Origin of the sequence: Leekyejoonella antrihumi (assembly GCF_007845645.1) — a bacterium.
Taxonomy (GTDB): domain Bacteria; phylum Actinomycetota; class Actinomycetes; order Actinomycetales; family Dermatophilaceae; genus Leekyejoonella; species Leekyejoonella antrihumi.
This window is the reverse complement of record NZ_VCQV01000005.1, coordinates 1-57,671: the sequence shown is the minus strand read 5'-3', so window position 1 is coordinate 57,671 and position 57,671 is coordinate 1. Positions and strand designations below refer to the sequence as shown.

Below are 57,671 nucleotides of genomic sequence, written 5' to 3'. Positions count from 1 at the left end.
GCGGTGCAGGAGGCCACCGAGCGGGTCGTCGACCGGTTCGAGGAATGCGGCCGGTAGGCCCGGAGGAAGGGCCACGCCGAGTGCGTCGCGCAGGCGAGCTGCGTCCTCGGCGCCCGCAAACCGGTCGACCTCGTCCCAACGCACGATAATGGCGCGACGCGCGCTGACGAGCTCGGTGAGCCACTGCCCGGCGTCCGCGGCGGACTGGTCGGCGGTGCGGTCGCGCACCTCGCCCGCGGTCAGCGGCCCGAGGACGCGCAGCAGGTCGGCTACGTGCTCGAGGTTGCGGCAGCGGCGATCGGGCGCCAGCCGTTGCAGCTCATCGTGCGTCGTCAGCAGCACCTGCGGATCGAGCAGGTCCCGCATGGACGCACCCTCGCCCTGACCGAGAAGATCGGCCAGCAAGGATGCGTCGAGGGTGAGGGCTGCCGCCCGGCGCTCGGCAAGCGGTGAGTCGCCCTCGTAGAGGAACTGTGCGACATACCCGAACAGCAGGCTGCGGGCGAACGGTGACGGCGCGGCGGTCTCCACGCCGATGATGCGAATCCGGCGTGCGGCGATATCGCGCATCAGGTCGATCAGGGCCGGCACGTCGAAGACGTCCTGGACGCACTCGCGAACGGTCTCCAGCACAATGGGGAAGGATGGGTAGCGGCTGGCCACCTCCAGCAGCGCCGCGGACCGTTGGCGTTGCTGCCACAGCGCCTGGCGACGGCCGGGGATGCGCCGTGGAAGCAACAGGGCACGGGCGGCGCATTCGCGAAACCGCGAGGCGAACAGGGCGGAGCCGCCGAGCTGCGCGGTGACCAGTTCGTCCACCTCGTCGGGGTCGAGGGTAAGGGCCTGCATGATCTCCGTGTCGAGCCCTCGATCGTCGCCCTCGAGCTCGATATCGAGCAGCCGCAGGACGATTCCGTCATCGGCGTGCATGGACTGCACCTGCGTGCCGAAGCGTTCCTGAAGCCGGGCGGCAATCGCCAGCGCCCACGGCGCATGCACCTGCGCGCCGAACGGTGAGTGCACGACCACGCGCCAGTCACCGATCTCGTCACGGAAGCGCTCGACGACGATCACCTTGTCATGCGGAATGTGGTGGGTCGCCTGGCGCTGGTCGCGCAGGTAGGCAACCAGGTTGTCCGCGGCCCACGCATCCAGGCCCGCGGCGGTCACGCGCCGGTGGGCCGCCCCATCGTCGAGCGCGGCGAGCTCACGCACGAAGGCACCGACCGCTCGCCCCAGCTCCGCCGGCCGGCCCAAGCTGTCGCCCTTCCAGAACGGCAGCCGTCCCGGCTCTCCCGGCGCCGGGGTGACCAGCACGCGGTCATGGGTGATCTCCTCGACTCGCCAGCTGGTCGTGCCCAGCGTGATCACGTCGCCCACGCGGGACTCGTAGACCATCTCCTCGTCGAGCTCTCCGACGCGCCGACCCGGCCCCTCCCCGGTCGCCAGGAACACCGCGAACAGTCCACGGTCGGGAATCGTGCCGCCGCTCGTGGTGGCCAGCCACTGCGCACCGCGGCGTCCCGACAGCGTGCCATTGATTCGGTCCCAGACCAGTCGTGGTCGCAGCTCGGCGAACTCGTCGCTCGGGTAGCGTCCCGACAGCATGTCGAGGACGGACTCGAGCACCGTGCGAGCCAGCGCGGTGAAGGGTGCGGATCGCCGCACGACGGCATAGAGCTCGTCGACGTCCCAGTCGTCCATCGCGCACATCGCCACGATCTGCTGAGCAAGCACGTCCACCGGGTTGGCGGGGACGTGCAACGACTCGATCGCGCCGTCCCGCATGCGCTCGACCACCACGGCGGTCTGCACCAGGTCGCCACGGAACTTGGGGAAGAGGACGCCTCGCGAGGTTGCGCCGACATGGTGACCGGCGCGGCCCACTCGCTGCAGTCCGCTGGCCACACTCGGTGGCGACTCGACCTGGATCACCAGGTCGATCGCGCCCATGTCGATGCCGAGCTCGAGAGAGCTGGTGGCGACGACGGCCGGCAACCGGCCGGCCTTGAGCGCGTCCTCGATCTCGGTGCGGACCTCCTTGCTGACCGAGCCGTGGTGCGCTCTGGCCAGCACCGGCGCTGCGCCGTCGCTCTGGCCGGACTGCGCCATGACCTGAGCATGTGTATGCGGTGTGCCGACGGGCGAATCGGGCGGCGTGGTCTCGTCGCCGGTCGTGCTGCGGTCCTGCCAGATCTCATTGAGTCGCGCCGTGAGTCGCTCGGCCAGTCGTCGAGAGTTGGCGAAGATCAGCGTGGATCGGTGCGCGGCGACGAGGTCGACGATCCGCTCCTCGACATGCGGCCAGATCGAGCTGCGCTCGCGGGGCGTCGCGGAGGGGCCGTCCTGCGGGGTGCCGCTCGTCTGGCCGAGCTCGGACATGTCGGGGACGGGCACCTCGACCTCGAGATCCCAGGTCTTGGTGGACGGCGGCGCCACGGTGGTGACGGGTCGGCCGCCGCCGAGGAACCGCGCGACCTCGTCGGCCGGGCGGACCGTCGCCGAGAGCCCGATGCGCTGCGCGGGCTTCGCCAGCAACGCGTCGAGCCGTTCGAGGGAGATCGCCAGATGTGCTCCGCGCTTGGTGCCCGCCACCGCATGCACCTCGTCGAGGATGACCGTCTGGACGCCGGCGAGCGCCTCGCGCGCGGCCGAGGTCAGCAGCAGGAACAACGACTCCGGAGTCGTGATGAGGATGTCGGACGGGTGCGTGGCGAACGCTCGACGATCCCGGGCCGGCGTATCACCGGAGCGCACGGCGACCCCGATGTCCGGCTCGGGCAGCTCGAGGCGGCTCGCGGCGTGGCGGATGCCGACCAGCGGCGCCCGCAGATTGCGCTCGACGTCGACGGCGAGCGCCTTCATAGAGGAGATGTAGAGCACCCGGCAGCGGCCGCGAGGGTCATCGGGCGGGCCCAGCGCGGCCAACCGGTCCAGGGCCCACAGGAAGGCCGAGAGAGTCTTGCCCGAGCCGGTGGGTGCAATGACCAGGGTGTGGTCACCGGCACTGATCGCGTCCCAGGCGCCGGACTGGGCGGGGGTAGGCGCGGCGAAGGACCCCGTGAACCACGCGCGGGTGGCCGGGGAGAACCGGTCGAGCACATCTGCTGGCATCACGCACCAGCCTGCCATCGGATGCCGACAAGCGGCATACTGGACTGATGAAGTCCCCGGCGCGTGACCGTGCGCGCAGGGCGATGGCGGCCACCTCGCGGGAGGGGTTCCTGCCGCCGGATCAGGTGCGGTGGGCCGATGCGGACCGTCCACTGCCCATCGGCGAAGGACAGACCAATTCCCAACCGACGACGGTGCTCGACATGCTTGAGCTGCTCGCGCCGGTCCAGGGCGACCGGGTGCTCGATGTGGGGTCCGGGTCGGGGTGGACCACCGGCATCCTGGCCGAACTGGTCGGCCGGGCAGGAACGGTGCTCGGAGTCGAGCGGCGGCCGCGCCTGGTGGATTTCGGCTCTCGTCGGGTGCGGGCACTGAACCGGCCGTGGGCCACCATCCGGGCCGCGCAGGACGGTGTGCTCGGGGCACCCGACTGCGCCCCCTTCGACCGGATCCTGGTCTCGGCACAGGGAACGGAGCTGCCACAGAGTCTGATTGACCAGCTCGGCGACGAGGGTGTCCTGGTGGCACCCGTGGCGGGGCGGCTGGTGCGCGTCTCAGCCACTGCCGGCGGTGCTCACATCGAGCGCTTCGGCCGCTACAACTTTGTTCCCCTGGTGCCGTGACGGCCGACTACCGCGCAGGGTCCGGCGCCAGGCGCAGCGTGCCCAGGGTGGTAGCCAGCATGTCGTAGTGGCCGACCAGCAGCAGCAGTTCGATTGCCTCCCGCTCGTCCAGGTGCGTGCGCACCGAGCGCCAGGTGTCGTCGCACAGGTCCCGGTCTCGGAGCAGCTCGTCAGTGGCGGCGAGCAGCACCGTCTCTCGCGGGGTCCATACCGCCTCAGCGTTGTCCTGCCCGAGCCGGACGATCTCGTCGCCCGTCACCCCGGAGCGCCGGCCAAGCAGTGTGTGGTGTGCCCACTCATACGCGTTGCCTCGGCGATGGGCCACACGCAGGATGACCAGCTCGCTCTCCCGTCGCGGAAGGCGGCCGAACGGCATCAGGGCACCGGCGAAGTGCAGCCAGCCCCAGTAGAGCCCGCGTGTTCGTGCGAGCGTCGTGAAGATGGCAGGAGGCCGCGTGCCGGTCACTCGGCCGGCGGCGCGGCTCATGACGTAGGCCGGCAGCCCGATGTCGCGCAGCCGCCCTGGGGCGATCCGCGGGCTCATCCTGCCCGCCTGCCGGCATCGTCCAGCTCCGCCCCCGGTTGGTCGGTGGTGAAGCGAACGTGCTCGTCTCGCGCGATCTGCAGTGCGCGCGGCAGGTCGGGGAATCCGCGCAACTCCACGGCGCGCTGGACGATCATTCGGATCGGCAGGAGCGGTGCGACCCAGGCCGGTGCGACGATGCGGCGGGAGCGTCGCGCGATACCGCGCTCCAATGCGTTGATGGCGGAGGACAGCGGAGCCACCCCACTCACGGTGCCGCCGCCGGTCAGGGCCTTCGCTGCCTGCGTGCCGAACCCGCGGCTGGTCATGTCGGTGTCGATCTCGGCGAAGTAGGCGACTCCGACGCGTGCTCCGGTCGGCCTGATCTCGAGGCGCAGGGTGTTGCCGATGGTCTCGACGGCGGCCTTCGACGCAGAGTACGCGCCCAGCAGAGGGACCTGTACGGCCGCGGCGAGCGATGAGGTCATGAGGGCGTATCCGCCCGGGTGGCTGATGTGCGGCGCTGCCGCGCGCAGCGTGTAGTAGACGCCGAGGGTGTTGACGGCGAGCGTCTTCTCCATGATCTGCGGGTCGCCGCCGTCGATCGGCAGCTGCTTGGCGATGCCTGCGTTGGCCACCACCACGTCGAGGCCGCCGAGCTCGGTGACCAGCTCGTGCATCATCTGGTCGACCTGCTCACGGACGGACACATCGACCTGTCGCCAGGGGCCACCGAGCTCGGCCGCAACCTGCGCGAGGAGATGCGGCTCGAGCCCGGCGACCGCGACGGTCGCGCCCCGGTCGTGCAGCCGTTTGGCGAGCGCGGCGCCGATCCCACGGGCGCCGCCGGTGATGAGGACTCTCTTGCCGGCCAGTGAGTTGGAAGACATACCTGCCAACGTAGTCGCAGTGGCGCTAGCCGAGGTCGGGCTCCTGCTGGGTGATGCAGTGAATGCCGCCGCCGCGCGCATAGAGCTCGCGCGCGTCGACACCGACCACTTCGCGACCCGGGTAGACCTGTCGCAGGATGTCCAGCGCGCGGTCGTCGTTCGCGTCATCGAACGTGCACGCGATCACGCCACCGTTGACCACCAGGTGGTTGACGTAGCTGTAGTCGACCGGGCCGTCGTCATCGGTGAGGCAGACGGGAGCCGGGATCGGGACGATCTGCAGCGCATGACCATCGGCATCGTGTGCCCGGGAGAGGACGTCGATGATCTGCTTGCTGACCTCGTGGTCTGGGTGGGCGGGGTCTTCCTGATTGTGCACCAGGGCGATGCCCGGCGCCGGCATGGTCGCCACGATGTCGACGTGCCCGCGGGTGCCGAACTCGTCGTAGTCACGGGTCAGCCCACGCGGTAGCCAGATGATGTGAGAGACGCCGAGGCAGCGCCTCATCTCGGCCTCGATGTCGGACTTGGTCAGGTCGGGGTTGCGGCCCTTGTCGAGCTGCACTGTTTCCGTCAGGAGCAGGGTCCCGTTGCCATCGACGTGAATTCCACCACCCTCATTGACAATTGGTGAGTCAATGACCTCCGCCCCTGCGAGGACGGCCACCTGTGTGCCGATCTGGGCATCGCGGTCCCAGGTTGCCCAGGACTGGGCACCCCATCCGTTGAAGACCCAGTCCACGGCGCCGAGCCGACCGTCGTCGGAGACGACGAAGGTCGGGCCCATGTCGCGCATCCAGGCGTCGTCGAGCGGTGCCTCGTGCAGGTCGATCGCCGAGTCCAGCAACGGGCGTGCGACCTCGACGTCATCGGGTGTGATGACCATCGAGACCGGCTCGAACTGCGCCACGGCGTTGGCGACGGCCGCCCAGGTGCGCCGGGCCGCGTCGGCCTCGGCGGGTGTCTCGCCAAGGGTGTACCCCGTTGTCGGGAAGGCCATCCAGGTGCGCTTGTGCGGAGCGTTCTCCGAAGGCATGTGCCAGGTCATTTGGTCACCTCATGCTGGGGCTCGGGGCGGATGGCCGGGTCGACCGGGACCGGCGACGGCGGACATCGGTTGGGTGGATCAACTGCATGCACTGAAGTATGGCCGATCGAGGGGCTGACACACTGTGCCTTGTGCGACTTAGTGAGTTCTGGCGGCTGATGGATGATGAGTTCACCTCGGCCTACAGCCGCGTCCTTTCCCGGAGCCATGCCATCCATGCGCTCGGTGACCGCACGGCGGTCGAGGCGTTGGACGCGGGTGTGCCACCGCGGAACGTCTGGCGGGCGCTGTGCGACGACATGGGAGTCCCCGAGGAACGCCGGCTCGGTCGGGACCTGCCGATCCGCGAGAGCAGGGGTGGTGCGTGATGGAGCGCAGAGTGTCCTCGCACCTCAACCTGCAGGTCGCCGGTGATGCCCGGCTGGTGCTGTCGGTGGCCGCGGCACGGTGCGACGGACTGTCGATCTCGGACCATCTCAGCGTCACCTCGGCAGGCCGGACGTATGACGTGCAGGCCGTGGAGATCGCCCATCACGGTGTGCTCCATGTGGTGCACGTGCCACGCGGTGACTACGAGGTCTCCTATGAGGCCCGGGTCTTCGGCTACGAGACGTGCGAACCCGATGGGCTGGCTGCCCAGCTCGGCAACCTCGTGCCGAGCCGGTATGCCGAGTCCGACCGCCTCTTCGGCATCGCGCGTGAGCAGTTCGACGACTACTGCGGGGCCGACCTCGTCCTGCGGGTGCGGGACTGGGTCGCCGGGCGCACCGCATACATCGCAGGGTCCAGTCGAGTCACCGATGGCGCGACGGAGACCTATCTGCAGCGCAGCGGGGTGTGCCGCGACTTCGCGCACCTCGTGGTGGCGATCCTGCGCGCCAGGGGAGTGCCGGCCCGACTGGTGACCGGGTATGCGCCCGGACTGACACCGATGGACTTCCACGCCGTGGTCGAGGCATATGTCGACGGTGCGTGGTGGGTGATCGATGCGACCGGTCTGGCGCCGCGGCAGTCACTGCTGCGGATCGCCACCGGACGGGACGCGGCGGAGACGTCGTTCCTGTCCAGCTATGGCGCGCGGGTGGACCTGCGCAACATCGGGGTGGCCGCCTGGCTCGAAGGCACCCTGCCGCAGGACAATCACAGTGGGCTGGTGCTGCTCGGGCGCTGATCGGCGCCCGATATCGGCTCGGCGTGTCGCGGCGTGCCGTTCGTACGAGTGTTCGGAGCTGGGTTACCGTATTCACAGGTGCCCGCTCGAGAGCTGCTTATCCACAGCGTGCGGGATGCGACCGGTGGCTGTCGGTGCTGGCATCTAGCGTCTGACCAGATCCGTTCGGCAACCGAGCACGTGGCCACGGAGAGGTCGACGGTAGGCGCGCTCACCACGAGACAGCAAGGAGCAGTCATGGCAGTCAGGACCAAGTCCGCTGACAAGGGCATCGACAAGACCGTCGTCAGAGGCGGCGGGGGCGGCGACAAGATGAAGTCGCTCGACACCGTGATGGCACAGATCGAGAAGACGCACGGCAAGGGCGCGGTCATGCGCCTCGGCGACAATGTGCGGCCGCCGATCGACGTGATCCCCACCGGGGCCATCGCGCTGGACATCGCCCTCGGCATCGGCGGGCTGCCGCGCGGCCGGGTGGTCGAGATCTACGGCCCGGAGAGCAGCGGTAAGACCACCGTGGCGCTTCACGCGGTCGCCAGTGCGCAGAAGAACGGCGGGATCGCCGCGTTCATCGACGCGGAGCACGCGCTCGACCCGGACTACGCCAAGAAGCTGGGTGTCGACACCGATGCGCTGCTGGTCAGCCAGCCGGACACCGGTGAGCAGGCACTGGAGATCGCGGACATGCTGATCCGCTCCGGCTCGCTGGACATCATCGTCGTCGACTCGGTGGCTGCGCTCGTGCCACGCGCCGAGATCGAGGGCGAGATGGGCGACAGCCACGTCGGGCTGCAGGCCCGGCTGATGTCGCAGGCACTGCGCAAGATCACCGGTGCGCTGAACAACACCGGCACGACGGCGATCTTCATCAACCAGCTGCGCGAGAAGATCGGGGTGATGTTCGGCTCGCCGGAGACCACCACGGGCGGCAAGGCGCTGAAGTTCTATGCGTCGGTGCGCCTGGACGTGCGGCGCATCGAGACGCTGAAGGACGGCACGGACGCGGTCGGCAACCGCACTCGGGTCAAGGTCGTGAAGAACAAGGTCGCACCGCCGTTCAAGCAGGCGGAGTTCGACATCCTCTACGGGCACGGCATCTCTCGCGAGGGCGGCCTGATCGACATGGGAGTCGAAGAGGGCTTCGTGCGCAAGTCCGGCGCCTGGTACACCTACGAGGGCGACCAGCTAGGTCAGGGCAAGGAGAACGTTCGCAACTTCCTGATCGACAATCCCGATCTGGCCGATGAGATCGAGAAGAAGATCAAGGACAAGCTCGGAGTGGGCCCACAGTCCGAGAAGCCGGAGGAAGCGCTGAGCGTCGTCGAGCCCGACAGTGCACCGGCGGAGGTGCCTGCGGAGGTGCCGGTCAACTTCTGACCGGCAACCACTGATGGCCAATCCGTTTGACCGGCAGGACGGTCCGCCCCCGGACTTCGTGGATCAGGGGGCGGGCGGTCTGGCCGAGGTCATCCCATTTCGGCCGCGGGTGCCGGCGGCCACTCGGGCCCTGCCCGAACCGGCGCAGAGCCGGCGCAGCAGCGCGCATCCGGCCGGGCGAAAGCTCGCGCAGGCGGCCGGCTCCCCAGGTGCTGCGCCATCGAGGCAGCGCACGCCGAGCCAGCGGCAGGATCGTGAGCCGGATCCGCATGACGTCGCGCGGGCGATCGTGCTCAAGTCGCTGACGGGTGCGCCTCGAAGTCGCAAGCAGCTTGCCGAGAAGCTCGCGCAGCGCGACTGTGACCCGCAGGTTGCCGGCGAGGTGCTGGACCGATTGCAGGAGGTCGGCCTGGTCGATGACCGGGAGTTCGCCGCAACCTATGTGCGCACTCGCCAGGCCTCGCGCGGGCTGGGGCTGCGTGGCCTGGCCGCGGAACTGCGCCAGAAGGGCATCGACGACGAGACGGTGCGTGAGGTCCTGGACGACATCGACACCGACGATGAGCGTGAGCGTGCGGAGATGCTGGTGGCCAAGAAGTTGCGCAGTATGCACGGCCTGGACGCCACGGTGCAGACCCGTCGGCTGGCCGGGATGCTGGCTCGCAAGGGTTACTCCTCGTCACTCGCCTGGTCGGTGATCCGCGAGGCCGTCGCGCAGGCCCCGGAGCATCAACGCGACTGACCCCGTGCGTGATGTGCCACGTGACACAGCAAGTGCCTACCACCGAGCTCTTCGCCGCCGGGCTGTACTGGCGCAAGAGCAAGATCGACGGACGCAAGTGCGTGCCGGCCATCCTCGAGGTGAGAACCGGCAGGCTGCGCATGCTGGACGTCGTCGGTCAGGTGTTCGATGTGCCCGCCCAGGAGGCCCGGGCGAATTGCACGGCCCTGGGCACGATGGTTTTGACCGTCAATGGGCAGATGTACGACCTGGTCGGCATAAGGGCACGGCTCTCCCCGAAGTTCACCCCGGAGATGTTGAACTATCTGCAGGTCCTCCGCAGTCAGGTTGCCGGCTTGGCAGGCTCAGGTTCGGTGCTGCAGCTGCTGGACGTGGCCTTCAAACCTGTCGCGATGACCGGCACCGTCATGCCGTGGCGTACGGTGCTGCCGTCCGTCGGCGTCCTGATCGGCTGACCATCTCATAGTTCCAAGTATCATTGGAGATATGGATGAGCCCTCCGATCTGCAGGACCTCGCCGGCCGCGAGGACATCCTCGCGCTGCTGGAGGACTTCTATGGCAGGGCCTTCGCCGACCCGGTGCTTGCACCCATCTTCCAGCAGCACATGAGCCTGGAGCGACACCTGCCGATCGTCACCGACTTCTGGGCCACCACCCTGCTCGGCGAGCGCAGCTACACCCGCAAGGTGATCCAGCGGCACCAGCAGGTCGACGAGCTCAGTCCCTTCGAGCCACGGCACTTCGAACGATGGCTGCAGCTGTGGTGGCAGGCCATCGACGACCACGCCGAGGGTCGTCTCGCAGACCTGGCCAAACGACAGGGCATGCGAATGGCGGCCGCCATGTGCCGCGCGATCGTCGGCGAGGTGCCGGAGGGCATCAGTGAACTGCTGACGACCTCCGGGCACCGGGTGCGCGGCTGACGGACCTGGCCATTCGCTGGCTTGTGGATGACCTGGGCTGCGGTGCAGGATTGCACCATGGACAAGAAGCGCTGGAGTGACCTGGATCCGCGTGTTCGGCAGGCTGTCCTGCTCGGCGGTGCGTTCGAAGCAGGTCTGAAGATTGCCGCGCTCATTGATCTGGCTCAGCGGCCGAGCAGCGACCTTCGAGGCCGGAAGCCGGCGTGGGCGGGTGCACTGGCGCTGGTGAACTCCGGCGGGGTCCTACCGATCGTCTATCTGTTGCGCGCCCGACGCCGCCGGTCGTAGCCGGCCTTCCGCTAGGGCCCGTCGCTCGGCACGGCCGTGTCGGCGCTGCCCTGGGAGCTGCAGGAAGACCCCGACGGCGGCGATGAGGGTCCGTCCGAGCGCTGACGACGGCGCTCGCCGCGGTGGTCGGTGATGGGCATAGCGTGGGATCCGAATCGACCGGCCGACGAGAGGACCCCGATGATCGACACGCTGCAGGACGCGCTCGGCAGCAGCATCGTGCTTACCGACGAGGACCTCGTGGCCGGGTACGTCCATGACGAGGCCGAGTGGGCGGCATACGGGAGGGCTCTCGCCGTCGTGCGGGCAACCAGTGTCTATGACGTGCAGCAGACCGTGCGGTGGGCCATCGAGCACGATGTGCCCGTGGTGCCGCGCGGGGCGGGCACCGGCCTGTCGGGTGGGGCGAACGCCGTGGATGGCTGCGTGATCATCTCGCTCGAGCGGATGAACAAGGTCAAGGAGATCAACGCGCTCGAGCGTCTCGCGGTCGTCGAACCCGGCGTCGTCAACAACGATCTGCGCGATGCCGTTGCCAAGGAAGGACTTTGGTACCCGCCGGACCCCGCGAGCGCGCCCTGGTCAACGATCGGTGGCAACGTCGGGACCAACGCCGGAGGCGTCTGTTGCGTGAAGTACGGCGTGACACGGGACTACGTCCTGAGTCTGCAGGTGGTCACCGGAACGGGCGAGGTCGTGCGGATCGGGCGGCGCACAGCCAAGGGTGTCGCCGGGTTGGACCTCGTCGGGCTGATGGTCGGATCGGAGGGCACCCTCGGGGTCATCACCGAGATCACCGTTCGTCTTCGTCCGCTGCCGGATCCACCGCGCACGGTCATCGGCTACTTCGACTCGATCGTCGACGCCGGTGTGGCGGTGCGCGAGGTCGCCGCCAAGGGCGTCACCCCGTCTGCGCTCGAGCTCGTCGACCGGGTCTGCCTGCAGGCGGTGGACAACTATGCACACATGGGCCTGTCGGGTGAGGCGAACGTGATCCTCATCGGCGAGGTCGACCAGCCGGGAGACACCGGCGTGCGGGAGTCGCAGCTGCTGCAGGAGGCCTTCACCGCGGGGAATGCCACCTTCGTGGCCGAGACCTGCGACCCGAAGGAGGCGGAGGTCATGATGGCGGCCCGGCGGCTGGCCTACCCGGCGATGGAGGGTTTGGGAGACCTGCTCACCGAGGACATCTGCGTGCCCAAGGAGCACGTGCCCGAGATGCTGCGCCGCATCGAAGTCATCGCAGCCGAGTGCAACACCCAGATCGCCAACGTCGCCCACGCGGGAGACGGCAATCTGCACCCGTTGATGATCACCGAGCGCGGCGACACGGCGGCGCGGGAGCGTGCGCAGCAGGCCTTCGGTCGGATCATCGACGATGCGATCGCGCTGGGCGGCACGGTGACCGGCGAGCACGGCGTGGGGCTGCTGAAGATGCCCGGCCTGGCCAAGGAGCAGGGTCCGCACGTCATGGCGATGCAGCAGGCGATCAAGAAGGCGCTCGACCCGCACGGCATCCTCAATCCCGGCAAGGTCCTGCCGGTGGCATCTCCGACTGGAAGCGTTCTGTGAGGTAGGGCCCGGTGGCTTACCCTGGGTGGGTTATGACCAAGACGTATGAGGTGCGCACCCACGGGTGCCAGATGAACGTGCACGACTCCGAGCGGATCGCCGGCCTGCTGGAGTCGGCCGGTTTTGTCGACGTGATGGGCCTCGCGGAGCCGGAACGACCGGCCGCTCCCGATGTCGTGGTCTTCAACACCTGCGCGGTGCGCGAAAATGCCGCCGGCAAGCTCTATGGCCAGCTCGGGCAGTTGCGACCGGTCAAGCAGAGCAATCCGGGTATGCAGATTGCGGTCGGCGGGTGCCTGGCGCAGAAGGACCGGTCGAGTATCGTCGACCGGGCGCCATGGGTCGATGTCGTCTTCGGCACGCACAATGTCGGTTCGCTGCCGGTGCTGCTGGAGCGGGCTCGGCACAACGCCGAGGCGCAGGTCGAGATTCTTGAGTCGCTGGAGACCTTTCCGTCGACCCTGCCGACCCGGCGCGACTCGGCATACAGCGGCTGGGTGTCGATCTCGGTCGGCTGCAACAACACCTGCACGTTCTGCATCGTCCCCGCACTGCGCGGCAAGGAGAAGGACCGTCGGCCGGGCGACGTGCTCGCCGAGGTGCAGGCGCTGGTTGACCAAGGGGTCGGCGAGGTGACGCTGCTCGGTCAGAACGTCAACACGTATGGCGTGGAGTTCGGCGACCGGCTCGCCTTCGGCAAGCTGCTGCGCTCGTGCGGGGACATCAAGGGTCTGGAGCGGGTGCGCTTCACCAGCCCGCACCCGGCGGCCTTCACCGACGATGTGATCGATGCGATGGCGGAGACCCCGAACGTCATGCCACAGCTGCACATGCCGTTGCAGTCCGGGTCCGACCGCGTGCTCAAGACGATGCGCCGCTCCTACCGATCCAAGAAGTTTCTCGGCATCCTCGACCGGGTCCGTGCGGCGATGCCGGAGGCGGCCATCACCACCGACATCATCGTCGGCTTCCCGGGAGAGACCGAGGAGGACTTCCAGGCGACCCTCGACGTGACCCGCGAGGCGCGGTTCTCCTCGGCGTTCACCTTCCAGTACTCCATCCGGCCCGGGACCCCGGCCGCCGAGATGGCCGACCAGCTGCCCAAGGCCGTGGTGCAGGAGCGCTTCGAGCGGCTGCTCGAGCTGCAGGAGGAGGTCTCCTGGAGTGAGAACCGCAAGCAGGAGGGCCGCACGGTCGAGGTGCTTGTCGCCCCCGGCGAGGGACGCAAGGACGCCGAGACGCACCGCCTGTCCGGACGCGCGCAGGACAACCGGCTGGTCCACTTCGGTGTGCCGGACGGTGCTGAGCGGCCCCGCCCCGGAGACGTGGTCGCGGTAGCTGTGACGTATGCCGCGCCGCACCACCTGGTGGCCGACTCCGGCGTCCAGGGCGGCACCTATCGAGTCCGGCGAACCGCCGGCGGTGATGCGTGGGCGGCGTTGCAGGACGGCGCAGCCGACGGCGTCACGAGGAAGCCTGCTGTCGCGCTCGGTATCCCACAGGTCGGCGCACCGCCGGTGGCGCCGGCTGTGCAGACGGCCTGCTGCACGGGCTGAGCCACCCGATCGGCAGCGGACCGGCCGAGACCTTCATGACATCTGCCGCGCGAGGTCGCGCACGCTGATGGCCGGTGTGCTCAAGGTGCGTCCGCGCGCCCAGATCAGGCCGACGTCGCGGCCACTGTCAACTCCCGCCAATGGCAGCGTGACCATGCCCGGCGGATGGTGCTGGTGGACCTCGCCGGGCAGCAGGGCCACGCCGATGCGCGCCGCCACGAGCCCGGCGACCGTGCTGAGCTCCTGGCACTCGGCGGCGATGTGTGGCGTGATGCCGCTCGCCGCGGCCAGCTCATCAAGGATCTGACGCATCCCGAACCCCGCCTGCATCGTGACGAAGGCCTCGTCCGCAAGCTCCGACGGTCGGACGCTGCGCCGTCCTGAGAGCCGGTGATGTGCGGGGACCGCGAGAACGACCGACTGGCGCAGCAGGCGTCGCCACGCTACCCGTGCGGTCGTCGGCTTGGGAGACACGATGCCCAGCTCGACCGCACCGGTGACGACGTGCTCGGTGACCGCTTCCGAGGACCCCTGCACGAGCTCGAACCGAAGCGAGGGGTCCTGGTCGTGCGTCGCCTCGATGAGGTCGGGCACCAGCCAGGTGCCGAAGGAGTGGAGGAATCCGAGTCGGACCACTCTCGGCCCTCCGGTGGTCAGGTCGCGCACCTCCTGCTCACCGGCCGCGAGCTCGGCGTCCGCCCGACCCGCGTACCCGGCGAAGACCCGGCCGGCGGCGTTGAGCGCCAGCCTTCGGCCGTGTCGATCGAACAGCCGGGTCTCCAGATGCTTTTCAAGCCTGGCGAGCTGGCGGGAGAGGGTGGGCTGCGACATGTGCAACCGGTCTGCCGCCGCCGAGACGTTCTCCTCCTCGGCGAGGACCACAAACCAGCGGAGGTGCTCACGCATGGGTCCATTATGCATATCTGACATAAGAGCTGCGCAAGCCATGTATTTCCGTTTGTAGCGACGTCGCGCGAGGATGGGTGTCGTGACGATCGGATCGACGGCCGGCGGGTTGCCGCACGGGCCGGCAGGTTACCGCCGTGGGGACGCGGGGTACCGGCGGATCACCACGGCCCTGTTCGCTGCGGGCATGACGACCTTCGTCGCCATGTATGCCGAGCAGGCGGTGCTGCCGGAGCTGACGACGCAGTTCTCGGTGTCACCGGCCACGTCCGCGCTGGCGGTGTCGGCAACGACGGGCCTGTTGGCGCTGGCGATCATTCCCGCGAGCGTCCTGTCCGAACGGTTCGGTCGAGTGCGAGTGATGGCCACCTCCGGCCTCATTGCGGCCCTGCTCGGCCTGGTCATTCCGCTCGCGCAGACGATGGGAGTGCTGATCGTGCTGCGCGCGCTGCAGGGCGCGGCGCTCGCCGGGGTGCCGGCGACGGCCATGGCCTACCTTGCGGAGGAGGTCCACGGAAGTGATCTCGGCGCGGCCATGGGTCGCTATATCGCGGGCACCACGATCGGCGGCCTGGCCGGGCGGCTGCTGACCTCCTTCGCTGTCGACCTCACGTCGTGGCGGTGGTCACTCGAGCTGGCGGCGGTCGTGTCGCTGCTGTTCACCGCAGCATTTCTGCGTGCGGCGCCACCGTCGATCTACTTCCGGCCGCAGCGGATCGGGCTGCGCAGCACCTGGAGCCATCTGTTGGAGCACGTGCGGCAACCTGGCCTGCTCGCGCTGTTCGGCACGGGCTTCCTGCTGATGGGTGGGTTCGTGTCGTTCTACAACATCATCGCGTTCCGGCTTCTGGCCAAGCCGTTCAGCCTGCCGCAGTCGGTGATCGGGCTGGTCTTCCTGATGTATCTCTCGGGCACCCTCTCGTCGGCCCTGGCCGGCCGACTGGCGGACCGCCTGGGCCGCCAGCGGGTGCTGCTGGGTGTCGAGATCGTCTCGTGGACCGGGCTGATCATCACGCTGCCGGCAAACCTGCCGTGTGTGCTGGTCGGCATGCTGCTGTTCACCGCGGGGTTCTTCGCCGCACACGCTGTGGCGAGCGGCTGGGTGGGTCTGCTGGCTGATCGCCATCGCGCGGAGGCCAGCTCGCTCTATCTGTTCGCCTACTACGTGGGCAGCTCCGTTGCGGGGGCGATCGTCGGCCTGGCCTTCAGCGCGGCCGGCTGGACGGGCACGGTCCTCTTCATCGGCGCGCTCTATCTTGCCGCCATCGTCGTGGCCGGTGTGATCCCGGTCCTTGCGCGACGCGATGGGAGCAGGCCGACCGTGCAGGTCGAACCGGCTCACCTCTGACCCGCTCAGCGTTCGAGCGGTGGTGGTGCGGTGGAGTGGCCGGTGGGGGCGTGGCAGTAGGGCGTCCGGCAGGTGTGTCGCGGATGTTCAGGAATTCGGTGAGTGGCCTGGCTATGTCGATGGATTCTGATGTCGCTGCTTGTTCGGTGGCGCCGTTCGTGACCCGCCCTGCCTGTGGGTGCTCCGTCCATCACCGAGGCACCATTGACACGCTGGAGCGCTCGGTTGCTACACATCCCAGGCAGGGTGCGGCGTGTACAACTCGGTCCGCCCGGCTGGCTGATCCTTGAGGTCGGCCAGGAGACCGACCGGAGTGTCGGCTTCGTCGAGCTCGCGCCGCAGCGCGTCCCGGTTGGTCGGCTCATCGTGCTCACGGAAGCGTTTGCACCAGCAACGATGGAGCCCGTTCTGTACGCCAAACCGGGCCGTCGTCGCTGATCGAGTGGACGATCTCGGGAACCGTGCAGCCGCCGCTGGACCACCGGTACGGCTACCGGCTCGAGCCGGCCGAGCACGGCACCCTGGTGACCTCCTACTACGACTGGACTGGGATCGAGGAAGTCCTACCGCCCACGGGGCATCTTCCCAGTCATCCCCGAGAGCGCGATCCGGGCTACCTTGGGCATCCTCGCGTGCACTGTCCAAACGTGCGCGTGACAGCTCCACCGCCTCGCCCGTATGCTGCACCCATGAGTCCGATTGCGATCTCTCGCCGCTGCTGGTGGCTGCCCTGACAGGCGGCCGCTGACAAGACTCGATCCATCACGCCGCCCTTGGGCGGCGTTGTGCTGTGCCAGCATTGGCTGACGCTCGCCTGAGGGCTCGATCCGTAAAAGGAAGCCCATCATGACAGTCCTACCAACCAGCACCCCGAGCGACATGTCGACCGATCCGTCCTTCGACGCGGCGGCGTCTCGAAGTGTCTTGCTGCACGAGCTGATTGACGATCCGGAGTCATCTGGCCGCGTCAAACTTCGGGTGTTGACGGGAGACCGCCCGACCGGACCGCTCCACATCGGGCACTACCTCGCGAGTCTGCGGTCTCGAGTCGAGCTGCAGGACAAGGGCATCGAGAGCCTGGTTCTCGTAGCCGACTACCAGGTCATCACCGATCGTGACTCGGTCGGTGCGATCCAGGACAACGTGATGGGCTGCGTGCTCGACTATCTCGCGGCAGGCATCGACCCCGAGCAATCGACGATCTTCACGCACTCCGCGGTGCCGGCCCTCAACCAGCTGCTCCTGCCGTTCCTGTCGCTGGTCACCGACTCCGAGCTACGCCGCAACCCGACCGTCAAGGACGAGCTCGCGGCCACGGACGGCCGGCCGCTGTCCGGCCTGCTGCTGACCTATCCGGTGCACCAGGCCGCCGACATCCTCTTCTGCCACGCGAACGTCGTGCCGATCGGCCGGGACAACCTGCCACACGTGGAGCAGACACGCCTCATCGCTCGCCGGTTCAACCGCAGGTATGCCGGTGGGCAGGAGGTGTTCCGCGAGCCCGACGCGTTGCTCTCGGACGCACCGCTGGTGCTCGGCCTGGACGGCCAGAAGATGTCGAAGAGCCGCGGCAACAGTGTCACCCTGGCAGCGACCGCCGACGAGACGGCGGCGCTGATCCGCAAGGCCCGCACCGACTCCGAGCGGCGAATCACGTTCGAGCCGGGCCGGCGCCCCGAGGTCTCGAGCATGCTGACCACTGCCGCGCTCTTCCGCGGCGAGAGCCCGCAGCAGATCGCCGAACAGGTCGGCGACGGGGGAGCGGCGCAGCTGAAGAAGGTCGTGATCGAGGCAGTCAACGAAGGCCTGGCCGGCCACCGTCGGCGACGTGCCGAACTCGCGGCCGACCAGGCCTACCTACGAGATGTGCTTCGCGCGGGAAACGCACGGGCGGACGAGATCGCCGAGGCGACGCTGGCCACCGTTCGGCAGGTCATGCAGATGACCTACTGAACGGTGGCGAGCTGCGTCAGCGACGCCCGCGGCTGAAGTCCGCTGCGTTGTGCGAGCGTCCGGCTGAGCCGGCGCCGGGGCCCGATCGGCCGCGACCGGCACCACCGGAACTGCGACGCTCCGAGCTGCCGGGCGACGTGCGGCGCTGCGAGGACGTGCGGCCACCGCCACCAGACGCGCGGGCCGGCTTCTTCGAGCGTGAGCCGTTGTTGCTCCGACCATTATTCGTCTGGGGGGCGACCAGCGGTGCAAGTCCGCCGGCTACCAGTGTCCGCTCGCCGGGAGCGAGCGTCCGCAGCACCGGGTGCGTCGTGTCGGCGACTCGCGTGGTCGTCGGCTTGATGCCGGCGGCCCGCGTGAGGCTGCGCACGTCGCGGACTTGGTCGTCGGTCATCAAGGTGATCACGGTGCCCTCGGCACCAGCGCGCGCGGTCCGGCCGGACCGGTGCAGGTAGGCCTTGTGCTCGGTGGGCGGGTCCGCGTGAATGACCAGCGCGACATCGTCCACGTGGATGCCGCGGGCCGCGACGTCCGTGGCAACGAGGGTGTTGGCCCGGCCGTCGTGGAACGCTGCCATGTTGCGGGTGCGGGCGTTCTGGCTGAGGTTCCCGTGCAGCTCGATCGCGGGCACACCCTGACTGTTGAGTTGACGCGAGAGGGCCTTGGCACCGTGCTTGGTGCGCGTGAAGATGACCGTGCGTCCGGGTGCACTGGTGAGGTCGACGAGGATCGGCACGCGGTGGTCGCGTCCGATGTGCAGCACGTGGTGGCTCATCTGCGAGACCGGAGACTGTGCCGAGTCGGCTTCGTGGGTCACCGGGTTGTGCAGGAACTGCTTGACGATGACACCGACGCCGGAGTCGAGGGTGGCCGAGAAGAGCAGGCGCTGACCGCGATCGGGCGTCTGCTTCAGCAGGCGGCGCACGACCGGCAGGAAGCCGAGGTCGGCCATGTGGTCGGCTTCGTCGAGCACGGTGATCTCCACGCCGGCGAGCGACGCATGGCCCTGACCGATCAGGTCATCGAGCCGACCCGGGCAGGCGACGAGCACGTCGACACCACGCTGGAGTCCGCGGACCTGAGGGTTTTGGCCGACGCCGCCGAAGACGGTGAGGGTGGACATGCCCGCCGACTGGGCCATCGGCGCGAGTGCTCGCTCGATCTGGCCGACCAGCTCGCGGGTGGGGGCGAGAATCAGGGCGCGTGGCTGCTTGGGGCGGCGTGGCTGCCCCGACGCGGCGAGGCGTGCCACGAGCGGCAGCAGGAACGCGAACGTCTTGCCCGAACCGGTACGGCCGCGGCCGAGCACGTCCCGGCCGGCAAGGGAGTCAGGCAGCGTCGCTGCCTGGATCGGAGTGGGGGTGTCGATTCCTTGCGAGGCAAGGATGTCGGCCAGGGAAGCGGGCACACCGAGATCGGTGAAGCTCTGAGTAGACAAGAAAATAGACTCTTCTGTGGGAACTGTCTCACCACAGCCAGACGAGGACTCCGTGGAGTCAAAAGAACGGCCGGTGCGGAGCCATTCGCTGCAACACACCCACAGCTCGAGGTAAGACTGGACGAACTGCTAACCAGGAGGCTACCGCACCGCCCCCTGGGAACTCGCATTCAGACGGCCGCGTGTGAGCAGGGACACACGGCACTCAGGGGGCGCAGCAGTGGTTCAGCGCTCGTCTTCGGAGTCCGCCTCGCGGTCGTCGGCCTGCTCCTGGGGACTCGGCGGCATCCCCTCCTCGGTGGCGACCTCCTCTTCCTGCTTGTCGTAGGCGTCGTTCGTGTTTTGGGTACTCATAGGGCCAGCCTCCACCCTCGGCAGGGGGTCTGGCCAGCCGACGGCCCTCGCCCATCACATCGAGAGCGCCCGGGGCGGGCAGCAGCCGTCGTGTCTGCTCAGCGCCGGCGACGTATGCCGAGCTGGTGGCAACGGTGCCGCTGGAGTACGGCACCCGGTACACCGTCCAGTGAAGGAGTTGGCAGACTCGACCAGATGAGTGCGCCAGAGATCATCGCCGTCGTCGGTCCGACAGCCGTCGGCAAGTCCGACCTCGGTGTTGCGCTTGCACACGCGCTCGACGGCGAGATCGTCAACGCCGATGCCTCCCAGCTCTATCGAGGCATGGACATCGGCACAGCCAAGCTGACGATGGCGCAGCGGGCTGGCGTGCCACATCACCAGCTGGATGTGCTCGATGTTCGCGACGAGGCGAGTGTCGCGGCATACCAAAGGCATTCGCGTGAGGACCTCGACCGCATCCGCGCGAGCGGCCGGCAGCCGATCCTGGTGGGTGGCTCCGGCCTCTATGTGCGGGCATCGCTGGATCACCTGGAGATCCCTCCTACCGACCCGCAGGTTCGGGCGGCCTGGGAGGAGCGGCTGCAGGAGCGCGGTACGGCAGAGCTGCACGCCGTGCTCGCGGAGCGCGACCCCGTGGCTGCGGCGCAGATTCTCGCCACGAACGGGCGCCGGATCGTGCGAGCGCTGGAAGTCATCGATGTCACCGGCCGACCGTTCAGCGCCACCATGCCGACTCGCACCTATGAGCGCCCGACGCTGATGATCGGGCTCAAGGCGCCTCGGGAGGTTCTCGACGAACGTATCGAGCAACGCGTCCACCACATGTGGGAAGCCGGTCTGCTCGAGGAGGTGCGCGGGCTCATCGACCATGGGCTGCGAGACGGGCGCACCGCCAGCCGGGCGATCGGCTACGCCCAGGCACTGGCGCAGATCGACGGTCGTCTCGGTGAGGAGGAGGCGAGGACGTCAACGTGCTCAGCCACCCGCAAGCTCGCGCGTCGTCAGCTGTCGTGGTTCCGTCCGGACCCGCGGGTCGTATGGCTGCCGCACGACGCGGCGAACCTCACGGATCGGGCGTTGCAGGCGGTTCGAGCGGCGGCGCAGGTTGATGCGAGAGGATGACCACGTGACGACCATCCAGTTCGCCAAAGGCCACGGCACGCACAACGACTTCGTGCTCATCCCGGATGTGGACGGGCAGGTCGACCTGACGCCGGCGCAGGTCGCCTTCCTGTGCGACCGGCGTGGCGGGATCGGCGGAGACGGGCTGATCCGCATCGTCCGGTCGGCCGCCAGCGGCGAGCCGGCGGTGGCCGACGGGCCGGAGTGGTTCATGGACTATCGCAACGCCGACGGGTCGGCGGCCGAGATGTGCGGCAACGGCACCCGGGTGTTCGCGAAATACCTCGTCGACCACGACCTGGCCGATGGTCCCGAGTTCGAGATCGCGACGCGCGCCGGGAGCAAGCGCATCAACCTCGTCCCGAACGGCTACCGCACGGATCTGGGCGAGTGGCGGTTGAGCCGTCTCGATGAGGCTCAGGAGCGAGGGATGGACAGCGTGGTCCAGGTCGTCGGTGCCGCCGAACCGCTGCCTGCGCTGAGTGTCGACCTGGGCAACCCGCATACCGTCATCGCACTGCCGCCCTCGGTCGATCTCGACGGACTCGATCTGACCCACCCGCCGAAGGTGGATCCGGAGCCTCCGCACGGCACGAATGTCGAGTTCGTCCGGGCTCACGCTCCAGGGCACATCAGCATGCGGGTGCATGAGCGTGGTGTGGGGGAGACCCAGTCGTGTGGCACTGGTGCGGCGGCTGCGGCAATCGCCACCTGGTGGTGGGGCGGTCAGCCGGTGGACCACCTGAATTGGAACGTCGACCTTCCGGGCGGGCGGCTCGGCGTGCACCTCCTGCTCCATCGGGTGGCGCTGTCCGGACCGGCGCAGATCGTCGCCACCGGAGAGGTCACCCTTCCCGAGTGACCTGCAGGATCCGGAATCCCCGGATGCTCGTATATCGCGTGGTCACGAGCCCGTCGCCGGACAGCTCGTCGTTCAGCCAGCGCTGCAGGGAGTCCGAACCGAGGTTCCGCTGCACCACCAGGTAGGCCGTGCCGTGCTCGGACATCCGCGGCAGCCAGGTGCGCATCAGGTCGTGCAGCACCTTCTTGCCCACCCGGATCGGCGGGTTGGACCAGATGAGGTCGAACCGGACCTCGGCGGGCAAAGCATCCGGCGTCGTTGCGGTGACACCCGACAGGCCGAGCGACCTCGCGTTGGTCCGCGTGAGGTCGAGCGCACGCTCGTTGACGTCGACCGCCCACACCGTCGCTGCCGGCGCGGCGAGCGCGAGCGTGAGCGCTACTGGTCCCCAGCCGCATCCGAGATCGAGGAAGGTGCCCGTGGAAGGCGGCGGCGGCGCATGAGTCAGCAGCACGGTGGTGCCCTGGTCGATGCGGTCGGGGGAGAAGATCCCGGGCGCCGTGACGATCTCGCGCGTCGCACCGGCGAGCGGCACATTCATCGTCCGGCGCTCGTCGTCGCTGGCCGGCTGCGCGGTGAAGTAGTGGTCGGACATCGCCACACAGCCTACTGATCTGGCTGGGACCCGGCGTGCGGCATACGGCGTGCGTGGGCACGGATATGCGCGGTGGTGAGCCCGGTCCGGCAGCATTTGGCGTGCGTGGGCACGGATATGCGCCTCAAGGACCGGTGCGCCCGGGAAAGTAGCGGCACCACGTGGTGTCCAGACAGGGGACCGGCATCCCGCGCTCGCGCATGGCGGTGGTGATGCGGTGCAGAGTCCGATCCGGCGTGGCGAAGAGATCGGTGGCGATGACGACGATGAACCGCCAGTCCTCGCCCTCGATGTCCTCCCGTCGGGCCAGGTCCGCGGTCCACTGCCGCCGACGGTCGATGTGGTGCCGCCCGTCGTACTCGATCGCGAGGCGGGCATCGGGATACGACAGATCGATGCGGTACCGCACCCGGCCACATTTGTCATGGAGCTCGAGGTTGACCACCGGTTCAGGAAGCCCGGCGAGCACCATCAGCAGCCGCAGCCTCGACTCATTCGGTGAGTCGACGCGTGCCCGAGCCAGACCGGCTGCTCGACGTGCGAGGTGGGCGCCCTTGCCGGAGTAGCTTCCAGCTGCCTCGACCAGTTCAGCCAGGAACTGCTCGTCGGACCTGGCAAAGGAGTCAGCGAGCACCACGAGGTCGACGAGATCGAGCACCGCCGCCAGGTCGAGAAAGGTCTGCACCCGATCAGTCACCCGGATACCACGTGCCCAGGTCGTCGAAGGCCGCCGACGATAACGATGCAGCCTGATGTCGGCGCGACCTGTGCGCAGCGCACGGTCACCACCGAGGTGGACGACGGCAGTGTCAGGCACGACGCCGCCGAGCATGCGGGCAGCGCTGTGATGGCTGACGCACCACGCACCAGGAACGACCAGCAGGGCGCCCTGGATCAGCAGCTGAGGCGTGATCGGCACAAGTGCGCTGACGTAGCAGTCCTGCCACAGTCGGGTGTAGGCGGGTGACTCCAGCACGGATCGTGAGACACCGGCTGCCAGGGCGGTCCGATAGCGGAACGGACGACTCGGATCCAGGTGTGCAGGCGCCATATCCACGACCGTGCCAGCCGCAAGGGCACCGTTTGGAGTTTTCCACAGGCGAATGTGCAGTCGGCGGACGTCCTGGCACGGCAAATGGCGTGCGTGGGCACGGATATGCGCGGTGGTGAGGCCGGTCCGGCAGCATTTGGCGTGCGTGGGCACGGATATGCGGCTGTTGGGCGCGGCCGGACGGCTCGGAGACTGGCATAAAGCGGTCGCGCGCGGCGTTGATGTTTGCAAGCATGTCAGTGACGCAAGGGAGAACATGACCGCACACAACGACTTTCTCGAGGGGCACGCAGAGGCGCTGGCCGACCGGGAAGACCTGGACACGCGATACGACGAGTCGGGCTTCTTGATCGACGGGTCGCCGGACGGTGAGCAGTTCGACCGCGAGGCGCGCGCGGCGCTGCGCCGGGTCGAGGGCCTGTCCACCGAGCTGCAGGACGTCACCGAGGTCGAGTACCGCCAGTTGCGGCTGGAGCGGGTGGTCCTCGCGGGGGTATGGGGTGAGGGCACCATCGAGGACGCGGAGAACTCCCTGCGCGAGCTGTCCGCGCTCGCCGAGACCGCGGGTTCGACCGTGCTGGCCGGGGTGCTGCAGCGGCGGATGCGTCCGGATCCCGGCACCTGGATGGGCTCCGGTAAGGCGGTCGAGCTGCGCGACCTGGTCATCGCGGAGGGCGCCGACACGGTCATCGCCGACGGTGAGCTGGCTCCGAGCCAGCGGCGTGGCCTGGAGGACGTCGTCAAGGTCAAGGTCATCGACCGCACCGCGTTGATCCTGGACATCTTCGCCCAGCACGCCAAATCCAAGGAGGGCAAGGCCCAGGTCGAGCTCGCCCAGCTGCAATACCTCCTCCCGCGGCTGCGCGGCTGGGGCGCCTCGATGTCCCGGCAGGCCGGTGGCCAGGCAGGCGCGACGGGTCAGGGCATGGGCTCCCGCGGCCCTGGTGAGACCAAGATCGAGCTGGATCGCCGGCGCATCAACACCCGCATGTCCAAGCTCAAGCGCGAGCTGGGCGGCATGAAGACCATGCGCGACACCAAGCGGCACTCACGTCAGGTGAACCACGTGCCGTCGGTGGCCATCGCCGGCTACACCAACGCCGGCAAGTCCTCGATTCTGAACCGGCTCACCGACGCCGGAGCGCTGGTGCAGAACCAGCTGTTCGCCACGCTGGACCCGACGGTCCGGCGCGCAGAGACCTCGGACGGCCATCTGTACACCCTGGCCGACACCGTTGGTTTCGTGCGAGACCTGCCCCACCAGCTGGTCGAGGCATTCCGCTCCACCCTGGAGGAGGTTGCCGACGCCGATCTGGTGCTGCACGTCGTGGACGGCTCGCACCCGGACCCCGAGTCGCAGATCACCGCGGTGCGGGGCGTGCTCGCCGACGTCGGTGCGACCGACATCAAAGAGGTCATCGTGATCAACAAGGCAGACCTTGCGCCGCCGGACGTCATCGCTCGACTGCAGCGTGCCGAGAAGCACTCGGTGGTCGTGTCGGCGCGCACCGGCGCCGGGTTCGATGACCTGCGGGACCTGATTGACCGTGAGCTGCCGCATCCCGACCTGCGCGTGGAGGTACTGCTGCCCTATGACCGAGGCGACCTGCTGAGCCGCATTCACCACGAGGGCGACGTCATCAGCAGCGACCACACTCCGGACGGCACTCATATGCACGCGAAGGTGACCCGCATCCTGCGGGGCGACCTCACTGCCTACCTCGTGTGACCCGGTCTCGGCGCGCTAGGCTCACGTCGTAGGCTCACCCTGGCGGAGTTTGACGACAAAGGAGCGCACACGACCATGGGTTACAACATCGTGCGGGGAATGCTGGCCACTTTTGCCCTCTTCTTCGCGGTCTTCTGCGGAGCCTGCGTGCTGCAGGCGGTGCTGTCCGTATTCGGCGTCCGCATCCCGTAACACGCTGTGACGCAGAGCGCCGAGCACGCCCGGATAGCGGCGTCGCCGACCGATGACTCCCCGTGGAAGCTCTGGGGCCCGTACGTGTCGGGACGCCAGTGGGGGACGGTCCGGGAGGACTATTCGGCCGATGGGGACGCCTGGGCCTACCTTCCCTTCGACCAGGCGCACCGACGGTCCTACCGATGGGGCGAGGACGGTCTCGCCGGACTGTGCGACAGGTTCGGGTTCTTCAACCTTGGTGTCGCGCTCTGGAACGGTCACGACGACCGCCTCAAGGAGCGCTTCTTCGGCCTGACGAATGCTCAGGGCAACCACGGCGAGGACGTCAAAGAGGTGTGGTGGCCCATCGATGCCACCCCGACGCACTCCTACGCCACCTGGCTCTACCGTTACCCCCAGGCGGCCTTCCCGTATGCGGACCTGCTGGCCGGGTCCGCGAGCCGCGGCCGGCTCGACCCCGAGTACGAGCTGACCGACACCGGTGTCCTGGAGGACAATCGGTTCTTCGACGTACACGTCACGTATGCCAAGGCCGGCCCGATGGACATCGGCATGGAGATCCGCGTCACCAATCAGGGGCCGGATGCCGCGCCCCTGGATCTGATGCCGCAGGGCTGGTTCCGCAACACCTGGGCGTGGGGACGCGACGACCGCAAGCCGACGATGGAATTGCGCGGTGGGGCGGTTGACATCTCCCACGCCTGGCTGGGCAGCTACCAGCTCATCGCGGACGGCGATCCGCGGATCTTGTTCTGTGACAACGAGTCCAACAACGAGCGGCTGTTCGGTTCAGCCAACGTGACCGACTGTCCCACGGACGGCCTCGACGACGCGATCGTCCACGGCGACACCTCGCACGTGCGAGCCGATGCAGGCACGAAGGTCGGCTTCTGGTGGCACTACGACTCGGTGCCGGCAGGGGAGAGCGTCACCGTGCGGCTGAGGCTTCGCGGAGTAAGCCCGGCGGCCGCGAACGGTGCGGGCGTGGCGCCGATGGAGGCGGCCACCGGCGACGCGTTCGGCGAGGACTTCACCGGTGTGGTCGAGCACCGTCGCGGCGAGGCCGACGACTTCTATGACGCCGTGATCCCCGAGTCCGCCGGTGATCAGGACAAGCACATCGCGCGGCGGGCGTTTGCGGGTCTGCTGTGGGGCAAACAGCTGTTCCGCTACTCCGTCAACGAGTGGCTGGAGGGCGATCCGGGGGAGCCGGCACCTCCCGCGGACCGCAGGGACCGACACAGCGGACGCAATGCGACCTGGACCCACTTCGACGTGGCCGACATCATCTCGATGCCCGACTCGTGGGAGTACCCGTGGTTCGCGTCCTGGGACCTGGCCTTCCACACGGTGCCGCTCGCCGAGATCGATCCGGCGTTCGCCAAGAGCCAGCTCGAGTTGATGTGCCGTGAGTGGGCGCAGCACCCGAACGGGCAGCTGCCCGCCTACGAGTGGAACTTCAACGACGTCAACCCGCCGGTCCACGCCTGGGCCGCCTGGCAGGTCTTCACGATCGACGGTGGCCGCGACCACGAGTTCCTGGTCCGCATCTTCTCCAAGCTGCTGCTGAACTTCTCGTGGTGGATCAACCGCAAGGATGCCGACGGGTCCTACCTCTTCGAGGGCGGCTTCCTCGGGATGGACAACATCGGCCTGTTCGACCGATCGCAGCCTCTCCCGAACGGGATGCGGCTCGAGCAGTCGGACGCCACCAGCTGGATGGCGTTCTACTCGCTGTCGATGCTGCGCATCGCCGTGGAGCTGGCGCGGACGAAGCCCGGCTGGGACAGCACCGCACGGACTTTCTTCGAGTACTTCCTGCGGTTGGCCGGCGCGATGGACAACTTCGGGCATCAGGGCATCTCGCTGTGGTCGCAGGAGGACGGGTTCTACTACGACGCGATCGTGCGCCCGGACGGCACCTCGGAGCAGCTACCCGTCCGATCGCTGGTGGGGCTGCTGCCCCTGATTGCGGTCGAGACCGTGCATCCCGCCGTACTCGACGAGCTGCCCGGTCTCATCTCGGAGGTCCAGTGGGTGTCCCGTCGGGACCCTCAGCTCGCGGACGTGCTCATGCACCACGAGTCGACGGACGACCAGCGCATCACGATGACGCTGGTCGGCAAGGAGCGTCGCGCGCGGCTGCTGGGGCACCTGCTGGACGAGTCGGAGTTCCTCGGACCCCATGGCATCCGGTCGCTTTCGGCCGCCTACCGCGAGCAGTTCACGATGGATGTCGACGGCGCGAACCTCTCGATCCGCTACAACCCCGCGGAGTCTGACACGGCACTGTTCGGCGGCAACTCGAACTGGCGGGGACCGATCTGGTTCCCGGTCAACTTCCTGCTGCTCGACGCGTTGCGCACGCTTGCGGTCGCGAACCCGCAGGCGCGGCTCGAGTGTCCGACGGGCTCGGGACACGAAGGCTCGATCGCCGATGCGGCAGCAGACCTGACCGGTCGTATGGTCGATCTCTTCCGTCCCGGTGTCGACGGTCGCCGGCCCGGCACGCCGCGGTGGTACCCGAGCGGACCGTTGTGGGACGAGCACGTGACCTTCTGCGAATACTTCGACGGTGACAACGGCGCGGGGCTGGGGGCTACCCACCAGACGGGGTGGACCGCGCTGGTCGCGCACCTGATCTGCGCACCGCACGGACGGATGTTCTCCTAGGCCGCCGGCCCCGGCTGCAGTGGATCCGCGCGCTATAGCCTGCGACTTCACTGCACGCCCGACGGTCCCCGTCGGTCCGCAGTGGATCCGCGCGCTATAGCCTGCGATTTCACTGCAGCACGGTGCCGTGATCGCCGACGGTGACCCGTTGTAGGACGGACTGTCCACAGCGAGTCGGTGCCCTTCCCGCGGGGGCGGGGGTGCGGCATACGCTGGGGCAATGCCTGCCGACCTCGACGCACTCCTGCACGCCGCCGTCCAGGGAGTCGGAGGAGTGGAGCGCCCGGGGCAGGTGCAGATGGCGCACGCGGTGACCGACTCCGTCGCGGAGGGCTCCCACCTGCTCGTCCAGGCCGGCACCGGGACCGGCAAGTCGCTTGCCTACCTGGTGCCGGCGATCAAGCATGCGGTGGAGACCGGCCGACCCGCGATCGTTGCGACGGCCACCCTGGCGCTGCAGGCCCAGATCGTCGACCGCGACCTGCCGCGGATCGCGGACGCGCTGCGCCCGGTGCTCGGCCGCCGGCCGACCTACGGCCTGGTGAAGGGGCGGCGCAACTACCTGTGTCAGCACAAGCTGGTGGGCGGATATCCGGACGAGGATGAGGGTCTGATCTCGGTCGGTGACGTCGATGCCGGGGCGGGGCGCCTGGGCCAGGAGGTCACCCGGCTGCGGGAGTGGGCCGACGAGACCGACTCGGGCGACCGTGACGAGCTGGTGCCAGGTGTCAGCGAGCGCGCCTGGCGGCAGGTGTCGGTGTCCGCCGACCAGTGTCTGGGCCAGAAGTGCCCGATGGTGCAGGAGTGCTTCGTCGAGCGTGCGCGCGCCGCTGCCAAGGACGTCGACGTCGTCGTGACCAACCACAGCTTCATGGCGATCGACGCCTTCGAGGGCCGCCAGATGCTGCCGGAGCACGACCTGCTGATCATCGACGAGGCGCACGAGCTGGTCGACCGGGTCACCTCCACGATCACCGACGATCTCACGGCCGGGATGATCTCGACGGCCGTAAAACGCTGCGGCCGGCTGGCCGACACGGCCACGCTGGGTGAGATGGGCGAGTTCTTCGACCAGATCCTCGGGCAGCTCGCCGAGGGCCGCCTGATGGGGGTGCCCGACAACCTCGCGCTCGCGCTGACCCGGTTGCGCGATGCGGCGCGCGAGGTGCAGAGCGAGCTCAAGCCCGCGTCGCCGGCCGACAATGACGGGTCGCGTCAGATGGCCCGCGCTGCCGTAGACGAGCTCTTCGACAATGCAGAGCGCATCCTGGAGGAGCGGGAGCTCGACGTGACGTGGGTCAGCCAGGACCCACGCCGGGGGAGTGTGCTGCGCGTCGCGCCGATGAGTGTGGCAATGCTGCTGCGCGACAAGGTCTTCGACGATCGGACCGTGGTCATGACCTCCGCGACCCTCGAGCTCGGTGGCACGTTCGACGCCATCGCCGGCACCCTCGGCCTACGCGGCGAAGGCGGGCCGCCGTGGTCGGGCCTCGACGTCGGCTCACCCTTCGACTACCCGACGCAGGCCATTGCGTATGTCGCGCAGCACCTGCCGGCGCCCGGCCGGGACGGCACGTCGACCGCGACCATGGACGAGATCGAGACGCTGATCCGGGTGGCCGGCGGACGCACCCTCGGCCTGTTCTCATCGACCCGCGCCGCGAAGGCCGCCGCGGAGGAGATGCGAATCCGGTTCGGTGACGACATCCCGGTGCTGTGTCAGGGCGACGACCAGACCTCTACGCTCGTGCGGGCGTTCGCGTCGGACGCGACCACCTGTCTGTTCGGGACGATGTCCTTGTGGCAGGGCGTCGACGTGCCTGGCTCGGCCTGCCAGCTGGTGCTGATCGACCGCATACCCTTTCCCCGGCCGGACGACCCACTGGCATCGGCGCGGTCCCAGGCGATCGCCAAGATGGGCGGCAACGGATTCATGGCCGTGTCGGCCACCCACGCGGCGCTTCGCCTCTCCCAGGGTGCAGGACGCCTGATCCGGCGGTCCTCGGACCGCGGTGTCGTCGCGTTCCTCGACTCGAGGATGATCTCGGCACGGTATGCCGGGTTCCTTCAGCGCTCGCTGCCGCCGTTCTGGCCCACGACGGATCGTGGTCTCGTGCTGCAGGCACTCAAACGGCTGCACGAGACCGCGGACCCGGTGGTCCCCGTGGAGCGCCCGGCCGAGCGCAGCCTGGCCGTGATGAGCGGGCAGAAGGAGGCGGCGCCCACTGCCGAGCCCACCGTCACGATGCCGGTGACCGAGTCGGAGGACTCCGGGCTGCCGGCCGACCCCAGCCCGCAGGAGGCGCGAATCGCGCCAGGCCACGACCCGTCGGGATCGGTGGGCGAGCGGGACTGGACTGCCGAGGACGACGAGGAGCTGCGTGATGGTGCGGACCTCGGCCTGACGCTGGAGGAGCTTGCGGATCACCTCGACGTTGCCGTGTCCGAGGCGGCCGCACGAGCCACGAGTCTCGGCCTCTCCCTGGAGAGCTGACACCCAGCCCGTGCGTGTCGGACGGAGATGGCAGGGTTGTGACATGAGAACCACCGCACGAGGCCGTTGCCCCCGATGACCGGGATGCCGACATATGTGCTGATCGCCGGGCCCGAGCAGGTCTTGGCCGATCGAGCGCTGGCCAGCACGATCGAGGCCTACCGAGCCGTTGACCCCGAGACCGAGGTCATCCGGATGGAGGCGAGCACCTACCAGCCCGGGGAGCTGGCGATGCACGCGAGCCCGAGTCTCTTCAGCGGCACCAAGCTGCTCGTGGTGCGCGATCTGGACGAGGGCGGCGACGATCTGGTCCAGGACGTCGTGGCGCTGGTCGAGACCGACCTGCAGGACGTCTGGCTGACCGTGCTGCACAAGGGCGGTCAGCGCGGGAAGAAGGCGCTGACGGCCCTGAAGAACGCCGATGCTCGGGTCATCGACGCGCCCGCCATCAAGTCGGACCGGGACAAGTCCTCGTTCGTCATGGGCGAGTTTCAGGTGGCGCGGCGCAAGATCACGCCCGATGCAGTGCGCGCGCTGCTCGAGGCGGTGGGCAAGGACCTTTCCGAGCTGGCATCGTCGTGCCAGCAGCTCATCGCCGACACTGCCGGTGTGGTCGACGAGGGCCGGGTTGCCCTGTACTACGGGGGGAAGGTGGAGGCCACCGGTTTCCGGGTGGCCGACGCCGCCGTCGCCGGCAACGCGGCCGACGCGCTGCGGCTGCTGCGGCACGCGCTCGCCTCCGGGGTGGACCCGGTGCCGATCGTCGCGGTGCTGGCCAGTCAGCTGCGTCAGGTGGCGCGCGTGGCCACCGCCGGCGGCGGGTCATCGGGTGCGCTGGCGAAGTCGCTGGGAATGGCTCCCTGGCAGGTCGACCGCGCCCGGCAGGCGGCTCGTGGCTGGGACGGCGACCGACTCGGTCGCGCGATCCAGGCCGTGGCAGCAGCCGACTTCGCGGTCAAGGGCGGCGGGCGCGACCCCGTGTATGCCGTGGAGCAGGCCGTGCTCGCGATCACCGCGCAGCGGCATGGCGCGGCGACCGGTCGGGCTGGCTAGCGCCGAGGTCGTGCGCAGACGGCTTCCAGCAGGTGCCGAGCGACGTCCTTGGCGTCCAGGGCCGCGTCCAGATCCTCCTGCACCAGCGCGGTGACAATGGCGCCCTCGATGAGGAGCATGATCTGCCGGGCAAGGACTGGCGGGTCCGGTAGGTCGGCACGCTCGACCAGCTGCTCCACATACTCTCGATTGCGGCGCTTGTGGGCCATGGCCGGCTGCCGCGCCGGATGCGACCGGTCGGCGAGCTCGACGGTGGCGTTGATGAACGCACATCCGCGGAAGTGGTCGTCATGGAACCACTCGTCGAGCACGTCGAAGACGCTCAGCACCCTCTCGGTCGGCTCGACGTCGTGGTTTTCCACCTGCTCGACGAACCAGTTGTGGTAGCGCGTGTCGAGCCGGGCCAGGCATTCCACGATGAGTTGGTCCTTGGAGCCGAAGTGTCGATACAGCGACATCTTGGCGACGCCGGCGGACTCGATGACGGCGTCGATGCCGGTGTTGGTGATGCCCTGGTGGTAGAACATCCGCGTGGCCGCGGCGAGAATGCGCTCGCGAGCCGGCAGTGCCGCCACACCGCCGCGACCGGGTGCGCGCTGCGGCTGTCCGACCTTTGTCTGACTCATTGCCTCATCTTCTCCTTGACACTGCGATTCGGTCCGGACAAGATCCTATATATGAGACAGACTAGTCTCAACCATGTGCGGAGGAGCCGCTTCGGCATGCCGTTTCACCGTGGCCTGCACCTCCCGGACCGTCTGCACGAGACGAAGGAGTCACCCTTATGCAGGTCGAAGCAGGATCGTTGACGCGGTTGGCAGCCGTATGGTTCGGGGCCAAGACGGCACTCACTGCCGTGGCCGGTGACGGCACGACGAGCTCCCAGAGCTTTGCCGAGCTCAATGAGTCGGCGAACCGGATCGGGTCGGGGATGGTTGAGCTCGGCGTGCGGCGCGGTGATCGGGTCGGCGTGCTCGCCTACAACACGCCCGAGGTCTTCCAGATCTGGTTGGGTTGTGAGAAGCACAACCTGGTGCGCGAGGTGCTGCACACGCACATCGCGATGGATGACCACGTCTGGTCCTTGGACCACGTCGGCGCCACCGCACTGTTGTTCGACACGCGATTCACCAAGGAGATCGAGTCCTGTCGTAGTCGGCTGCAGACCGTGAAGCACCTGATCGCCATCGGCCCGGATGCCCCGGAGTGGGCGGTGCCCTATGCGGACGTCGTGGCTGCGGGTCGGGCGTCGGAGCCGCTGCTGGACGTCGACGAGAACGCGGCGAACTTCCTGCAGCTCAGCTCGGGCACGACGGGGCACCCCAAACCATGGGTGAAGACCTATCGCTCCTGGCAGGCGGTCATCGACCACAACCTGCACCATTTCGACACCTTCGGCCCCGGCATCCCGCCCGTCGGTCTCGACGACGTCAATCTGCACTTCCACGCGCTGCAGTGGGCAGCCGGCTTCCAGACGCTCTACCCGTACCTGATTCGAGGCGCACGGTCGGTGTTGCTGGACGATGCCGAGTTCGATCCGGAGGTCATCGTGGACACGATCCTGCGCGAGGGGGTCACCGCGACGTTCGCGCCCGGGCCGTTGTGGGGACCGATTCTGGACGAGGTCGAGAAGCGTGGCGGGATCGACCACCGGTTGCGCCGGGTCGTCATCTTCTTCGGCACTCCCGACCTGCTGGACCGGACGACCAAGCTGCTCGGACCGGTCTGGGCGCACGGATTCGGCTCGACCGAGCAGGGCGCCATCACCACCCGCCTGTTGCCCCACGAGCTCGACGGGCATCCGGAGCGCCGCGCCAGCGTGGGTCGAAGCGGCGGTCCGTTCTTCGAGATCGCCATCAAGGACCAGGAAGGAAACACGCTGGCTCCGGGTGAGGTCGGGGAGATTGCGGTGCGCAGCGCGATGTCACTCGGTGAGTACTGGGGGATGCCGGAGAAGACCGCGGAGGCAACCTTTCCCGGCGACTGGTTCCGCCCGTTCGATGTGGGTTACCTGGACGAGGACGGATACCTGTACTACGCCGATCGCGCAGTCGACACCATCACGATTGACGGGGCCGTGGTGTATCCGCACCTGGTGGAGGCGGCCGTGACGGGGCACCCGGATGTCGCCAACTGCGGCGTGATCGGGATGGGCGAACCGGACCGGCAGTCCGTGGTGGCGGTGGTTCAGCTCCGTCCGGGGTGTTCACCCGATGACGAGTTGACGTCGAGCATCCTCGCCTTTGTCCGCAGCACGCTCACTGAGCGGGAGTGCCCCGCCAGAATCGAGTACCGCACTGAGCTGCCCACGGTGCTCGGCGGAGCCAAGGTGCAGCGCGCCGAGCTGCGCACCCAGCTGACCGGGGCCGGCAGGTGAGTGCCACGGTCGTCGCCGGTCAGAACATCCGGACTGCGCTTCACTCGGCAGCCGATCGTGACCTTCTGGTTGGCGACCAGGGGGCGCGTACCGGCCGCGAGATCGCAGAGCGAACCTGTCGGTTGGCGGGCGCCCTCGTCGCCCGTGGCCTGACGGGTCGCCGGATCGGGTTGATGTACCGCAATGGGTTCGCGGCCTACGAGGCATTTCTCGCCGTCGAGTGGATCGGAGCGACGAGGGTTCCCGTCGACCCGGATGTTCCGCCCGTCGAGGCGAGCGCGGTCTTTGCGGGCGCCGCGGTCGACCTGGTCCTCGCTGACGAGGAGCACGTCGCGGGGCTGACCGGGGACGTGCTCGGCTACGACGGAGTTCCTCCGTCGGGCTCATCCTGGACCGACCAGATCGAGGTGGACTCGGACACCACGTTGGTCCTCTATCCACGCCAGGTCGTGGGCGGCGCGCTGCACGCCGTCACGACCTCCTATGGCAACTGGGACGCGGTGCTGCGGATCAATCGCGAGCTGTACCGGACCGGCTGGTACGGCCCCGGCTTCGACGATCGAGAAGTGCTGCTCACCATGCAGCAGCTGATGCACGGCACGGGGATGGTCGCGAGCTTTCCGTTCCTGTCGATGGGTCTGCCGCAAGTCGTCCTGGACCGGTTCGACGCGGATCGCGCGCTGCAGGCCGTCCACGAGCACCACGTCACCGCGACTTTTGGGGTTCCGGGCATGCTGACCAGGATGGCCGACCGGGCCCAGGAGGACGCGGTCCTGTCCCTGCGGCACACCCTTTACGGCGGAGCACCGTTGGCGGCGACCGAGCTGCGGCGGGTCCGGCGGGTGCTCGGGCCGTCGATGGTCCAGCTGTACGGACGGTTCGAGGCCGGCTGGCCTCTGGCGGTTCTGGGAACCAGCGAACACGAGCAGATCCTCGCCGGCGACGATGAGCTGGCGAGCAGCTGTGGCCGATTCATCCCCCAGATCGAGGTTCGCCTCGGGGATGCCCCGGGGAAGCCGCCCGGCTACGGCGAGCTGCAGACCCGCAGCCCGATGGTGTCGCCGGAACTCCTCGACCCCGAGGGATGGTGCTCCCTCGGGGACGTTGCCTACCTCGACGATGGGGGCTATGTGCACCTGGCCGGGCGCCTTGACGGCATGATCAACACGGGTTCGTACCACGTGTACCCAGGTCAGGTGGCCGAGGCAGTGGAGTCCGTTGCCGGTGTCCTCCGGGCGCGCATCACGGGGGAGCCCGACCCCACGTGGGGCGAGGCAGTGACCGCATACATCGTGCCCGAAGACCCCGCGGACTGGAGTAATCTGGTCGACCGGCTCAGAAGCAACCTGCCGCAGCGCCTGGCGAGGTACAAGATCCCCAAGTCGTATCACCAGGTCGCCGAGCTCCCCGCGGCCGACTGAGACGAACGGCAAAGCCCGCGATCGGCCACCGATTTGGGCGTCTTGCTGGGCCCCTGGTAGATTTACGCCTTGCGTGCGCGCTCTGGTCGTGCGCGCTCGCAGGACAGCACTATCAGCGTGACTGAATCGCCGGGTGTCCCCACGCCCAATCCGCAGTCACGTCTGTCGCCCTCATACGACAGCCAACAGATCTATCGACCGAGGAAGTACCACGTGGCAAACATCAAGTCGCAGATGAAGCGGATCAAGACCAACGCGGTCCGCACGCAGCGCAACAAGGCCTACAAGTCCGAGCTGCACACCTACATCCGCAAGGTCAGCGCGGCCACCGAGGCCGGCAAGAAGGACGAGGCGATCGCCGCCCTGCGCGACGCCTCCCGCAAGCTGGACAAGGCCGTCAGCAAGGGCGTGATCCACAAGAACAAGGCAGCCAACAAGAAGGCCGCCCTGGCGAAGAAGGTCAACGCGCTCTGACGGAGCCTGTGTCGATTGGCGCAGCCTGCGGCCGCGCTCTGACGCGAACTACACCACAAGGGCCGTCCCCCCCGCCGGGAGGCGGCCTTTGTCGTGCCCGGCGACGCCTGCGCTACCCTACGGATATGCAGCGTCTGCTCCTATTCCTTAGCCAGCCGCGCTGATCCACTCGGACCTCAGCGCGGCCACCCCTTGCCGGAGCAGGGGGTTCTTTTCTGTGGCGAGTCCGACGCGCAGCCGACGCCAGAGCACCCCCGAAGGACGACGACATCATGAGTGAGACCGAGCCACAGCACCGTTACAACGCCGTGCTGGCCGGGCAGATCGAGCGCCGCTGGCAGGACCGCTGGCAGGAGTCCGGTGCCTTCCACGCGCCGAACCCCGCGGGCCCCTGGGCCGAGCCCGACAAGGTCGGGCGCCGTAAGAAGATAATGATCCAGGACATGTTCCCGTACCCGAGCGGCGCCGGCCTGCACGTCGGTCACCCGCTCGGCTACATCGCCACCGATGTGTTCGCCCGCTATCAGCGCGCGGCCGGACGCAACGTGCTCTACACGCTGGGGTATGACGCGTTCGGACTGCCGGCCGAGCAGTATGCCGTGCAGACCGGCCAGCATCCGCGCAAGACCACCGAAGAGAACATGGGCAACATGCGTCGCCAGCTGCGTCAGCTGGGGCTGTCGCACGACGACCGGCGCTCCATCGTCACCATCGACCCGAACTACTACCGCTGGACGCAGTGGATCTTCCTGCAGATCTACAACGCCTGGTATGACCCGTCCGCCGGCCGGGCGCGCCCGATCGGCGAGTTGGTGTCCGCGTTCGAGTCCGGTGCGGTGCCGACCCCGGACGGGCGCGCCTGGGCGGACCTGAGCGACGAGGAGCGACGGGCCGCGGTGGACGGCCACCGGCTGGCCTACAAGTCGCAGTCCCCGGTCAACTGGGCCCCCGGCCTGGGGACCGTGGTGGCCAACGAGGAGGTCACGGCTGAGGGCCGCACGGAGCGAGGCAACTTCCCGGTCTTCAAGCGCAACCTGCCGCAGTGGATGATGCGGATCACCGCCTACGCCGACCGACTGATCGACGACCTGGACCGGCTGGACTGGCCAGAGTCGATCAAGCTGCAGCAGCGCAACTGGATCGGTCGCTCGAGCGGTGCCGCGGTGCGGTTCGCCGTCGATGGTTCGGACCACTCGATCGAGGTCTTCACGACTCGACCGGACACCATCTTCGGTGCCACGTTCATGGTGCTGGCACCCGAGCACCCGCTGGTCGACGCCATCGTGCCGTCGGCCTGGCCGGAGGGCACACAGGGCGCCTGGACCGAGGGCGCGGCCGACCCCCAGGCGGCGGTTGCCGCCTATCGGTTGGCCACGTCGCGACGCTCGGACCTGGACCGGCAGACGGACGGCAAGGTGAAGACGGGGGTCTTCACCGGCGCGTATGCCGTCAACCCGGTGTCGGGAGAACGCGTCCCGGTGTTCATCGCCGACTATGTGCTGATGGGGTACGGCACCGGTGCCGTGATGTCGGTGCCGGCCGAAGATCCCCGCGACTGGGCGTTCGCCAAGGCGTACGACCTGCCCTACCGCCGCACCGTGCAGCCCGGACCGGACCACGACGAGGACAGCGCATTCACCGGGACGGGTCCGATGATCAACTCGTCCAACGAGCGGATCTCGCTGGACGGCAAGGATGTCGGCGACGCAAAGGCAGACGTGATCGCGCTGCTGGAGGCCGATGGCACCGGCCGGGGCACCATCACCTATCGGCTGCGAGATTGGCTGTTCAGCCGGCAGCGCTACTGGGGCGAACCGTTCCCCATCGTCTACGACGAGGACGGCGTCGCACACGCCCTGCCCGACTCGATGCTGCCGGTCAAGCTGCCGGAGGTGGCCGACTACTCGCCCAAGACCTACGAGCCGGAGGACGCCGACTCCCAGCCCGAGTCCCCGCTCTCGCGCGCGAGCGAGTGGGTCGAGGTCGAGCTCGATCTGGGTGACGGGCCCAAGAAGTACCGTCGGGAGACGAACACCATGCCCAACTGGGCGGGTTCGTGCTGGTACGAGCTGCGCTACCTGGACCCCGCGAACGAGGACGTTCTCGTCGATCCGGCGGTCGAGGAGTACTGGATGGGTCCAGGTCAGGGCGACGGTGAGGGTGTGGTCGCCGACCCGGGTGGCGTCGACCTCTATGTCGGTGGCTCCGAGCATGCGGTGCTGCACCTGCTCTACGCGCGCTTCTGGCACAAGGTGCTGCACGACCTCGGACACGTCAGCTCGGACGAGCCGTTCCGACGACTGTTCAATCAGGGCATGGTCCAGGCCTTCGCCTTCCGAGACAGTCGCGGCTACCCCGTGCCCGCGGCAGAGGTGGAGGAGCATCTCGACGGTGAGCGGACGACGTACACCTGGCAGGGCAAGCCGGTGACCCGCGAATACGGCAAGATGGGCAAGTCGCTGAAGAACGTGGTCACGCCGGACCAGATGTGTGACGAGTACGGCGCCGACACCTTCCGGGTGTATGAGATGTCGATGGGTCCGCTGGACCAGTCCAGGCCGTGGGAGACCCGAGCGGTCGTCGGCGCGCAGCGGTTCCTGCAGCGACTGTGGCGCAACGTGGTCGACGAGGAGACCGGTGCGGCACGCGTCGTGGACGACGAGCCAGACTCCGCGACGAATCGGCTGCTGCACAAGACGATTGACGGGGTCAGCCGTGACTACGAGAACCTGCACTTCAACACCGCGGTCGCCAAGCTGATCGAGCTGAACAACGCGGTGACCAAGCTGGACGCTCCACCCCGAGCCGTCATGGGGCCGCTGGTGCAGATGGCCGCGCCGCTGGCGCCGCACATCGCCGAGGAACTGTGGTCCGCTCTTGGGCACAGCCAGACCATGACCGACGAGCCGTTCCCGGTCGCAGACCCGCAGCTGCTGGTGGACGACACCGTCACCTGTGTCGTGCAGGTGATGGGCAAGGTGCGCGACCGGCTGCAGGTGCCGCCCGGGATCAGTGCCGCCGACCTCGAGGTCCTGGCACGGGAGAGCGAGAAGGCCCTGGCCGCGATCGGCGATGGACAGATCCGGAAGGTGATCGTCCGGGCACCTAAACTCGTGAACATCGTCGCGAGCTAGAAGGGGTGTATTGATGGCTGTGGCAGTCGTGACCGACTCGACGGCCTACCTGCCGCCGGACCTGGCAGCACGCCACGGCATTCGCGTGGTGCCGCTGCACGTCGTTGTCGCCGGCACCTCCTACGAGGAGAGTCTCGACATCAGCGCCGGTGAGGTCGCGGACGCCCTGCGTGACTTCCGGCCGGTCTCGACCTCCAGGCCCACTCCCGCATCGTTCGAGAAGCTCTATCGGGAACTCACTGACGCCGGGGTGGATGAGATCGTCTCGATCCACCTGTCCGCGCAGATGTCGGCGACGATCGAGTCCGCCGAGCTCGCCGCCGGCCAGGTGCCGGTGAGGGTGCATGTCGTCGACAGCCGTGCCCTGGGTATGACGATGGGTTTTGCGGTGCTGGCCGCAGCCGAGGCCGCCGAGGCCGGGGCCGTCGGTAGCGACATCGTCAAGCTGGTGCGGCAGAGTGTCGACGGCGGGTCGGCGATCTTCTATGTCGACACGCTGGAGCACCTGCGTCGTGGTGGGCGGATCGGCAAGGCGTCGGCACTGCTCGGGTCGGCCCTGTCGATCAAGCCGCTGCTCACGCTGACCGATGGGCACATCGAGCCGTTGGAGCGGGTGCGCACCGCCACGAAGGCTCTGGCACGGCTCGAGGAGCGCACTGTGGCGGCAACCGCCGCGATGGATGCGCCCGACGGTGTGGATGTCGCGGTGCAGCACCTGGACTCCCTGGAGCGAGCGGAACAGCTCGTGGAGCGCCTCACCGACAGCATTCCGACCGCCCGGCGAATCCTGCTGGTGGAGCTCGGGGCCGTCGTGGGAGCGCACGTCGGGCCGGGCACCCTTGCGGTGTCGGTGAACCCGCGGGGTGCCGGCCGGATGCCCATAGTGGGCGCAGCCACCTGACCGCCGTTGCCGGACGTCTTCCACATCCCGTCGCGCGGCTCGCCTGACTGTCCACAGGCCCACGGTCTCGACCGTTCTGAGCGGCCGGCGCTGCTTAGGTTGGCGGCATGGCAGGTGCTCCGTCCTCATCCGACGCATCGGACCGGCTCTCGGCCGTCCTCGACGAGCTGGACGCCGTCCGACGCTCACCCGGATGGCTGCCGACCGAGGACACCGTGGTGGATCGTCGCCCGCACCTGCTCGACCGGTGGTCCGAGCAGGAGTCACGACGCGCCGCCGCGAGCGGCCGGCATCGAGTCGGCGTCCGCGGGGAAAACCGAGTGCGCCCACACGAGCCACTGGTGCGCGCGCCGACCGCGTTCCGGGACCCCGAGGTTGCGCCGAGCAGGCTGGCGCTGATCGGGGCGCTGGCGCTGGTGCTGGTGGCGGCAGTCATCTTTGGCGGACGGGTCCTCCTGTCGAAGGCGTCCGCGGCGCCGCACCCGGTCTCATCGGCCTCATCGACGGCGTCGGCCGGCAGCGCGGTCGCCGGTCACGGCCAACAGTCGACCTTCGGTGCGTCGGCCGCACGCGGGCCTTCGACGGGGTCTTCGACAGGGGCGCAGCCATCGACGGCCAGCGAGGTGGTGGTGCAGGTGGTCGGTCAGGTGGGCAAGCCCGGTGTCGTCCAGCTGAAGCCGGGTGCACGGGTCACGGACGCTCTGGCGGCTGCTGGCGGGGCGCTTCCCGCAGCCGACCTGAGCCGGGTGAACCTGGCGAGGCGTGTGGTGGACGGAGAACAGATCCAGGTCCCCAAACCCGGTGAGTCGGTGACGCCGCCGCCCGGTGCAGCGCCGCCCGGGCCTGCGGGAGGCGCCGGCAACGCGCCGACGCCAGCCGTGGTGGACCTCAACTCGGCAGACCAGCAGGCCTTGGAATCCCTACCTGGGGTCGGGCCGGTGCTCGCCTCGCGGATCATCGACTGGCGCCGGGCCAACGGGCGCTTCAGCTCGGTGGACGAGCTGGGCGAGGTCAGTGGAATCGGGGAAAAGATGATGCAGCAGCTGCGATCGCATGTGCGGGTCTGATGGGCCGAGCGACGGATGCAACGCCGCCCGTCGCACCCTCAGGGCTCGACCTGCGACTTCTGGTGGCCGCATCGGCCACCTGGGTGGCGGTGCTGTGCGCGCTGGGCTGGCCGCCAGGGCTAATCCTCGTGCTGGCAGTAGGATTCGCCGTGCTGGCGACCGTCGCCGTCGTGGTCTCTGTGCACCGCCGATGGGACCGGTCGACACACCCTCGCCTGCACCGGGCAGCGCCCGTGGTCGGCCTGGCGGCCATCTGCTGCACGCTCGGGCTCGTCGCCACCGCCGGGCATCTGCTGACCCGTGAAGCGGGCACCGTGCAGTCGCTCGCACAGGCGCACGCGACGGTGCGGGTGCAAGCAGTGGTGGTGTCCGACCCGCGTGCGCTGGGATCGCAAGGCCGGTTCGGTGAGGACCTCGTCATCACCCGGGTGAGCGTGCGGATGGTTGAGGGGCGCGGCCAGGTGAGCACACCGCATACGCCCGTGCTGGTGATGGGTGATGCCTCCTGGCTGCGGGTCCACTGGCATGAGCGGGTGACCTTTGCCGGACGACTGTCTCCCGCCGAACCGGGCGATGACGTCGAGGCGCTGATCAATCCGCGTGGGGAGCCACACGTGGTCGGGCGACCCGGTGCCCTCACTCGCGGGATCGAGGATCTGCGCGGCTCGTTCCGAGCGTCACATCGCACCTTCCACCTGATCCGCGCGGCCTCGTTCCGGGTCTGGTGGTCGGTGACACCGGCCGGGTGTCAACGCAGCTCAAGGACGACATGCGGGCGACCGGACTGTCGCACCTCACGGCCGTCAGTGGGAGCAACGTCACCCTTGTCCTGCTCGCCGTACTCGGCGTCGCCGGTTGGCTGCGCGTCTCGCACCGTTGGCGCATGCCGATTGCCCTGGCGGCAATTGTCATCTTTGTGATGACGTGTCGCCCGGACCCGAGTGTGATCCGTGCCGCGGTCATGGGAGGCGTCGGTCTCCTGGGCGTTTCCCTGTCCCGTCGCCGGTCGGGTCCCGCAGCGTTGGGCGCGGCGATTCTGCTGCTGCTCGTCATCGACCCGTGGTTGGCGAGGTCCTACGGTTTCGCGCTGTCCAGCCTGGCGACGGCCGGGCTGCTCTTCTTCGCCCGGCCCTGGGGCGCCTGGTTCGCGCGCGGACTGCCGCAGCGGCTGCACTGGCTGGGTGAGGCGATCGCGATACCCGTTGCCGCACAAGCGATGTGCGCGCCGGTGATCGTGCTGCTACAGGGATCGGTGAGCGTCGTAGCCGTGCCGGCCAACATGCTCGCGGCTCCGCTCGTGGCACCCGCCACGCTCGCGGGCGTCGTCACCGTGCTGGTCTCGCCGTTCGGCTCCACGGTGTCCTGGCTCCCGTCCTGGGTCGCAGGCCTGCCGGCCTGGGGCATCGCGTGGATCGCGCACGCGTGCGCACGAGTTCCGTTCGGGATGCTGCCGTGGCCGGACGGCACGACCGGCGCCGTGCTCCTGGCGCTCCTTACCCTGGTGCTGTTGCTGTGCGGGCGTTGGCTCGCGCAGAGCGTCCGCAGGTCTCCGTGGTTGGCGGGCGGCCTCGTCGCGGTCCTCGTGGCCTCGTGCGCGCCGACGCTGCATGCGGGTTGGCCGCCAACCGGCTGGGTCTATGTCGCCTGTGACGTCGGACAGGGGGACGGGGGCGCGATCGCGACAACACCGGGACATGCCGTGGTCATCGACACCGGGCCGGACCCGGAGCACATCGACGCGTGCCTGGACCGTCTCGGTGTGCAGGTGCTGGACGCGATCGTCCTGACGCACTTTCACGCAGACCACGTGGGCGGTCTGGAAGGCGCCCTGGACGGGCGCCGCGCACGCGAGATCTTCGTGACCCCGGTGACACTGGGGGACTCCGGCTCCGGCGACGCCGAACCCGCGGAGGCGCCGATGGTGCAGCGCGTGGCGGCGCAGCACCGCATACCGCTGCGGACGCTGGCCACCGGCGACACCCTGGCCTGGGGCGACGTGCGGGCGCAGGTCCTGTGGCCGAGCCGCACGATCCGTGCCGGCTCGGTGCAGAACAACGCCAGCATCGTCCTCGACCTGAGGTCACACGGGCTGCGGTTCTTCTTGACCGGTGACATCGAGCGGGAGGCGGCTGCTGCGGTGCGACGGGAGCTGGTGCGGTTGCCGTCCGGGCCGCCCTTCGACGTGCTGAAGGTCGCCCATCACGGATCCTCGAACGAGGACGACGAACTGGTCAAGATGATTCATGCACCGGTCGCGGTGATCAGCGTCGGCAAGGACAACGACTACGGACACCCGGCGCCGCGCACACTCAGCCTGCTTCGAGACAGTGGATCAACGGTGCTGCGCACGGATCGATGGGGTGACGTCGCAGTCCTCGGGCAGCACGGCCAGGTGCGGGTGTCGACGCAGCGCTGACTCCCGCCGCCCGTCGCGCGGAAGCAGAGGCCGCCTGATGGATGCAGACTGGCACACCGACCCGGGAACTTGCTAGACATGATCTGCACGCGACGGCGCTGGTCGCGTCATCGATCAAGCACGGGAGCGCTGATGTCACAGACAGATCTATTGATCAACGGCCAATGGCGTGGCGCGTCCGACGGAGGCACGCGCACCGTTGTCTGCCCCGCGGACGGTGCCGTGGTGGGGACGGTGTCCGAGGCCACCACGGCAGACGCCCGCGATGCGGTCGCCGCGGCACGACGGGCGTTCGACGCGGACGGCTGGAGTACGACACCGGCCCCCGACCGTGCGGCCATCCTGCACGGGCTGGCCGATCGCCTGACGGCGCAGAAGGATGACGTGGCAAGGCTTGAGGCCCTGGATACCGGAAAGCGCCTCGTCGAGGCTCGGCTCGACATGGATGACATCATCGGGGTATTCCGTCACTTTGCCTCCTTGGCGCAGGCAGATGGTGGCCGCGTCGTCGACACGGGGATGGCAAATGTGTCCAGCCGCGTGGTGCATGAGCCCGTCGGCGTCTGTGCGCTCATCACGCCGTGGAACTACCCGCTCCTGCAGACCGCGTGGAAGGTCGCGCCCGCTCTGGCCGCGGCGAACACCTTCGTGCTGAAGCCGAGTGAGCTCACCCCTCACACGTCAATCTGGTTGGTGCGCGAACTGACTGACCTAGGTCTGCCCGACGGTGTCGCCAACCTCGTGCTGGGCAGCGGCGCGACGGTCGGCGCGGCGATGACCGACGACCCACGGGTAGATCTCGTCTCGTTCACCGGTGGCCTGCACACCGGCCGTCGCATCATGGCCGCGGCAGCCCCGACCGTGAAGCGTGTTGCGCTGGAGCTGGGCGGGAAGAACCCCAACATCATCTTCGCCGATGCGGCCCTGCCCGCCGCGATCGACAATGCGCTGACCGCGATCTTCCTCGACTCCGGGCAGGTGTGCTCGGCCGGCTCTCGGCTCATTGTGGAGGAGTCGGTGCACGACCAGGTTGTGGATGAGATGGTGCGCCGGGCGGACGGCATACGCCTGGGTGGGCCGTTCGACGAGCACGCCGAGAGTGGGCCGCTGATCAGCGCCGACCATCTCGCGAAGGTGCAGGCCTACGTGGACACCGCCGTTCATGAGGGCGCGCAGCTGCGCTGTGGTGGCGCACGATCCACCGACCGGTCGCACACCGACGGCAACTACTTCCTGCCGACGGTGCTCGACGGATGCCACGGCGGTATGCAGTGCGTCCAGGACGAGTCGTTCGGGCCGGTCGTCACGGTGGAGACCTTCGCCGGGTCCACCCGCGACGAGGCAGAGGATGCCGCGGTGGCGCTGGCCAACGACACGATTTACGGGCTCGCCGGCGCGGTGTGGACCGAGAACGCAGGCCGGGCAGAGCGGGTCGCCGGGCGGTTGCGCCACGGAACGATCTGGATCAACGACTTTCACCCCTACGTCCCACAGGCGGAGTGGGGTGGATTCAAGCAGTCCGGGATCGGCCGCGAGCTCGGCCTGGCCGGGCTCGACGAATACCGAGAGACCAAGCACATCTGGCACAACACGCGACCCGCACCCGCAGGATGGTTCGCAGTGCGCGAGTCGCAGGACCTCGAGGAGGACGCATGAATACCCCGGACCGCTGGGACTATGTCATCGTCGGTGGCGGTTCGGCCGGGTCGGCACTGGCGAATCGACTCAGCGCCGACCCCCAGACCTCCGTGCTGGTCCTCGAGGCCGGCCGCAACGACGTGAAGCTCGACCCCTTCATCCACATGCCGGCGGCGTTGCCGTACCCCATTGGCAACCCGCTCTACGACTGGCGCTACGAGTCGGAGCCGGAAGCTCACATGGGTGGGCGCCGGGTGTTCCACGCCCGTGGCAAGGTCCTCGGCGGCTCGAGCAGCATCAACGGGATGATCTTTCAGCGCGGTAACCCGATGGATCTGCAGCGTTGGTCGCAGGACCCGGGCATGGAGCAGTGGGACTACGCGCACTGCCTGCCCTACTTCAAGCGCATGGAGACCTGCCTTGCCGGTGCCGACGACTGGCGTGGAGGTTCGGGACCCTTGATCTTGGAACGCGGTCCGGTAGATTCCCCGTTGTTCGGCGCGTTCTTCGAGGCGGTGCAGGAAGCCGGTTATCCGATGACCGATGACGTGAACGGTTATCGGCAAGAGGGGTTCGCCAAGTTCGATCGCAACATACACCGCGGGCGTCGGCTGAGCGCCGCACGAGCCTACCTGCACCCCGTGCAGGGCCGGAAGAACCTGCGCATCGAGACGCTCGCGCAGGTGACCGGTCTGCGCACCGCGGGCAACCGCGTCACCGGTGTCGACTACCTGCGCGCGAAGAAGCTGCATCGCAGTGTCGCGGCGCGCGAGGTCATCCTGTGCGGTGGCGCGTTCAACTCCCCGCAGTTGCTGCAGCTTGCCGGCATCGGCAATGCGGTGGATCTGGAGGCGCTGGGCGTCACCTCGATGGTCGATCTGCCCGGTGTGGGCGCGAATCTGCAGGACCACCTCGAGGTGTACATCCAGCACGAGTCCAAGTTGCCGGTCTCGATCGCACCGTGGCTGAAGCATCGCCACAAGCCACGGATCGGCCTTGAGTGGTTGATGCGCAAGGGGGTTGGCGCCAGCAACCACTTCGAGGCAGGCGGGTTCATCCGCAGCAATGACGCGGTGGCCTATCCCAACCTGATGTTCCACTTCCTGCCGATCGCGATTCGGTATGACGGGTCTCGGCCGGCGGCCGAGCACGGCTACCAGGTGCACATCGGCCCGATGTACTCCGACTGCAGGGGAACGGTGAAGCTCAAGAGCACCAACCCTTTTGAACATCCCGCGGTGCAGTTCAACTACCTGTCCACCGAGTCCGACCGGAACGAGTGGATCGAGATGATCCGGGCTGCGCGCAACATCCTCGAGCAGCCGGCGCTCGAGCCGTTCAGTGCCGGCGAGATCTCACCGGGCAGGTCGGTGCAGACCGACCAGGAGATTCTGGACTGGGTCGCTCGTGACGCAGAGACCGCGCTGCACCCCTCCTGCACGGCCAAGATGGGCACCGACGAGCACAGTGTCATCGACCCGAGCACCATGCGCGTGCATGGCGTCGAGGGGCTGCGTGTCGTGGACGCGTCCGTGTTCCCCTACATCACCAACGGCAACATCTACTCCCCGGTGATGATGGTCGCCGAGAAGGCGGCCGACCTGATCCTGGGCAATACTCCGTTGAACCCGTCGATGGTGCCGTTCTACCGTCATGGGCAGGGCCTGCCGCTCTACCCGGACGGTGACCCGCGCAACCATGCCTGGAACGCTCGCACCGACCCGCCCAGCGCGTCCGGTGCGACGCGGGCGCCAGTTCGGGGTCGTGAGCCGCGATGAGCACGGCGCAGACCGCCGGCCCGCCCGGGCCGAGGTCAATCCCATCGTCTTCGGCGGCTCCGACCCGGTCTTGGGCAAACGCCTTGGACTCATCCAAGATCATCCACGACGTGCTCCACACGGATGAGCGTCACCTGGCCTTCTTACGTATCACCGCCGAGGTGCCGGTGGCGGCAGCCGAGGGGTCATCCCGCTGAGCGGGACAGCTGCTGCGATCAGCGCGCGCTGATCGCAGCAGTGAGCGGGGACGGGCAGGTCGCCCGCGCCGCATCCACCAGGGCGTCAAGCGTCGCGGCGACGGCAGGCACCCGCTCCAGGTCGGCCGTCGTCACCGCCTGCACTGTGCGGCGGGAGGCCGGGTCGATGGGCAGGGTGACCACGCGGTCGTTTCCGGCGGACCGCAGGATCAGGTCGGGGATGAGTGCAACGCCCAGACCTTCGGCAACCAGGCCGAGCACGGCGACGTAGTCCTCGGTCTCGAACGCGACGTGCGGCGTGAACCCTGCACGGGTTGCCAGTGACAGCAGGTGGCCCCGGCATCGGGGACAGCCGGCGATCCACTGCGCATCGGCCAGGTCCGACAGCTGCGCCTTGTCGGCCTTCGCGAGGGGGTGGTTCTTCGGCACCGCGAGGCGGACCTCGTCCTCGAGCAGCGGTCGGGACAAGAAGGTCTCGACGTGTTCCTCGCCGCGGCCGATATCGGTGCCCTCGTAGGTGAACGCGACGGCGACGTCGCACTCGCCGGCGCGCAGCGCAGCCAGTGACTCCGGTGGCTCACCCTCGGCAAAGCTCACCTCGACGTCGGGAAAGCGTTCCTTGACCAGGGCGAGCGCACGGGGCACGAGGGTCGAGGACGACGACGGAAAGGCCATCAGCCGCACCCGACCGGCGCGCAGTCCGGCAATGGCCGCCACCTCGGACTCGGCTGCTTCGATCGCGCTCAGCACGGGGCCGGCGTGCCGGGCGAGCACCTGGCCCGCCTGAGTCAGCCGGACGGTGCGTCCGAGCCGCTCGACCAACGCGGTGCCGGTGCGCTCCTCGAGTCGGCGGACCATCTGGGAGATGGCCGGCTGGGAGTATCCGAGCGAGGTCGCGGCGGCGGTAAAGCTACCTTCTTCGGAGATGGCCCGGATGACCCGTAGCCCTGCTGCGTCGATCATGCCCCGATGATATAACAATGAGTTATTTATTTCATCCGATGTGAGTGCAGGCGTGATGCATGACCCGTTCGTGTGACACTCGTGTGGTGACGACAGCTGCGATGGCCGGCATGCGGGAGGACGTATGGCGTGACCTGGTCGACCTGGCGCGGGACGGCGGGCTGGTCGCCCTGACCGGTGCCGGCCTGTCCACCGAGTCGGGCATCCCGGACTATCGCGGTCCGGACGGCCGCCGACGCAATCAACCGATGACCGTCTCCGATCTACTGGCGACGCCCCAGGCACGGCAGCGCTACTGGGCGCGGTCGTATGTCGGGTGGCCTCGGTTTGCCGCGGCGGCACCGAACGCCGGGCATCGGGCGGTCGCCGCGCTGCAGCGGCAGGGCGCGGTCACCTGCATCATCACCCAGAACGTCGACGGGTTGCAGCAGCAGGCAGGTGGACGCGATGTGGTCGAGCTGCACGGCAACCTCGACACGGTGGTGTGCATGAACTGTGGTGAGCGCTACGAGCGGGCGAGCGTCGATGAGTGGATGGCCGAAGCGAACCCCGACTTCGATCGCTCGGTCGAAGGTCCGCTCCGTCCGGACGGGGATGTGCTGCTCTCCGACGATCTGGTCGCGCAGTTCCGGCCGGCTCGGTGCATCATCTGCGGTTCGGACAAGCTGAAGCCGGATGTGGTGATGTTTGGCGAGTCCGTTGCCAAACCACTGGTGGAGCAGTGCTTCTCGGCTGTCGAGGCGTCACGGGGGCTGCTCGTGCTGGGGTCGTCGCTGGCCGTGATGTCCGGCTACCGATTCGTGCGTCGGGCGGCCCGCGTCGGCCTTCCGGTCGCAGTCATCACGCACGGGTGGACGCGCGGGGAGGCCGAGACCTCGCTCAAGATCGACGCGCCGCTCGGCGCGACCTTGACCCGGCTGGTCGCAGAGCTGGGCGGCGGCCCGGCCCGCTAGGCGAGGGCCCACCCCGACCTCTGGTCAGACGCGGCGCAGGACCGCGGTGACCTTGCCCAGGATGGCCGCGTCGGTGCCGTCGATCGGGTCGTAGGCGTCGTTGTGCGGCATCAGCCAGACCTTGCCCTTCGTGCGCTTGAAGGTTTTGACGGTCGCCTCGTTGTCGAGCATCGCAGCCACGATGTCTCCATTGGTCGCAGTGGGCTGCTGGCGAACCACGACCCAGTCGCCGTCGCAGATCGCCGCATCGACCATGGAGTCACCGACGACCTTGAGCAGGAAGAGGTCGCCTTCGCCGACGATCTGTTTGGGCAGCGGAAAGACGTCCTCGACGACCTCCTCGGCCAGGATCGGCCCGCCGGCGGCGATGCGTCCCACCACCGGGACGTAGGTGGCGGCCGGTCGCTCGTTGCCGAGATCGGTCTCGTCGACGCTGGTCTCCTCGACGCTCCGCACGCTGGATCCGCCGCGGTAGCCGCGGGTGTCCTTGCCCTGGTCGGGGGAGATGACCTCGATGGCACGCGGGCGGTTGGGGTCCCGGCGCAGGTAGCCCTTGCGCTCGAGCATCGACAACTGGTGCGCCACCGAGCTCGGGCTGGTCAGTCCGACCGCCTCGCCGATCTCGCGAAGGCTCGGCGGGTAGCCGCGACGATCCACCGAGTTGCGAATCACCTCGAGCACCTTCCGCTGACGAGTGGTCAGGCCCTTTCCCTCCGGGTCGGGCATCTGGTGAACCTTGGCCATGGTGTGTGCCGTCCTGTCGTCCCCGATTCGCGAAGCCCCGCGCCATTGCTGGGATCTGAGCCTCCCGCGGCGGGGTTGTCGGTGGTCGGTGCTTGAGTTCTGTCTGTGAGACAAGACTACGAGGTTCGCACAGAGTTTTCAAACACGTGTACGACACGCGTGTCGACAACTTCGAACGCCCGTGCTATACATCGTACAAAGGTTCTATCGTACGAATGTGCGACAGATGCGGATGCGGGGATCGGTTGGTCAGGAGCAACGGCGGCCGTCCAGGCGCCGCGAGAGGTGGAGGATGAGATGAGCGCGATCACTGTTTGGGAGACACCGGCAACCGTCACGCCGCGTCGTCGGCACCTGCGGTCGATGCCCACCGGCGAAGCGGCCCTGCCGTGTCGCACGTATGCGCGGCGTCGGCTGCGGATGACCCGGCGTGGCCGGCTGATGATCACCTGTTCCATCCTCGCCGCGCTGCTGTTCGGCGGGTTCGGCGTGATGCGGGCCATGGCGGCACCGGCAGGAGATGCGGCGCTGCCGACGGTGACCGTGACGTCCGGCCAGACCCTGTCGCAGATCGCGCACCGCGCGCTGCCGCAGCTGCCCATCGACGAGGCCGTGGTGCGCGTGCAGGTCCTGAACCGGATGAACACGCTGGACGTGCACGCAGGGCAGACGCTGCGCATTCCGCGGTAGGCGGCGTAGCTCCCGCCTGTCGCGGGTTCGCCGTCAGTGATTGACGAGCCGGTTGGTTGCGGTCACCACCCGAAGCTGCGTGCCGGCACCGGTGATGTTGATGCTGCCGGGGATGGTGGTCCAGGGTCCGTTGTCGACGCTGAACTGCCCGCCGTAGGCCGTCGTGATCGAGGTCGTGTAGGTCCCGGCCTTGTCGTAGGCGTGGGTGATGTCGCCGGTGGGGTAGGGGCCGCCGCTGGACGTTGTGACTCCGCTCGTCGTGCCGTCGCCGAAGGTGAAGGTGTTGTGCACAAAGGTCGGCTTGATGCGCACGCCGTGGCCGAGCAGGGTGACGGTGCTGATCTCGTCGGGCTGATAGCCGGCCCTGGGCCAGTTCAGGCTGAAGTAGGTCGGCAGCGTCACCAGGGTGCGATTGCCGACGGGTTGGATGCTCACGTCGGGTTTGGCAAATAGCGTCTTGGTCCACGCCGCCTTGATCATGGCAAGGGTGAGCTGCGGTTTGTTCTCGGTATTGGGGACCAGCGTCGCGTAGCACGTGGTTCCAACGTTGTCCCACGGCCCGTGCCCATTCTCCGGTAGGACGGTGCGACGGCTGATCGTGACCAACGGGCCACTTGCGTTTATCAGTGGGATGCAGATGCCATAGTTCGCGACGCAGCCGTGCGCGGGATCGTCGCCGTTCTTGCAGATCGGCTGTGTTCGATACTGGTAGGCCACGGTCACCGTGTGCTTCTTGTACTCTGCCTTCGTCGTCTTCGGCAGGTTGTTGACTTCGTTGGCCGGCATTCCAACATATGCTCCACCCCCACCTACGCCGCAGTTTCCTACACCGACGCAGCCGTGAGTGTTGGATGCAGGATCGTTGGCTGGATCTGTTGCGACCACGGGTGGAAGCAGAATCGCTATAGCTGCCAGCGCTACTGTTGCCGCCGTCATGATGCCTGCGAATTGTCAATCTTTATCTCGTGAACCCGCCAACCCGCCTTCGTCCAATCTAGGAAGAATACCAATCCTGAATTGATCGTTGATGGCACGGATCGAGAGGTTGATCCATTCTGATTCAACACCGAGATTTCTGGTTGGTCGACTAGGACCTCAATTACCATGCCTGGTTCGCCAGTCACTCGATGGGCGGAGCGTATTATTTCGACTTCGGCGGAATAGTGTTGTTTCGATGAGACTAGCGTCGTTACGCTGTCTGCGAGATTGTTACAGGTTTTGCAGGTCGGAGCCGCAAGCGCTTCTAGTACTCCTATCTTCGGATGTAGACCAGTTTTGTTGACGTTGTCGATGTAGTGCTTGGTGAAGGCAATGGCGCCAGGGGTCGTGTGTTGGCGGGCCGGCTCGGGGACTCCGGGTGCTCCGGCCGCCGTGCCGGTGCTACTGGTGGCAGGCGGGCTGACGGTGGTCGTTGGCGGCGGTGCGGATGCGGTGCTCGTGCTCGCATCGGCGGTGGTCGTGCTCGTCGGTGAGGATCCCGCGTCGCTCGAGCCGGAGCAGCCGGCGACTGCGGTCACGCTCGTCGCGAGGGCCAGCGCGGTCAGATGTGGTCGGATGGACATGACAGCCTCCCTGGTTGCCTTCCGCGAACCGCTGATTATTGCGAGACCCGCGGCCCGGGGTGGGTCGAAACCTTAAAGTCTTGGTAAAGATCGGGACCCGGCGGCCGCTACTCGAGGGAGCGGCAGGTCTGCGGCCCTGTTTTACGGCGTGCTGTCAGTCTGCCGCAGGCCGCGGACCGCACCTGAGGTTATCCACAGAGGCCGCTCGGCGAGGCGGTCGTCGTGGGCCACGCCACGCCGTTGGCGCGCTGGATCCGGGGCTGTGACCTGCGGCTTTGAAGCGGCTCGCGCCGGCTCTTGCATTGGTGGCGTCAAGTGCATACGATCCCTACATCTAGTAGTTACAGCGATGTAAGTCGTCCACATATAGTCCCCAAGATGTCCACTGAGTTTCCACAGGATGTCCACTGAGGACTCCACAGCCTCGCGCCCTGCCGGGCATTCTCATGCCCGGGACGAAGCGGTGGGACGACTCGTCGCCATGCCGACGACGAGGTCTGGAAGGAGCCGTCATGCATTGCCCGTTCTGCCGTCATGATGACAGCCGCGTGGTCGACAGTCGCACCAGCGAGGACGGCACCTTCATCAAGCGCCGCCGCCAGTGCCCCAGCTGCGGCAAGCGGTTCAGCACGATGGAGACGGCCAGCCTGACCGTCGTGAAGAGGTCCGGCGCCAGTGAGCCGTTCAGTCGCCAGAAGGTGCTCGTCGGTGTGCGCAAGGCATGCCAGGGGCGCCCGGTGTCCGAGGACCACCTGGCGCTGCTCGCCCAGCAGGTCGAGGAGCTGATCAGGGCCAAGGGCGCGGCGGAGATCGACGCGCACGATGTCGGCCTGGAGATCCTGGCTCCGCTGCGCAGCCTCGACGAGGTCGCCTACCTGCGGTTCGCGAGCGTCTATCAGGCGTTCGACAACCTGGAGGACTTCGAGTCCGCCATCACGCTGCTGCGGGCCGAACGCGACGCCGACCGGCGCGACCCTGAAGACGGCGGGCCACCAGGCGATGCCGAAGGCGTTGTCGGTGGTCGGCGAGATGATGGATGAAACGTCGCACCCGCGCAACCACACGGCATACCCAGGCACCACACCATCTGCACATCAAGCACTCGAGTTCACGGAGGAACCAGTCATGACGGAGACGACCGGCGCACGCTCAAAGGATCGTCGCAAGAACCGCGGCATCAAGGTCGAGCGGATCTTCACCACCCCGGGCGTGCACCCCTACGACGAGGTGACCTGGTCGACCCGCGATGTCGTGCAGCAGAACTGGAAGACCGGCGAGACGATCTTTGAGCAGCGCGGCGTCGAGTTCCCCGACTTCTGGTCGGTCAACGCGTCGAGCATCGTGACCACCAAGTACTTCCGTGGCGCGCTGGGCACGGACGTGCGTGAGCGCAGCCTCAAGCAGCTCGTCGACCGGGTTGTGCTGACCTACGTGAAGGCCGGCAAGGACCACGGCTACTTCGCCTCGGACGAGGACGCCGAGATCTTCGAGCACGAGCTGACCTGGGCCCTGGTGCACCAGGTGTTCAGCTTCAACTCCCCGGTTTGGTTCAACGTCGGCACCAAGTCGCCGCAGCAGGTCTCGGCGTGCTTCATCCTGTCCGTGGAGGACTCGATGGACTCGATCCTGAACTGGTACCGCGAGGAAGGGTTCATCTTCAAGGGCGGCTCCGGCGCCGGCCTCAACCTCTCGCGCATCCGCAGCTCCAAGGAGCTGCTCTCCAGCGGTGGCACCGCCAGCGGCCCGGTCTCCTTCATGCGCGGCGCAGACGCGTCCGCCGGGACCATCAAGTCCGGTGGGGCGACGCGTCGTGCGGCCAAGATGGTCGTCCTGGACGTGGACCACCCGGACATCGAGGAGTTCGTCGAGACCAAGGCACGTGAGGAAGAGAAGATCCGTGCCCTGCGCGACGCCGGCTTCGACATGGATCTCGGTGGCAAGGACATCACGTCCGTGCAGTACCAGAACGCGAACAACTCGGTCCGGGTCAGCGACGCGTTCATGAAGGCCGTCGAGGACGGGTCCGGATTCGGCCTGCGGGCTCGTGAGACCGGTGAGGTGATCGAGGAGATCGACGCCCGGGAGCTGTTCGGCAAGATCAACAAGGCGGCATGGGAGTGCGCCGACCCGGGCATACAGTACGACGACACAATCAACGACTGGCACACCAACCCCGAGACCGGTCGGATCACGGCGTCCAACCCGTGCTCGGAGTACATGTCACTGGACAACAGCTCCTGCAACCTGGCCTCGCTGAACCTGCTGAAGTTCCTGCGGGACGACGACACGTTCGATGCCGCGACCTTCCAGAAGGTCGTCGAGCTGGTCATCACCGCCATGGACATCTCGATCTGCTTCGCGGACTTCCCGACTGAGGCGATCGGCGAGACCACGGTCGACTACCGCCAGCTGGGCATCGGCTACGCCAACCTCGGTGCGCTGCTGATGGCCACCGGCCGCGGTTACGAGTCGGAGGGCGGCCGGTCGCTCGCGGCGGCGATCACCTCACTGCTGACCGGCGCCGCCTACAAGCGCTCCGCCGAGCTCGCCGGCATCGTCGGCCCGTATGCCGGGTACGCCCGCAACGCCGAGGCGCACCAGCGCGTCATGCGCAAGCACCAGGTCGCCAACGACGAGGTGCGCACCCTCGACGCGATGGACGGGGACATCCACCGCTACGCCACACAGGCATGGAAGAGCGTCCTCGAGCTCGGTGCGAAGAACGGCTTCCGCAACGCGCAGGCCTCCGTGCTCGCGCCGACCGGCACGATCGGTTTCATGATGGATTGCGACACCACCGGCATTGAGCCGGACTTCTCGCTGGTGAAGTTCAAGAAGCTCGTCGGTGGCGGCTCGATGCAGATCGTCAACCAGACGGTCCCGCGCGCCCTGCGGAAGCTGGGCTACCAGGATGAGCAGATCGAGGCCATCGTCGAGCACATCGCCGACAAGGGCCACGTCATCGACGCGCCCGGGCTGAAGAAGGAGCACTACGAGGTCTTCGACTGCGCGATGGGCGAGCGGGCGATCAGCCCCATGGGCCACGTGCGGATGATGGCCGCAGCCCAGCCGTTCCTGTCCGGTGCGATCTCCAAGACCGTGAATCTGCCGGAGACGGCAACGGTCGAGGACATCGCCGAAGTCCACCTGCAGGGTTGGAAGCTCGGGCTCAAGGCGCTGGCGGTCTACCGCGACAACTGCAAAGTCGGTCAGCCCCTGTCGGACGGCAAGAAGAGTCACAGCGAAGCACCGGTGGAGAAGGTCGTGGAGTACCGGCCGGTGCGCAAGCGCCTGCCCAAGCGTCGCGCGTCCCAGACGACGTCGTTCGCGGTCGGCGGCGCCGAGGGCTACCTCACGGCGAGCACCTACGACAGCAACGAGCTCGGTGAGATCTTCCTGAAGTTCGGCAAGCAGGGTTCAACCCTGGCCGGTGTGATGGACGCGTTCTCGATCGCGGTGTCCGTGGCGCTGCAGTACGGCGTGCCGCTGGAGACCTACGTCGAGAAGTTCACCAACATGCGGTTCGAGCCGGCCGGCCTGACCGACGACCCGGACGTGCGCATGGCGCAGTCGATCATGGACTACGTCTTCCGCCGACTCGCGCTGGATCACATGGACTTCGAGACGCGGTCGTTCATGGGCATCCACACCGCCGACGAGCGCGCCCGGCAGCTCGAGACCGGTTCGTATGCCGACGCCACCGACCAGGACGAGTCCGACGAGGACGTTGCCGGTGAGCTCGAGAGCTACTCGCAGAGCGCCGCGCCGGCCTCTACGAGGAAGTCCGCAGAGGTCGAGGCGGATGCCCAGGATCTGAAGTCGGGCACGGGCGCTGCGTCCTTGCGCGCGGCCTCGGGCGAGGTGCACTCCTCGGCCGAGCTCATGGAGAAGTTCCAGGGCAAGTCCGCGGATGCGCCGATGTGCATGACCTGTGGCACGAAGATGCGCCCGGCCGGCAGCTGCTATGTGTGTGAGGGTTGCGGCAGCACCTCCGGCTGCAGCTGACCGACCCGGGCGAACGAAGGCGGGCGGGGTGCTCAGGCACCCCGCCCGCCTTCGTGCTGCGACCGCAGCGGTTTAGGCGACCGATGGCTCCGGCAGCCTGTCAACGGTTTCGATCAAGGCTGCGGCCTCCTGCTTGCTGCCCACCTGCGGCGAGGAGCCGGCGAGCGGCTGGGTGGCCGACTCCCGCAGGAAGAACACCGCGACCAGACCGATGATGCCGCTGCCGACCAGGTAGTAGGCGGGCATCATGTTGTTGTCGGTGAGGCTGACCAGGCCCTCGGTGACCAGGGGAGTGGTGCCGCCGAATACCGACACGGAGATGTTGAACCCGATCGACAGCGCGCCGTAACGCACCTTGGTCGGGAACAGCGCCGGCAAGGTCGACGCAGTCGGTGCCGCGAAGCATGCCAGGATCACCCCGAAGGCCAGGCAAGCGATCAACGGGGCGGCGGTGCCGCCGTGCTCCAGCATCTTGAACAGCGGGATGGCCAGGATGATCTGTGCCACCGCGCCGAAGGCGAACACCGGTTTGCGCCCGACCTTGTCGCTGATCCGGCCGATGCCCACGATGATCACCACCACGACCAGCATGGAGGAGAGCACCAGCATGTCCGCGCTGGCCTGCCCACGTCCGAGCGTCTCGGTGAAGAACGACGGCAGGTAGGCCGTGATCATGTAGTTGGTGACGTTGTAAAGCAGGACGAGGCCGATGCAGACCAGCAGCGGTCGCCAGTAGCGCACGAAGACGGTCTTGATCTCCTGGGCGCCGCTCTGCTGCTCCTGCTGCTTGACCTTCGCGTCATGGGCATCGAGCTGCTCCTGGAAGGCCGGCGTCTCCTCCAGCTTGAGTCGCATATAGAGGCCGACCAGGCCGATCGGTCCGGCGACCCAGAACGGAATGCGCCAACCCCAGTTGAGCATCGTCTGATCGCCCAGCGAGCCGTTCAGCACGGTGACCAGACCGGAGCCGAGGGCGTAGCCGATGAACGTGCCGAAGTCCAGGAAGCTGCCGAGGAACCCTCGCTTGCGATCGGGTGAGTACTCGGCGATGAAGGTCGTCGCGCCACCATACTCACCACCGGTGGAGAAGCCCTGCACCATGCGCGCGATGAGCAGCAGGATCGGTGCACCGATGCCGATGGTGCTGTAGCTGGGAATCAGGCCGACGGCGAAGGTGCCGATGGCCATCATGATCATTGTCGCGGCGAGGACCTTCTGCCGTCCGACCCGGTCGCCGAGCGGACCGAAGAACAGGCCGCCGAGGGGGCGCACCAAGAACGCTACGGCGAAGGTTGCGAAGGTGGACAGCAGCTGCACCGCCGGTGAGGCACCGGGGAAGAAGACCTTCCCCAAGGTGGCGGCCAGGTAGCCGTACACACCGAAGTCGAACCACTCCATCATGTTGCCCACAGCCGACGCGGAGATGGCGCGCTTCAGTGTCGCCGGGTCGACGACGGTGATGTTGTCCTCGGTCAGCGGTGGCTTGCGCCGCTTGAGCTTGAGGAAGGACTGCCGGCGTAGAAAACGCACGTGGGCACTGCCCCAGCGAGCGCCGCGGGGCGCTGCCGCCGGGCGATCGTTGCGGGCACTGTCGGTCTGATGTGGGTTTCGGTCTGTCACAGTTAGGGGCTGCGATCTAATAATGTGGGTTGGTTACGGCGTGTCGGGTGGTGCCAGCGTGTAGTTCCAGTCGCCGTGGAATTCGTGGCGGGTCAGGGGCAGCGCGTCGATTTCCTTGGTCGTGTAC

General features: G+C 67.9%; 48 protein-coding genes (1 of these 48 running past the window's edge). 33 read left to right on the top strand and 15 right to left on the bottom strand.

What is annotated here, in order from left to right; all coding sequences use genetic code 11:
• On the bottom strand, nt 1-3,114 hold the 5' portion of the coding sequence (locus FGL98_RS05185; RefSeq protein ID WP_146315678.1) for an ATP-dependent helicase. 1,578 nt of this gene lie to the left of the window's left edge; the window shows 3,114 of its 4,692 coding nt (coding positions 1-3,114); its start codon is at nt 3,112-3,114; the stop codon falls past the left edge of the window.
• Nucleotides 3,115-3,161: 47 nt separating this feature from the next.
• Between FGL98_RS05185 and FGL98_RS05180 the strand changes: the two genes are divergently transcribed.
• The gene (locus FGL98_RS05180) at nt 3,162-3,737 is read left to right on the top strand and encodes a protein-L-isoaspartate O-methyltransferase family protein (protein WP_146315677.1); all 576 of its coding nucleotides are present in this window, start codon (nt 3,162-3,164) and stop codon (nt 3,735-3,737) included.
• Nucleotides 3,738-3,744: 7 nt separating this feature from the next.
• On the opposite strand, the gene FGL98_RS05175 is transcribed toward FGL98_RS05180, so the two are convergent.
• Genes FGL98_RS05175 through FGL98_RS05165 form a run of 3 tightly spaced genes read right to left on the bottom strand, consistent with a single transcriptional unit; the run spans nt 3,745 to nt 6,198 of the window.
• The gene (locus tag FGL98_RS05175; RefSeq protein ID WP_146315676.1) at nt 3,745-4,281 is read right to left on the bottom strand and encodes a carboxymuconolactone decarboxylase family protein; all 537 of its coding nucleotides are present in this window, start codon (nt 4,279-4,281) and stop codon (nt 3,745-3,747) included.
• Nucleotides 4,278-5,150 carry an SDR family NAD(P)-dependent oxidoreductase gene (locus FGL98_RS05170; protein ID WP_146315675.1) on the bottom strand — a complete coding sequence of 291 codons (873 nt, stop codon included), beginning with the start codon at nt 5,148-5,150 and terminating at the stop codon, nt 4,278-4,280. The genes FGL98_RS05175 and FGL98_RS05170 overlap by 4 nt, the downstream gene beginning before the upstream one ends.
• Before the next feature lie 25 nt (nt 5,151-5,175).
• Complete coding sequence (locus FGL98_RS05165) at nt 5,176-6,198, bottom strand: agmatine deiminase family protein (RefSeq protein ID WP_146315674.1); 1,023 nt, start codon at nt 6,196-6,198, stop codon at nt 5,176-5,178.
• A gap of 131 nt (nt 6,199-6,329) precedes the next feature.
• On the opposite strand from FGL98_RS05165, the gene FGL98_RS05160 reads away from it, so the two are divergent.
• From FGL98_RS05160 to miaB, 9 genes are all read left to right on the top strand, one after another.
• Entirely contained in the window at nt 6,330-6,566 is a 237-nt protein-coding gene (locus FGL98_RS05160; RefSeq protein ID WP_146315673.1) for a DUF3046 domain-containing protein, read from the top strand.
• 11 nt (nt 6,567-6,577) lie between these two features.
• Entirely contained in the window at nt 6,578-7,369 is a 792-nt protein-coding gene (locus FGL98_RS05155) for a transglutaminase-like domain-containing protein (RefSeq protein WP_246136380.1), read from the top strand.
• 312 nt (nt 7,370-7,681) lie between these two features.
• On the top strand, nt 7,682-8,746 hold the full coding sequence (gene recA / locus FGL98_RS05150; protein WP_146315782.1) for a recombinase RecA: 1,065 nt from the start codon (nt 7,682-7,684) through the stop codon (nt 8,744-8,746).
• Nucleotides 8,747-8,759: 13 nt separating this feature from the next.
• On the top strand, nt 8,760-9,488 hold the full coding sequence (locus tag FGL98_RS26895; protein ID WP_146315671.1) for a regulatory protein RecX: 729 nt from the start codon (nt 8,760-8,762) through the stop codon (nt 9,486-9,488).
• A 20-nt stretch (nt 9,489-9,508) separates the two neighbouring features.
• Entirely contained in the window at nt 9,509-9,943 is a 435-nt protein-coding gene (locus tag FGL98_RS05140; RefSeq protein WP_146315670.1) for a hypothetical protein, read from the top strand.
• A gap of 31 nt (nt 9,944-9,974) precedes the next feature.
• Complete coding sequence (locus tag FGL98_RS05135; protein ID WP_146315669.1) at nt 9,975-10,412, top strand: group III truncated hemoglobin; 438 nt, start codon at nt 9,975-9,977, stop codon at nt 10,410-10,412.
• A gap of 57 nt (nt 10,413-10,469) precedes the next feature.
• Nucleotides 10,470-10,700, top strand: a complete 231-nt coding sequence (locus FGL98_RS05130; RefSeq protein WP_146315668.1) for a DUF5652 family protein — start codon at nt 10,470-10,472, stop codon at nt 10,698-10,700.
• Nucleotides 10,701-10,880: 180 nt separating this feature from the next.
• Nucleotides 10,881-12,272 carry an FAD-binding oxidoreductase gene (locus tag FGL98_RS05125; protein WP_146315667.1) on the top strand — a complete coding sequence of 464 codons (1,392 nt, stop codon included), beginning with the start codon at nt 10,881-10,883 and terminating at the stop codon, nt 12,270-12,272.
• A 32-nt stretch (nt 12,273-12,304) separates the two neighbouring features.
• On the top strand, nt 12,305-13,828 hold the full coding sequence (gene miaB, locus FGL98_RS05120; RefSeq protein ID WP_146315666.1) for a tRNA (N6-isopentenyl adenosine(37)-C2)-methylthiotransferase MiaB: 1,524 nt from the start codon (nt 12,305-12,307) through the stop codon (nt 13,826-13,828).
• A gap of 33 nt (nt 13,829-13,861) precedes the next feature.
• Here miaB and FGL98_RS05115 read toward each other — a convergent pair whose 3' ends face one another.
• Nucleotides 13,862-14,734 (bottom strand): LysR family transcriptional regulator, encoded by an 873-nt coding sequence (locus FGL98_RS05115; RefSeq protein ID WP_146315665.1) that lies wholly within the window; start codon nt 14,732-14,734, stop codon nt 13,862-13,864.
• A 73-nt stretch (nt 14,735-14,807) separates the two neighbouring features.
• Between FGL98_RS05115 and FGL98_RS05110 the strand changes: the two genes are divergently transcribed.
• The 3 genes from FGL98_RS05110 to trpS all read left to right on the top strand — a co-directional run bounded on the left by FGL98_RS05110 (nt 14,808) and on the right by trpS (nt 18,035).
• Nucleotides 14,808-16,082 carry an MFS transporter gene (locus FGL98_RS05110; protein WP_146315664.1) on the top strand — a complete coding sequence of 425 codons (1,275 nt, stop codon included), beginning with the start codon at nt 14,808-14,810 and terminating at the stop codon, nt 16,080-16,082.
• Between the two features lie 246 nt (nt 16,083-16,328).
• On the top strand, nt 16,329-16,520 hold the full coding sequence (locus FGL98_RS05105; RefSeq protein ID WP_146315663.1) for a hypothetical protein: 192 nt from the start codon (nt 16,329-16,331) through the stop codon (nt 16,518-16,520).
• 408 nt (nt 16,521-16,928) lie between these two features.
• Nucleotides 16,929-18,035 (top strand): tryptophan--tRNA ligase, encoded by a 1,107-nt coding sequence (gene trpS / locus FGL98_RS05095; RefSeq protein WP_246136378.1) that lies wholly within the window; start codon nt 16,929-16,931, stop codon nt 18,033-18,035.
• Nucleotides 18,036-18,051: 16 nt separating this feature from the next.
• Here the strand turns inward: trpS and FGL98_RS05090 are convergent, their stop codons facing one another.
• Both FGL98_RS05090 and FGL98_RS26690 read right to left on the bottom strand, forming a co-directional pair.
• Nucleotides 18,052-19,473 (bottom strand): DEAD/DEAH box helicase, encoded by a 1,422-nt coding sequence (locus tag FGL98_RS05090; RefSeq protein WP_146315662.1) that lies wholly within the window; start codon nt 19,471-19,473, stop codon nt 18,052-18,054.
• A 225-nt stretch (nt 19,474-19,698) separates the two neighbouring features.
• A complete protein-coding gene (locus FGL98_RS26690; protein ID WP_281289149.1) occupies nt 19,699-19,827 on the bottom strand; it encodes a hypothetical protein in 129 nt (42 codons plus the stop codon).
• 195 nt (nt 19,828-20,022) lie between these two features.
• On the opposite strand from FGL98_RS26690, the gene miaA reads away from it, so the two are divergent.
• Entirely contained in the window at nt 20,023-20,952 is a 930-nt protein-coding gene (miaA, locus tag FGL98_RS05085) for a tRNA (adenosine(37)-N6)-dimethylallyltransferase MiaA (protein ID WP_146315661.1), read from the top strand.
• A gap of 4 nt (nt 20,953-20,956) precedes the next feature.
• Nucleotides 20,957-21,814 carry a diaminopimelate epimerase gene (gene dapF / locus FGL98_RS05080; protein ID WP_246136377.1) on the top strand — a complete coding sequence of 286 codons (858 nt, stop codon included), beginning with the start codon at nt 20,957-20,959 and terminating at the stop codon, nt 21,812-21,814.
• Here dapF and FGL98_RS05075 read toward each other — a convergent pair.
• Nucleotides 21,798-22,409, bottom strand: coding sequence for a class I SAM-dependent methyltransferase (locus FGL98_RS05075; RefSeq protein WP_146315659.1), 612 nt, complete (start codon nt 22,407-22,409; stop codon nt 21,798-21,800). The genes dapF and FGL98_RS05075 overlap by 17 nt on opposite strands.
• A 124-nt stretch (nt 22,410-22,533) precedes the next feature.
• Nucleotides 22,534-23,460: a hypothetical protein gene (locus tag FGL98_RS05070; RefSeq protein ID WP_246136376.1), complete on the bottom strand. Its 927-nt coding sequence runs from the start codon at nt 23,458-23,460 to the stop codon at nt 22,534-22,536.
• A gap of 256 nt (nt 23,461-23,716) precedes the next feature.
• Between FGL98_RS05070 and hflX the strand changes: the two genes are divergently transcribed.
• The 4 genes from hflX (at nt 23,717) to holA (ending at nt 31,604) form a co-directional block, all read left to right on the top strand.
• Nucleotides 23,717-25,189: a GTPase HflX gene (hflX, locus tag FGL98_RS05065; protein ID WP_146315658.1), complete on the top strand. Its 1,473-nt coding sequence runs from the start codon at nt 23,717-23,719 to the stop codon at nt 25,187-25,189.
• Between the two features lie 198 nt (nt 25,190-25,387).
• Nucleotides 25,388-28,057 carry an MGH1-like glycoside hydrolase domain-containing protein gene (locus FGL98_RS05060; RefSeq protein ID WP_146315657.1) on the top strand — a complete coding sequence of 890 codons (2,670 nt, stop codon included), beginning with the start codon at nt 25,388-25,390 and terminating at the stop codon, nt 28,055-28,057.
• 220 nt (nt 28,058-28,277) lie between these two features.
• Nucleotides 28,278-30,551, top strand: coding sequence for an ATP-dependent DNA helicase (locus FGL98_RS05055; protein WP_146315656.1), 2,274 nt, complete (start codon nt 28,278-28,280; stop codon nt 30,549-30,551).
• A 75-nt stretch (nt 30,552-30,626) separates the two neighbouring features.
• Nucleotides 30,627-31,604 carry a DNA polymerase III subunit delta gene (gene holA / locus FGL98_RS05050; RefSeq protein WP_146315655.1) on the top strand — a complete coding sequence of 326 codons (978 nt, stop codon included), beginning with the start codon at nt 30,627-30,629 and terminating at the stop codon, nt 31,602-31,604.
• Here holA and FGL98_RS05045 read toward each other — a convergent pair.
• The gene (locus FGL98_RS05045) at nt 31,601-32,230 is read right to left on the bottom strand and encodes a TetR/AcrR family transcriptional regulator (protein WP_146315654.1); all 630 of its coding nucleotides are present in this window, start codon (nt 32,228-32,230) and stop codon (nt 31,601-31,603) included. The genes holA and FGL98_RS05045 overlap by 4 nt on opposite strands.
• Before the next feature lie 158 nt (nt 32,231-32,388).
• On the opposite strand from FGL98_RS05045, the gene FGL98_RS05040 reads away from it, so the two are divergent.
• From FGL98_RS05040 to betA, 9 genes are all read left to right on the top strand, one after another.
• A complete protein-coding gene (locus FGL98_RS05040) occupies nt 32,389-33,981 on the top strand; it encodes an AMP-binding protein (RefSeq protein WP_146315653.1) in 1,593 nt (530 codons plus the stop codon).
• On the top strand, nt 33,978-35,402 hold the full coding sequence (locus FGL98_RS05035) for a class I adenylate-forming enzyme family protein (protein ID WP_146315652.1): 1,425 nt from the start codon (nt 33,978-33,980) through the stop codon (nt 35,400-35,402). Before FGL98_RS05040 ends, FGL98_RS05035 begins: the two co-directional genes overlap by 4 nt.
• 213 nt (nt 35,403-35,615) lie before the next feature.
• The gene (rpsT, locus tag FGL98_RS05030) at nt 35,616-35,876 is read left to right on the top strand and encodes a 30S ribosomal protein S20 (RefSeq protein WP_146315651.1); all 261 of its coding nucleotides are present in this window, start codon (nt 35,616-35,618) and stop codon (nt 35,874-35,876) included.
• A 272-nt stretch (nt 35,877-36,148) separates the two neighbouring features.
• Nucleotides 36,149-39,010 carry a leucine--tRNA ligase gene (leuS, locus tag FGL98_RS05025; protein WP_146315650.1) on the top strand — a complete coding sequence of 954 codons (2,862 nt, stop codon included), beginning with the start codon at nt 36,149-36,151 and terminating at the stop codon, nt 39,008-39,010.
• 13 nt (nt 39,011-39,023) lie between these two features.
• Nucleotides 39,024-39,911: a DegV family protein gene (locus FGL98_RS05020; protein WP_146315649.1), complete on the top strand. Its 888-nt coding sequence runs from the start codon at nt 39,024-39,026 to the stop codon at nt 39,909-39,911.
• A gap of 107 nt (nt 39,912-40,018) precedes the next feature.
• On the top strand, nt 40,019-40,978 hold the full coding sequence (locus FGL98_RS05015) for a ComEA family DNA-binding protein (protein WP_146315648.1): 960 nt from the start codon (nt 40,019-40,021) through the stop codon (nt 40,976-40,978).
• 724 nt (nt 40,979-41,702) lie between these two features.
• Entirely contained in the window at nt 41,703-43,394 is a 1,692-nt protein-coding gene (locus FGL98_RS05005) for a ComEC/Rec2 family competence protein (protein ID WP_246136375.1), read from the top strand.
• Between the two features lie 132 nt (nt 43,395-43,526).
• Nucleotides 43,527-45,050, top strand: coding sequence for an aldehyde dehydrogenase family protein (locus FGL98_RS05000; protein WP_146315645.1), 1,524 nt, complete (start codon nt 43,527-43,529; stop codon nt 45,048-45,050).
• A complete protein-coding gene (gene betA, locus FGL98_RS04995; protein WP_146315644.1) occupies nt 45,047-46,810 on the top strand; it encodes a choline dehydrogenase in 1,764 nt (587 codons plus the stop codon). Before FGL98_RS05000 ends, betA begins: the two co-directional genes overlap by 4 nt.
• A gap of 215 nt (nt 46,811-47,025) precedes the next feature.
• On the opposite strand, the gene FGL98_RS04990 is transcribed toward betA, so the two are convergent.
• Nucleotides 47,026-47,970 carry a LysR family transcriptional regulator gene (locus FGL98_RS04990; RefSeq protein WP_146315643.1) on the bottom strand — a complete coding sequence of 315 codons (945 nt, stop codon included), beginning with the start codon at nt 47,968-47,970 and terminating at the stop codon, nt 47,026-47,028.
• A gap of 86 nt (nt 47,971-48,056) precedes the next feature.
• Here FGL98_RS04990 and FGL98_RS04985 point away from each other — a divergent pair, with 86 nt between their 5' ends.
• Complete coding sequence (locus tag FGL98_RS04985; protein WP_246136374.1) at nt 48,057-48,923, top strand: Sir2 family NAD-dependent protein deacetylase; 867 nt, start codon at nt 48,057-48,059, stop codon at nt 48,921-48,923.
• A gap of 24 nt (nt 48,924-48,947) precedes the next feature.
• Here the strand turns inward: FGL98_RS04985 and lexA are convergent, their stop codons facing one another.
• On the bottom strand, nt 48,948-49,667 hold the full coding sequence (gene lexA, locus FGL98_RS04980; protein ID WP_146315642.1) for a transcriptional repressor LexA: 720 nt from the start codon (nt 49,665-49,667) through the stop codon (nt 48,948-48,950).
• Between the two features lie 297 nt (nt 49,668-49,964).
• Here lexA and FGL98_RS04975 point away from each other — a divergent pair, with 297 nt between their 5' ends.
• The gene (locus FGL98_RS04975; protein ID WP_186525992.1) at nt 49,965-50,357 is read left to right on the top strand and encodes a LysM peptidoglycan-binding domain-containing protein; all 393 of its coding nucleotides are present in this window, start codon (nt 49,965-49,967) and stop codon (nt 50,355-50,357) included.
• 33 nt (nt 50,358-50,390) lie between these two features.
• Here FGL98_RS04975 and FGL98_RS04970 read toward each other — a convergent pair whose 3' ends face one another.
• Both FGL98_RS04970 and FGL98_RS27040 read right to left on the bottom strand, forming a co-directional pair.
• Nucleotides 50,391-51,143: a hypothetical protein gene (locus FGL98_RS04970; protein WP_146315640.1), complete on the bottom strand. Its 753-nt coding sequence runs from the start codon at nt 51,141-51,143 to the stop codon at nt 50,391-50,393.
• A 146-nt stretch (nt 51,144-51,289) separates the two neighbouring features.
• Complete coding sequence (locus FGL98_RS27040; RefSeq protein ID WP_425460982.1) at nt 51,290-51,670, bottom strand: hypothetical protein; 381 nt, start codon at nt 51,668-51,670, stop codon at nt 51,290-51,292.
• On the opposite strand from FGL98_RS27040, the gene FGL98_RS04965 reads away from it, so the two are divergent.
• From FGL98_RS04965 to FGL98_RS04955, 3 genes are all read left to right on the top strand, one after another.
• Entirely contained in the window at nt 51,669-51,995 is a 327-nt protein-coding gene (locus FGL98_RS04965) for a hypothetical protein (protein ID WP_146315639.1), read from the top strand. The two genes, FGL98_RS27040 and FGL98_RS04965, sit on opposite strands and share 2 nt — an antisense overlap.
• Before the next feature lie 436 nt (nt 51,996-52,431).
• Nucleotides 52,432-52,959: a transcriptional regulator NrdR gene (gene nrdR / locus FGL98_RS04960; protein ID WP_146315638.1), complete on the top strand. Its 528-nt coding sequence runs from the start codon at nt 52,432-52,434 to the stop codon at nt 52,957-52,959.
• Nucleotides 52,960-53,044: 85 nt separating this feature from the next.
• Nucleotides 53,045-55,924, top strand: a complete 2,880-nt coding sequence (locus tag FGL98_RS04955; RefSeq protein WP_146315637.1) for a vitamin B12-dependent ribonucleotide reductase — start codon at nt 53,045-53,047, stop codon at nt 55,922-55,924.
• 72 nt (nt 55,925-55,996) lie between these two features.
• Here the strand turns inward: FGL98_RS04955 and proP are convergent, their stop codons facing one another.
• Nucleotides 55,997-57,454 (bottom strand): glycine betaine/L-proline transporter ProP, encoded by a 1,458-nt coding sequence (proP, locus tag FGL98_RS04950; protein WP_146315636.1) that lies wholly within the window; start codon nt 57,452-57,454, stop codon nt 55,997-55,999.
• Nucleotides 57,455-57,671: the final 217 nt, after the last annotated feature.

Bases quoted from the DNA above. Each gene is read 5' to 3' on its own strand.
- FGL98_RS05180 (WP_146315677.1), top strand. From the start codon at position 3,162: ATGAAGTCCCCGGCGCGTGACCGTGCGCGCAGGGCGATGGCGGCCACC.
- FGL98_RS05175 (WP_146315676.1), bottom strand. From the start codon at position 4,281: ATGAGCCCGCGGATCGCCCCAGGGCGGCTGCGCGACATCGGGCTGCCG.
- FGL98_RS05170 (WP_146315675.1), bottom strand. From the start codon at position 5,150: ATGTCTTCCAACTCACTGGCCGGCAAGAGAGTCCTCATCACCGGCGGC.
- FGL98_RS05165 (WP_146315674.1), bottom strand. From the start codon at position 6,198: ATGACCTGGCACATGCCTTCGGAGAACGCTCCGCACAAGCGCACCTGG.
- recA (WP_146315782.1), top strand. From the start codon at position 7,682: ATGAAGTCGCTCGACACCGTGATGGCACAGATCGAGAAGACGCACGGC.
- FGL98_RS26895 (WP_146315671.1), top strand. From the start codon at position 8,760: ATGGCCAATCCGTTTGACCGGCAGGACGGTCCGCCCCCGGACTTCGTG.
- FGL98_RS05135 (WP_146315669.1), top strand. From the start codon at position 9,975: ATGGATGAGCCCTCCGATCTGCAGGACCTCGCCGGCCGCGAGGACATC.
- FGL98_RS05130 (WP_146315668.1), top strand. From the start codon at position 10,470: ATGGACAAGAAGCGCTGGAGTGACCTGGATCCGCGTGTTCGGCAGGCT.
- FGL98_RS05125 (WP_146315667.1), top strand. From the start codon at position 10,881: ATGATCGACACGCTGCAGGACGCGCTCGGCAGCAGCATCGTGCTTACC.
- miaB (WP_146315666.1), top strand. From the start codon at position 12,305: ATGACCAAGACGTATGAGGTGCGCACCCACGGGTGCCAGATGAACGTG.
- FGL98_RS05115 (WP_146315665.1), bottom strand. From the start codon at position 14,734: ATGCGTGAGCACCTCCGCTGGTTTGTGGTCCTCGCCGAGGAGGAGAAC.
- FGL98_RS05110 (WP_146315664.1), top strand. From the start codon at position 14,808: ATGGGTGTCGTGACGATCGGATCGACGGCCGGCGGGTTGCCGCACGGG.
- trpS (WP_246136378.1), top strand. From the start codon at position 16,929: ATGACAGTCCTACCAACCAGCACCCCGAGCGACATGTCGACCGATCCG.
- FGL98_RS26690 (WP_281289149.1), bottom strand. From the start codon at position 19,827: ATGAGTACCCAAAACACGAACGACGCCTACGACAAGCAGGAAGAGGAG.
- miaA (WP_146315661.1), top strand. From the start codon at position 20,023: ATGAGTGCGCCAGAGATCATCGCCGTCGTCGGTCCGACAGCCGTCGGC.
- FGL98_RS05075 (WP_146315659.1), bottom strand. From the start codon at position 22,409: ATGTCCGACCACTACTTCACCGCGCAGCCGGCCAGCGACGACGAGCGC.
- FGL98_RS05070 (WP_246136376.1), bottom strand. From the start codon at position 23,460: ATGGCGCCTGCACACCTGGATCCGAGTCGTCCGTTCCGCTATCGGACC.
- hflX (WP_146315658.1), top strand. From the start codon at position 23,717: ATGACCGCACACAACGACTTTCTCGAGGGGCACGCAGAGGCGCTGGCC.
- FGL98_RS05055 (WP_146315656.1), top strand. From the start codon at position 28,278: ATGCCTGCCGACCTCGACGCACTCCTGCACGCCGCCGTCCAGGGAGTC.
- holA (WP_146315655.1), top strand. From the start codon at position 30,627: ATGACCGGGATGCCGACATATGTGCTGATCGCCGGGCCCGAGCAGGTC.
- FGL98_RS05045 (WP_146315654.1), bottom strand. From the start codon at position 32,230: ATGAGTCAGACAAAGGTCGGACAGCCGCAGCGCGCACCCGGTCGCGGC.
- FGL98_RS05040 (WP_146315653.1), top strand. From the start codon at position 32,389: ATGCAGGTCGAAGCAGGATCGTTGACGCGGTTGGCAGCCGTATGGTTC.
- leuS (WP_146315650.1), top strand. From the start codon at position 36,149: ATGAGTGAGACCGAGCCACAGCACCGTTACAACGCCGTGCTGGCCGGG.
- FGL98_RS05020 (WP_146315649.1), top strand. From the start codon at position 39,024: ATGGCTGTGGCAGTCGTGACCGACTCGACGGCCTACCTGCCGCCGGAC.
- FGL98_RS05015 (WP_146315648.1), top strand. From the start codon at position 40,019: ATGGCAGGTGCTCCGTCCTCATCCGACGCATCGGACCGGCTCTCGGCC.
- FGL98_RS05000 (WP_146315645.1), top strand. From the start codon at position 43,527: ATGTCACAGACAGATCTATTGATCAACGGCCAATGGCGTGGCGCGTCC.
- betA (WP_146315644.1), top strand. From the start codon at position 45,047: ATGAATACCCCGGACCGCTGGGACTATGTCATCGTCGGTGGCGGTTCG.
- FGL98_RS04990 (WP_146315643.1), bottom strand. From the start codon at position 47,970: ATGATCGACGCAGCAGGGCTACGGGTCATCCGGGCCATCTCCGAAGAA.
- lexA (WP_146315642.1), bottom strand. From the start codon at position 49,667: ATGGCCAAGGTTCACCAGATGCCCGACCCGGAGGGAAAGGGCCTGACC.
- FGL98_RS04975 (WP_186525992.1), top strand. From the start codon at position 49,965: ATGAGCGCGATCACTGTTTGGGAGACACCGGCAACCGTCACGCCGCGT.
- FGL98_RS04970 (WP_146315640.1), bottom strand. From the start codon at position 51,143: ATGCCGGCCAACGAAGTCAACAACCTGCCGAAGACGACGAAGGCAGAG.
- FGL98_RS04965 (WP_146315639.1), top strand. From the start codon at position 51,669: ATGGCGCCAGGGGTCGTGTGTTGGCGGGCCGGCTCGGGGACTCCGGGT.
- nrdR (WP_146315638.1), top strand. From the start codon at position 52,432: ATGCATTGCCCGTTCTGCCGTCATGATGACAGCCGCGTGGTCGACAGT.
- FGL98_RS04955 (WP_146315637.1), top strand. From the start codon at position 53,045: ATGACGGAGACGACCGGCGCACGCTCAAAGGATCGTCGCAAGAACCGC.